The 54,569-nt window shown below is 63.6% G+C and carries 55 protein-coding genes, 2 tRNA genes, 1 other RNA gene and 1 riboswitch (2 of these 59 cut by a window edge); of the genes, 30 read left to right on the top strand and 28 right to left on the bottom strand.

Going from position 1 to position 54,569, the window contains the following annotated elements:
• The 3 genes from ACEN9O_RS30815 to ACEN9O_RS30805 form a co-directional block, all read left to right on the top strand.
• A protein-coding gene (locus ACEN9O_RS30815) for a helicase-related protein (RefSeq protein WP_495615569.1) crosses the window boundary here: on the top strand, positions 1-1,385 show its 3' portion. It extends 598 nt beyond the left edge of the window; only the last 1,385 of its 1,983 coding nucleotides appear in the window; its start codon lies beyond the left edge, outside the window; the stop codon is at positions 1,383-1,385.
• Positions 1,385-2,497, top strand: a complete 1,113-nt coding sequence (locus ACEN9O_RS30810) for a DUF418 domain-containing protein (RefSeq protein ID WP_495615568.1) — start codon at positions 1,385-1,387, stop codon at positions 2,495-2,497. Before ACEN9O_RS30815 ends, ACEN9O_RS30810 begins: the two co-directional genes overlap by 1 nt.
• A gap of 106 nt (positions 2,498-2,603) precedes the next feature.
• A complete protein-coding gene (locus ACEN9O_RS30805) occupies positions 2,604-3,719 on the top strand; it encodes an acyltransferase family protein (protein WP_495615567.1) in 1,116 nt (371 codons plus the stop codon).
• A 9-nt stretch (positions 3,720-3,728) separates the two neighbouring features.
• Here the strand turns inward: ACEN9O_RS30805 and ACEN9O_RS30800 are convergent, their stop codons facing one another.
• The gene (locus tag ACEN9O_RS30800; RefSeq protein WP_495615566.1) at positions 3,729-4,631 is read right to left on the bottom strand and encodes a winged helix-turn-helix domain-containing protein; all 903 of its coding nucleotides are present in this window, start codon (positions 4,629-4,631) and stop codon (positions 3,729-3,731) included.
• 178 nt (positions 4,632-4,809) lie between these two features.
• On the opposite strand from ACEN9O_RS30800, the gene ACEN9O_RS30795 reads away from it, so the two are divergent.
• The gene (locus ACEN9O_RS30795) at positions 4,810-5,373 is read left to right on the top strand and encodes a YceI family protein (RefSeq protein ID WP_495615565.1); all 564 of its coding nucleotides are present in this window, start codon (positions 4,810-4,812) and stop codon (positions 5,371-5,373) included.
• Positions 5,374-5,399: 26 nt separating this feature from the next.
• On the opposite strand, the gene ACEN9O_RS30790 is transcribed toward ACEN9O_RS30795, so the two are convergent.
• Positions 5,400-7,502: a TonB-dependent receptor plug domain-containing protein gene (locus ACEN9O_RS30790; protein WP_495615564.1), complete on the bottom strand. Its 2,103-nt coding sequence runs from the start codon at positions 7,500-7,502 to the stop codon at positions 5,400-5,402.
• A gap of 287 nt (positions 7,503-7,789) precedes the next feature.
• Here ACEN9O_RS30790 and ACEN9O_RS30785 point away from each other — a divergent pair, with 287 nt between their 5' ends.
• Together ACEN9O_RS30785 and ACEN9O_RS30780 are read left to right on the top strand one after the other, a co-directional pair.
• Positions 7,790-8,449: a PEP-CTERM sorting domain-containing protein gene (locus ACEN9O_RS30785; protein WP_495615563.1), complete on the top strand. Its 660-nt coding sequence runs from the start codon at positions 7,790-7,792 to the stop codon at positions 8,447-8,449.
• A gap of 192 nt (positions 8,450-8,641) precedes the next feature.
• Positions 8,642-9,433 (top strand): DUF6683 family protein, encoded by a 792-nt coding sequence (locus ACEN9O_RS30780; protein WP_495615562.1) that lies wholly within the window; start codon positions 8,642-8,644, stop codon positions 9,431-9,433.
• Positions 9,434-9,708: 275 nt separating this feature from the next.
• Here the strand turns inward: ACEN9O_RS30780 and ACEN9O_RS30775 are convergent, their stop codons facing one another.
• The 4 genes from ACEN9O_RS30775 to ACEN9O_RS30760 are packed head-to-tail and all read right to left on the bottom strand — an operon-like array spanning position 9,709 to position 10,684.
• Positions 9,709-9,957: an HNH endonuclease signature motif containing protein gene (locus ACEN9O_RS30775; RefSeq protein ID WP_495615561.1), complete on the bottom strand. Its 249-nt coding sequence runs from the start codon at positions 9,955-9,957 to the stop codon at positions 9,709-9,711.
• The gene (locus ACEN9O_RS30770) at positions 9,944-10,264 is read right to left on the bottom strand and encodes a hypothetical protein (protein WP_495615560.1); all 321 of its coding nucleotides are present in this window, start codon (positions 10,262-10,264) and stop codon (positions 9,944-9,946) included. Before ACEN9O_RS30770 ends, ACEN9O_RS30775 begins: the two co-directional genes overlap by 14 nt.
• 2 nt (positions 10,265-10,266) lie before the next feature.
• Entirely contained in the window at positions 10,267-10,443 is a 177-nt protein-coding gene (locus tag ACEN9O_RS30765; RefSeq protein WP_495615559.1) for a hypothetical protein, read from the bottom strand.
• Entirely contained in the window at positions 10,436-10,684 is a 249-nt protein-coding gene (locus tag ACEN9O_RS30760; protein WP_495615558.1) for a hypothetical protein, read from the bottom strand. Before ACEN9O_RS30760 ends, ACEN9O_RS30765 begins: the two co-directional genes overlap by 8 nt.
• A 562-nt stretch (positions 10,685-11,246) precedes the next feature.
• Between ACEN9O_RS30760 and ACEN9O_RS30755 the strand changes: the two genes are divergently transcribed.
• Positions 11,247-11,396 (top strand): hypothetical protein, encoded by a 150-nt coding sequence (locus tag ACEN9O_RS30755; RefSeq protein WP_495615557.1) that lies wholly within the window; start codon positions 11,247-11,249, stop codon positions 11,394-11,396.
• Here the strand turns inward: ACEN9O_RS30755 and ACEN9O_RS30750 are convergent.
• Entirely contained in the window at positions 11,377-11,820 is a 444-nt protein-coding gene (locus ACEN9O_RS30750) for an Arm DNA-binding domain-containing protein (RefSeq protein WP_495615556.1), read from the bottom strand. The two genes, ACEN9O_RS30755 and ACEN9O_RS30750, sit on opposite strands and share 20 nt — an antisense overlap.
• 332 nt (positions 11,821-12,152) lie before the next feature.
• Between ACEN9O_RS30750 and ACEN9O_RS30745 the strand changes: the two genes are divergently transcribed.
• Positions 12,153-12,680 carry a DUF6680 family protein gene (locus tag ACEN9O_RS30745; RefSeq protein WP_495615555.1) on the top strand — a complete coding sequence of 176 codons (528 nt, stop codon included), beginning with the start codon at positions 12,153-12,155 and terminating at the stop codon, positions 12,678-12,680.
• 44 nt (positions 12,681-12,724) lie between these two features.
• Complete coding sequence (locus tag ACEN9O_RS30740) at positions 12,725-13,672, top strand: hypothetical protein (protein ID WP_495615554.1); 948 nt, start codon at positions 12,725-12,727, stop codon at positions 13,670-13,672.
• Positions 13,673-13,836: 164 nt separating this feature from the next.
• On the opposite strand, the gene ACEN9O_RS30735 is transcribed toward ACEN9O_RS30740, so the two are convergent.
• The 10 genes from ACEN9O_RS30735 to ACEN9O_RS30690 all read right to left on the bottom strand — a co-directional run bounded on the left by ACEN9O_RS30735 (position 13,837) and on the right by ACEN9O_RS30690 (position 20,321).
• Positions 13,837-13,912 (bottom strand) — tRNA-Lys (locus ACEN9O_RS30735).
• 29 nt (positions 13,913-13,941) lie between these two features.
• Positions 13,942-14,017 (bottom strand) — tRNA-Lys (locus ACEN9O_RS30730).
• Between the two features lie 57 nt (positions 14,018-14,074).
• The gene (gene ybgF, locus ACEN9O_RS30725) at positions 14,075-14,830 is read right to left on the bottom strand and encodes a tol-pal system protein YbgF (protein ID WP_495615553.1); all 756 of its coding nucleotides are present in this window, start codon (positions 14,828-14,830) and stop codon (positions 14,075-14,077) included.
• A gap of 107 nt (positions 14,831-14,937) precedes the next feature.
• Complete coding sequence (pal, locus tag ACEN9O_RS30720) at positions 14,938-15,468, bottom strand: peptidoglycan-associated lipoprotein Pal (RefSeq protein WP_495615552.1); 531 nt, start codon at positions 15,466-15,468, stop codon at positions 14,938-14,940.
• A gap of 29 nt (positions 15,469-15,497) precedes the next feature.
• Positions 15,498-16,763, bottom strand: a complete 1,266-nt coding sequence (gene tolB, locus ACEN9O_RS30715; protein WP_495615551.1) for a Tol-Pal system beta propeller repeat protein TolB — start codon at positions 16,761-16,763, stop codon at positions 15,498-15,500.
• An 8-nt stretch (positions 16,764-16,771) separates the two neighbouring features.
• Complete coding sequence (tolA, locus tag ACEN9O_RS30710) at positions 16,772-17,689, bottom strand: cell envelope integrity protein TolA (RefSeq protein ID WP_495615550.1); 918 nt, start codon at positions 17,687-17,689, stop codon at positions 16,772-16,774.
• 15 nt (positions 17,690-17,704) lie between these two features.
• The gene (locus tag ACEN9O_RS30705) at positions 17,705-18,142 is read right to left on the bottom strand and encodes an ExbD/TolR family protein (protein ID WP_495615549.1); all 438 of its coding nucleotides are present in this window, start codon (positions 18,140-18,142) and stop codon (positions 17,705-17,707) included.
• A 15-nt stretch (positions 18,143-18,157) separates the two neighbouring features.
• Entirely contained in the window at positions 18,158-18,850 is a 693-nt protein-coding gene (tolQ, locus tag ACEN9O_RS30700) for a protein TolQ (protein ID WP_495615548.1), read from the bottom strand.
• A 9-nt stretch (positions 18,851-18,859) separates the two neighbouring features.
• The gene (ybgC, locus tag ACEN9O_RS30695; protein WP_495615547.1) at positions 18,860-19,306 is read right to left on the bottom strand and encodes a tol-pal system-associated acyl-CoA thioesterase; all 447 of its coding nucleotides are present in this window, start codon (positions 19,304-19,306) and stop codon (positions 18,860-18,862) included.
• 265 nt (positions 19,307-19,571) lie between these two features.
• The gene (locus tag ACEN9O_RS30690) at positions 19,572-20,321 is read right to left on the bottom strand and encodes an SDR family NAD(P)-dependent oxidoreductase (RefSeq protein ID WP_495615546.1); all 750 of its coding nucleotides are present in this window, start codon (positions 20,319-20,321) and stop codon (positions 19,572-19,574) included.
• Between the two features lie 164 nt (positions 20,322-20,485).
• A riboswitch (ZMP/ZTP riboswitch) is annotated at positions 20,486-20,611 on the top strand.
• 98 nt (positions 20,612-20,709) lie between these two features.
• Between ACEN9O_RS30690 and glyA the strand changes: the two genes are divergently transcribed.
• The 14 genes from glyA (at position 20,710) to ACEN9O_RS30620 (ending at position 32,770) form a co-directional block, all read left to right on the top strand.
• Positions 20,710-21,957, top strand: a complete 1,248-nt coding sequence (gene glyA / locus ACEN9O_RS30685) for a serine hydroxymethyltransferase (RefSeq protein ID WP_495615545.1) — start codon at positions 20,710-20,712, stop codon at positions 21,955-21,957.
• Between the two features lie 115 nt (positions 21,958-22,072).
• Positions 22,073-22,543, top strand: coding sequence for a transcriptional regulator NrdR (gene nrdR, locus ACEN9O_RS30680; protein WP_495615544.1), 471 nt, complete (start codon positions 22,073-22,075; stop codon positions 22,541-22,543).
• Positions 22,544-22,648: 105 nt separating this feature from the next.
• On the top strand, positions 22,649-23,203 hold the full coding sequence (gene pilV, locus ACEN9O_RS30675; RefSeq protein WP_495615543.1) for a type IV pilus modification protein PilV: 555 nt from the start codon (positions 22,649-22,651) through the stop codon (positions 23,201-23,203).
• A gap of 71 nt (positions 23,204-23,274) precedes the next feature.
• Entirely contained in the window at positions 23,275-24,156 is an 882-nt protein-coding gene (locus tag ACEN9O_RS30670; protein ID WP_495615542.1) for a PilW family protein, read from the top strand.
• Between the two features lie 3 nt (positions 24,157-24,159).
• A complete protein-coding gene (locus tag ACEN9O_RS30665) occupies positions 24,160-24,666 on the top strand; it encodes a pilus assembly PilX family protein (protein WP_495615541.1) in 507 nt (168 codons plus the stop codon).
• Positions 24,667-24,729: 63 nt separating this feature from the next.
• Entirely contained in the window at positions 24,730-26,853 is a 2,124-nt protein-coding gene (locus ACEN9O_RS30660) for a pilus assembly protein (RefSeq protein ID WP_495615540.1), read from the top strand.
• A complete protein-coding gene (locus ACEN9O_RS30655; RefSeq protein ID WP_495615539.1) occupies positions 26,850-27,305 on the top strand; it encodes a type IV pilin protein in 456 nt (151 codons plus the stop codon). The genes ACEN9O_RS30660 and ACEN9O_RS30655 overlap by 4 nt, the downstream gene beginning before the upstream one ends.
• Before the next feature lie 10 nt (positions 27,306-27,315).
• Positions 27,316-27,873 carry a GspH/FimT family protein gene (locus ACEN9O_RS30650; protein WP_495615538.1) on the top strand — a complete coding sequence of 186 codons (558 nt, stop codon included), beginning with the start codon at positions 27,316-27,318 and terminating at the stop codon, positions 27,871-27,873.
• A 7-nt stretch (positions 27,874-27,880) separates the two neighbouring features.
• A complete protein-coding gene (gene ribD / locus ACEN9O_RS30645; protein ID WP_495615537.1) occupies positions 27,881-28,978 on the top strand; it encodes a bifunctional diaminohydroxyphosphoribosylaminopyrimidine deaminase/5-amino-6-(5-phosphoribosylamino)uracil reductase RibD in 1,098 nt (365 codons plus the stop codon).
• 12 nt (positions 28,979-28,990) lie between these two features.
• Positions 28,991-29,626 (top strand): riboflavin synthase, encoded by a 636-nt coding sequence (locus ACEN9O_RS30640; protein WP_495615536.1) that lies wholly within the window; start codon positions 28,991-28,993, stop codon positions 29,624-29,626.
• A gap of 158 nt (positions 29,627-29,784) precedes the next feature.
• Positions 29,785-30,894, top strand: coding sequence for a bifunctional 3,4-dihydroxy-2-butanone-4-phosphate synthase/GTP cyclohydrolase II (ribBA, locus tag ACEN9O_RS30635; RefSeq protein ID WP_495615535.1), 1,110 nt, complete (start codon positions 29,785-29,787; stop codon positions 30,892-30,894).
• Positions 30,895-30,920: 26 nt separating this feature from the next.
• Positions 30,921-31,409: a 6,7-dimethyl-8-ribityllumazine synthase gene (gene ribH / locus ACEN9O_RS30630; protein ID WP_495615534.1), complete on the top strand. Its 489-nt coding sequence runs from the start codon at positions 30,921-30,923 to the stop codon at positions 31,407-31,409.
• Between the two features lie 84 nt (positions 31,410-31,493).
• Positions 31,494-31,964, top strand: a complete 471-nt coding sequence (nusB, locus tag ACEN9O_RS30625; RefSeq protein WP_161083094.1) for a transcription antitermination factor NusB — start codon at positions 31,494-31,496, stop codon at positions 31,962-31,964.
• 251 nt (positions 31,965-32,215) lie between these two features.
• A complete protein-coding gene (locus tag ACEN9O_RS30620) occupies positions 32,216-32,770 on the top strand; it encodes a hypothetical protein (protein ID WP_495615533.1) in 555 nt (184 codons plus the stop codon).
• A 74-nt stretch (positions 32,771-32,844) separates the two neighbouring features.
• Here the strand turns inward: ACEN9O_RS30620 and ACEN9O_RS30615 are convergent, their stop codons facing one another.
• The gene (locus ACEN9O_RS30615) at positions 32,845-33,693 is read right to left on the bottom strand and encodes a transglycosylase SLT domain-containing protein (RefSeq protein WP_495618560.1); all 849 of its coding nucleotides are present in this window, start codon (positions 33,691-33,693) and stop codon (positions 32,845-32,847) included.
• 535 nt (positions 33,694-34,228) lie between these two features.
• Between ACEN9O_RS30615 and ubiD the strand changes: the two genes are divergently transcribed.
• Positions 34,229-35,713 (top strand): 4-hydroxy-3-polyprenylbenzoate decarboxylase, encoded by a 1,485-nt coding sequence (ubiD, locus tag ACEN9O_RS30610; RefSeq protein ID WP_495615532.1) that lies wholly within the window; start codon positions 34,229-34,231, stop codon positions 35,711-35,713.
• A 15-nt stretch (positions 35,714-35,728) separates the two neighbouring features.
• Positions 35,729-35,827, top strand: an RNA gene (ffs, locus tag ACEN9O_RS30605) — signal recognition particle sRNA small type.
• A gap of 54 nt (positions 35,828-35,881) precedes the next feature.
• Here ffs and ACEN9O_RS30600 read toward each other — a convergent pair.
• Positions 35,882-36,535: a DUF2987 domain-containing protein gene (locus tag ACEN9O_RS30600; RefSeq protein WP_495615531.1), complete on the bottom strand. Its 654-nt coding sequence runs from the start codon at positions 36,533-36,535 to the stop codon at positions 35,882-35,884.
• A gap of 141 nt (positions 36,536-36,676) precedes the next feature.
• Here ACEN9O_RS30600 and dnaX point away from each other — a divergent pair, with 141 nt between their 5' ends.
• From dnaX to ACEN9O_RS30580, 4 genes are read left to right on the top strand one after another with little or no spacing between them, the layout of a single operon-like run.
• Positions 36,677-39,226, top strand: coding sequence for a DNA polymerase III subunit gamma/tau (gene dnaX, locus ACEN9O_RS30595; RefSeq protein ID WP_495615530.1), 2,550 nt, complete (start codon positions 36,677-36,679; stop codon positions 39,224-39,226).
• A 37-nt stretch (positions 39,227-39,263) separates the two neighbouring features.
• Complete coding sequence (locus ACEN9O_RS30590) at positions 39,264-39,590, top strand: YbaB/EbfC family nucleoid-associated protein (RefSeq protein ID WP_070272932.1); 327 nt, start codon at positions 39,264-39,266, stop codon at positions 39,588-39,590.
• Positions 39,591-39,613: 23 nt separating this feature from the next.
• Positions 39,614-40,204 carry a recombination mediator RecR gene (recR, locus tag ACEN9O_RS30585; protein ID WP_495615529.1) on the top strand — a complete coding sequence of 197 codons (591 nt, stop codon included), beginning with the start codon at positions 39,614-39,616 and terminating at the stop codon, positions 40,202-40,204.
• Positions 40,201-41,418, top strand: a complete 1,218-nt coding sequence (locus ACEN9O_RS30580; RefSeq protein WP_495615528.1) for a CaiB/BaiF CoA transferase family protein — start codon at positions 40,201-40,203, stop codon at positions 41,416-41,418. Before recR ends, ACEN9O_RS30580 begins: the two co-directional genes overlap by 4 nt.
• Here the strand turns inward: ACEN9O_RS30580 and ACEN9O_RS30575 are convergent.
• From ACEN9O_RS30575 to ACEN9O_RS30550, 6 genes are all read right to left on the bottom strand, one after another.
• On the bottom strand, positions 41,415-42,086 hold the full coding sequence (locus tag ACEN9O_RS30575; RefSeq protein WP_495615527.1) for an FkbM family methyltransferase: 672 nt from the start codon (positions 42,084-42,086) through the stop codon (positions 41,415-41,417). The two genes, ACEN9O_RS30580 and ACEN9O_RS30575, sit on opposite strands and share 4 nt — an antisense overlap.
• Positions 42,083-43,099 (bottom strand): hypothetical protein, encoded by a 1,017-nt coding sequence (locus ACEN9O_RS30570; RefSeq protein WP_495615526.1) that lies wholly within the window; start codon positions 43,097-43,099, stop codon positions 42,083-42,085. The genes ACEN9O_RS30575 and ACEN9O_RS30570 overlap by 4 nt, the downstream gene beginning before the upstream one ends.
• A gap of 11 nt (positions 43,100-43,110) precedes the next feature.
• A complete protein-coding gene (locus tag ACEN9O_RS30565; RefSeq protein ID WP_495615525.1) occupies positions 43,111-44,187 on the bottom strand; it encodes a radical SAM protein in 1,077 nt (358 codons plus the stop codon).
• Positions 44,174-45,142 carry a hypothetical protein gene (locus ACEN9O_RS30560; RefSeq protein WP_495615524.1) on the bottom strand — a complete coding sequence of 323 codons (969 nt, stop codon included), beginning with the start codon at positions 45,140-45,142 and terminating at the stop codon, positions 44,174-44,176. Before ACEN9O_RS30560 ends, ACEN9O_RS30565 begins: the two co-directional genes overlap by 14 nt.
• Before the next feature lie 68 nt (positions 45,143-45,210).
• Positions 45,211-47,400, bottom strand: coding sequence for a putative bifunctional diguanylate cyclase/phosphodiesterase (locus ACEN9O_RS30555; RefSeq protein WP_495615523.1), 2,190 nt, complete (start codon positions 47,398-47,400; stop codon positions 45,211-45,213).
• 1 nt (position 47,401) lies between these two features.
• Positions 47,402-50,230 carry a hybrid sensor histidine kinase/response regulator gene (locus ACEN9O_RS30550; RefSeq protein ID WP_495615522.1) on the bottom strand — a complete coding sequence of 943 codons (2,829 nt, stop codon included), beginning with the start codon at positions 50,228-50,230 and terminating at the stop codon, positions 47,402-47,404.
• Between the two features lie 174 nt (positions 50,231-50,404).
• On the opposite strand from ACEN9O_RS30550, the gene ACEN9O_RS30545 reads away from it, so the two are divergent.
• Complete coding sequence (locus tag ACEN9O_RS30545; protein ID WP_495615521.1) at positions 50,405-51,616, top strand: glycosyltransferase; 1,212 nt, start codon at positions 50,405-50,407, stop codon at positions 51,614-51,616.
• Positions 51,617-51,640: 24 nt separating this feature from the next.
• Here the strand turns inward: ACEN9O_RS30545 and ACEN9O_RS30540 are convergent, their stop codons facing one another.
• The 3 genes from ACEN9O_RS30540 to ACEN9O_RS30530 form a co-directional block, all read right to left on the bottom strand.
• On the bottom strand, positions 51,641-52,570 hold the full coding sequence (locus tag ACEN9O_RS30540; RefSeq protein WP_495615520.1) for a PEP-CTERM sorting domain-containing protein: 930 nt from the start codon (positions 52,568-52,570) through the stop codon (positions 51,641-51,643).
• A gap of 146 nt (positions 52,571-52,716) precedes the next feature.
• Positions 52,717-53,817 carry a nitroreductase family protein gene (locus ACEN9O_RS30535; RefSeq protein WP_495615519.1) on the bottom strand — a complete coding sequence of 367 codons (1,101 nt, stop codon included), beginning with the start codon at positions 53,815-53,817 and terminating at the stop codon, positions 52,717-52,719.
• On the bottom strand, positions 53,814-54,569 hold the 3' portion of the coding sequence (locus tag ACEN9O_RS30530; RefSeq protein ID WP_495615518.1) for a ThiF family adenylyltransferase. Its footprint extends 111 nt past the window's final position; only the last 756 of its 867 coding nucleotides appear in the window; its start codon lies off the right edge, out of view; its stop codon occupies positions 53,814-53,816. Before ACEN9O_RS30530 ends, ACEN9O_RS30535 begins: the two co-directional genes overlap by 4 nt.

The raw sequence follows: 54,569 nt of genomic DNA, 5'->3' as shown, positions 1-54,569 counted from the left end.
ACCAGGCGATCGAAGCGCTGGCCAAGGCGCCCAGCGGCGTCTACCTGGCGCCCTTGCGTCTGCTGGCGCTGGAAAACTACGAACGCCTGCAAGCCATGGAAGCGCACGGCAAGCCGCTGGCCGTCAGCCTGGTGACGGGCGAGGAGCGCCGCCTGGTGGCCGGCGCCACCCACGTGGCCAGCACCGTGGAGATGCTCGACACGCGCACCCCGGTCGATGTGGCGGTGATCGATGAAATCCAGATGCTGGCCGACCGCGACCGCGGCTCCGCCTGGACCGCCGCCGTCTGCGGCGCGCCGGCGCAGGTGGTCTACCTGGTGGGCGCGCCGGAAGCGCGGCGCGCCATCGAGGTGCTGGCGGCGCGGCTGGAGTGCGAGCTGGAGGTCCATGTGCTCAAGCGCAAAGGCCCGCTGTCGGTGGAGCCGAGCGCGGTGCGCAAGCTGAGCAACCTGCGGCGCGGCGACGCGGTGATCTGCTTCTCGCGCCGCGAAGTGTTGATGTGGCGCGACATGGTGACCGAGCTGGGCCTGTCGGTGGCCACCGTCTACGGCAATCTGTCGCCGGAGGTGCGGCGCGCGCAGGCGCAGCGCTTCCGCGACGGCGCGGCCGACGTGGTGGTGGGCACGGACGCGATCGCGATGGGCCTGAACATGCCGATCGCGCGCATCGTCATGACCACCTCGGTCAAGTACAACGGCTACGAAGAGGAAGAGATCCCGGCCGCGCTGGCGCGCCAGATCGCCGGCCGCGCCGGGCGCTTCGGCGTGCACGAGGAAGGCCTGGTGGCCGGCTACGACAACGAGACCCACAACGTGGTGCGCTCGCTGTTGAGGGAAAAGCCGGTGCCCTTGAAGACCACCGGCTTCGCTGTGGCGCCGACGCTGGAGCATCTGCACCGGATTTCGTCGGTGACCAACGAGCATGCGCTGGCCAAGCTGCTGAAGCGCTTCGTGCACAACATCGATGTGCCGGATGGTTTCTTCTACCCGCGCATCACCGAGGACCAGTTCGAGCGCGCGGCCTGGCTCGATACCCTGCAGCTGACGGTGGCGGAGAAGTTCGCGCTGTCGCTGGTGCCGATCTCGTCCAAGGTGCCGTCGCTGCAGCGCGCCTGGGAACACTGGGCAACGGCGCTGGCCGCCAAGAAGATCACGCCGATCAAGGCGGAGCAGAGCCCGCTGCACTATATGTCCCTGCAGGAGGTGGAGGACGCCTGCCGCCTGTATTCGGCCTACGCGTGGCTGGCCTACCGGCAGCCTGAATACTTCCCCGACACGGAACGGGCGCAGACGCTGTCGCGCCAGGCGTCCGAGCGCGTGGACGCAATGCTGCAGGATCAGAACTCCGCGCTGCGCAAGCGTCAGCCGAAGAAGTTCCGCCGCTGATGGCGCTCAGGGAGGGGGCAAGCGAGCGCATAGACGCCATCGATATCCTGCGTGGCATCGCGCTGTTTGGCGTGCTGGCGGTGAATCTGGTGTCGGAATTCCGGGTGTCGATTTTCCAGCAGTTCCTGCCGCCCGATCCGGGCCAGGGCATGCTGGATAAACTGGTTGAAGCACTGATCCGCGTCGGCTTCGAGATGAAGGCCTTCGCGGTGTTTTCCTTTCTGTTCGGCCTTGGGCTGGCGGTGCAGTTCGAGCGCCTGTCCCGCGGCGGGCGGCCGTTCTATTGGCTGGCGCGGCGCTTGATCGTGCTGTTGGCGTTCGGGCTGGTGCACCTGCTGCTGATCTGGAACGGCGACATCCTGACCGAATATGCGCTCGCCGGCCTGCTGGTGTTGCCCCTGCTTGCGGCGCCGGCATGGACGCTGGCTGTGGCGGCTGCCGGCATGTTCGGGCTTTACCTGTTCGTCGACATGGTGCCGGTCGGGATACCGTGGCCTGAGCCGGCGTGGTTCCAGCAGCATGTCGCGCTGGCCGATCAGGTCTACGCGTCGGGCAGCTATGCCGACATTTCCCGGTTCAGCATGAATGAGTTGCCTTATCTGCTGCCTTTGCACATTTACGTCTTCCCCCGGACGCTGGCGCTGTTCCTGCTGGGCGCCTTCGCGTGGCGCACCGGCGTGATACAGCGACCGGCAGAATACCTGCGTCTGTGGACCGGCATCGCGGTGGCGGGCGTGGCGGGTGGCGCGGCATTGTGCATCCAGGATATCGCCACAGGTGTTGGCCAGACCTTGTTGGCTGCCGGCTACGCCGCGACCGTGATCTTGCTGACCCAGCACGGGCTGCTGCGCAGCTTCGCGCCGCTGGGCCGGATGGCGTTCACCAACTATATCGCGCAATCGCTGATATTCGGGCTCATCTTCTTCGGCTACGGCTTGGGCATGTTCGGCAAGCTCGGCGCCGCGCCGGCCCTGATGCTCGGCATCGGCGTGTACCTGGCGCAAATGGCGTTCAGTGCCTGGTGGCTGCGGCATTACCGCTTCGGTCCGCTGGAATGGCTGTGGCGGACGCTGATGTATGGGAAGCTACAAGCGATGCAACGTCAGGACTGATCCCGCGGCAAGATCCACGCTTTCTCGCCAAAGTGGCGCCATCAGGCTGCGAACCTCGGCTATTATGGCGGCCGATCGGCAAAAAGCCGGATGTTTAGGGATGGAAATGAAGGTTGCAAGGGGAGCGGAAGACGCGGTCCAGTCGCAGTTTGGTTTGATTAATCTGCTGAAAGCTGGCGCGGCACAGTTGATCGTTTTGCATCATTTGGCATTTTATGGCCCGATGTCCGATCACGTGCGTCCACTGTTGCCGGCGTTGATAGATTGGTTGGGCAATAGTGCGCGTATTGCTGTCCAGGTCTTCCTCGTCATCAGCGGCTTCCTGGTTGCCAAATCGCTGTCGCCCGCCGGCCGGCCCGGGCTGTCCGACCCGTTGAGCGCGATACGGCGGCGTTACGCCAAGCTGGCGCCGCCGTTCATGGCCGCCACCTTGCTGGCCGCTGTCGCTTCCGTCTGGGCCGGCAACTGGATGAGCCACAGTTCGGTCTCCGCGCCGGCCACCCTGAGCCAGCTGGCCGCCCACGCGTTGCTGCTGCATGGCGTGCTGGGCTATCCGTCGCTGTCGGCTGGCGCCTGGTATGTCGCCATCGATTTCCAGTTGTATGCGGTCGCGGCGCTGGCGCTGTGGTTGGCCGGCTGTGTGCCAGGCAATCGCCGCATGCTGTGGCTGATGCCGACGCTGACGTCCGTGGGGGTCACGCTGTCGCTGCTGTATTTCAACCTCGATGCCGACTGGGATAACTGGGCGCCGTATTTCTTCGGCAGCTATGGCCTGGGCATGATGGCGTGGTGGGCCAGCGACCGATGCCGCAAGCCGGGCGCCGTGGCCCTGCTGCTGGCGATGGCGGTGCTGCCGGTGTCGGCCGCCTTGTTCCTGGACTTCCGCAGCCGCATCGCGCTGGCGCTGGTGGTCGCCTGCCTGCTGTATCTTTTCGGCCGTGTTGAAACGGTGACGACCGGCCGCGCCTGGGCTGTCGTCAATGGCCTGGGGCGCATATCGTATTCGGTGTTCCTGATCCACTTCCCGGTCTGCCTGCTGGTCAATGCAGCGTTCAGCCGGTTTGTTCCGGCCGGGCCGGCGTGGCAGGGCTTGGGCATGCTGCTCGCTTGGGCTGGCAGCCTGGCCGCCGGCGCCGCGTTCTTCCGCTGGGTGGAGGCGCCACTGGGGCGCGCGGTCCAGTTCGCCACTGGGAAGATCGGCCCGCGGCCGTTGGCGGCGTAGCGAGTCTGATCAGCCGCCCGCGCCTTGGGCGATCGTCGTCTTCAATGCCTTGGTGACGGCGTCGGCGATGTCGTCCTGCACCATCAACAGGTCATTGACCGGCTTGTCATAGGTTTCCGACCAGATCACGAAGCCGTTGTCGGCCTTCATCAAGCGCGCCGCGACCCGCAAGGTGTTGCCGGATTTGCGCACACTGCCATCCAGAATGTAGACGACGCCCAGCTTGCTGGCGACGTCGGCCACCGCCAGCTGTTTGTCCTTGTAATAAAACGTGGCGCTCGGCGCCGGCACTTTCAGGCCGGGTATCTTGCTGAACCTGCCGATCAGTTCCTCGGTCATGCCGTCGGCAAAGGTCTCGTTGCTCATGCCATCGGTCAAATCCGCAAACGGCAGCACGGCGATGGATTTTTGCGCCGCCGCCGCTGGCGCCGCCGGATGCGGCTCGTTCGCCAGCGTGTTGTGCAGCCAGAAGGCAATGCCGACCACGATGGGAATACAGGCCGTCAGCAAAAAAGTCAGGCGGCTGCGCGAGGCGTTGGACGACGGCGCCGGGCGGGGCGGCGCCGGGATGGCTGCCGGCCCGCTCCACGGGCTCACATCCGCCACCAGCCGGTAACCCTGGCGCGGCACGGTGGCGATGTAGCTGGGCTGCTTGGGATCGTCACCGAGCACGCGGCGCAGCGATGCGATCGCCTGGTACACCGAATCCGGCGTGACGATGACGCCCGGCCAGACCTGGCTCAGCAGGTCGTCGGCGCTGACGATCTCGCCGGGGCGGCCAGCCAGGCAGAGCAACAGACGCATGGTGCGTTGATCGAGCCGTACCGTTTCGCCATCCCGGTCGATCTCGCCCAAGGCACCGTCGACACGCCAGGCGCCGACGCGCAGCTTTGCAAGCGCAGAGGTTTCCATTCCGCTCCGATATCTTTGTAATTTTGACAGTGTTGGATTATAGCGCGGCCGCCAGCTGGGCCTTTCAGGGAATTTCAGAACGATTTCAGGCCGCTTTCAGGCTAATTTCAGGCCAATTTCAGGACTTTTGGCCCGGCCGCTTGCATTGTGATGACTCCCAAACATGAAGGAGTTTCCAATGAAATACCTGTTGCTGCCGCTGTTCTCGCTGTTCACCCTGCCTGCCTTCAGCGCCGAGACGCTGACGATCGATCCCGACCACAGCGCTGTTGTCTTTAGCTGGGATCATCATGGTTACACCAACCCGGTGGCCCGTTTTGAGAAAATCGAAGGCAAGCTGATGCTGGATGAGGACCTGAGCAAGTCCTCGGTCACCGTGAAACTGGCGGTGGACGGCATCCACACCGCCGTCGCCGCGCTCGACCGGCAACTCGTGACCGCGGAATTCCTCGACGCCGCCGCCTTCCCCGACATCACCTTCCAGAGTACCAGGATCGTCAAGGGGCCGATGGATAGCCTCAAGATCAGCGGCAAGCTGTCGGTGCACGGCGTGACCAAGGATGTGGTCCTCGACGGCAAGATCAACAAGATCAAGCGCGACCCGACGGGCAAGCAGACCGAAGCCGGGTTCGACGCCATGGTCAAGCTGAACCGCGCCGATTTCGGCGTCAACAAGTACTTCCCGAACACGGCGCGGGAACTCACGGTCCACATTACCCTGGCCGCGAGCACGGAAGGCTAGGTGCTGGCCCCCGGCGGCGCGCGCAGTTAAAGCTTGACGCTTAACTGCAGCGCCACGGCGCGCGGCGAGACCGGGATGTCGAATGGCAGCGCCAGTCCCGGCGCCAGGCTCGGCTCGCGCGCGTCGGCGTTGAGCAGGTTGCGCACGGTGGCGGAGACGGTCCAGCCGTGCGGCAACTGCCGGGTGAGGGCGGCGTCCACGGTCCGGTAGTCCGCGATGGCGGCGCGCGCGTCGCCCGGCGCCCGGCGACGGCCGGCGACCCAGTTCAGCTGTGGACTAAGCTGCCAGCCCGGGCTCAGAGTCCACTCCAGGCGGGTATTGGCATGGTGGCGCGGCGCATAGCCCGGATCGACGCCGGTGGCGGCATCGTGCGCGTTCTGGCGCGCGTAGTTCGCTTGCCAGCGCAGGCTCGGGTCCAGTTCCCACGTCAGTTCGACTTCGCCGCCATTGCCGTTCACGCCGCCGCTGTTTTGGTAGGTCGCGCCCGGCGCTGGCGCAGGATTCGGCACGGAACGAATCAGGTCCTTGATCGTATAGCGGAACAGGCTGACGTTGATGGACAGGTCGGCGCGCGCCTGCCATGCCAGCGCGGCCTCGGTGGTGGTGATGGCTTCCGGCCGGACCAGCGGATTGCCCATGTTGACCGGATTGATGCCGGTCTGTTCGTTGAAGCTGGGCGAACGGAAGGCGCGGCCATGCAGCAGCTTGACCGTGACGTCCAGGTCGGCGTCCCACACCAGCGCCAGGCGCGGATTGGTGGTGCCGCCGAAATCCGAATAGTCGTCATGCCGCACGCCGGCCGTCAGCGCCCAGTCGCGGGCGAACTGCCATTCGTCCTGCACATAGACATAGTTGATCTTGCGGCGCTGGGGCCGGATGTGCGGCTGGATCGGGCCATAGTCGATCACGGCGCCGGTCGGTATCGGTATCCCCGCCGGATTGATCAGGAAGTTCTTCATGGTCTCGACCAGATACAAGTACAGGTCGTCATGGCCCGCGCCCAGGCGCAACGCATGCCGGCTCAGGCCGCTGTAGGTGGCGAAGGCCGAGCTGCGCAGATTGCGTTCCCAGCGGCTGGGGCCGCCGATCATGCCGTTCGGGAACAGGTTGGCGCCGATGCGCGCGCCGGCCGGAAACAATCCCAGGCCGTCCGGCGACTGCTCGGTGAAAAACATATAGCTCAGCGAGCCGCCCACGCTCCAGTCGTTGGCGAAGTCGGGCGCGGTCCAGGACAGTTCGCTGGTCGCATAGCCGCTGCGCGCCTTGTGGTCGGGATCGAGCGCGGAGTTGACGCCGAGGCCGGTGCCGACGTCGCTGCGCCACTTCAGGTTGGTGCGCCAGCGCCAACGCTGCCAGGACAGGTCGAGACTGCCGTCGTAGGCGTTGTAGCCGGTGTTCATCGGGCCGGGGGCTTTGCTCACGTGGGTGCCGAAGCGGCGGTCGTTGAGGGATTGCGCATCGGCTTCGACCTCGGTGTCGGCGCCGTTGGTGCGGCCCACTTGCAGATAAGCCGCGATGGACAGCTGGTCGCGCTTGCCGCCGTACTCCAGCCAGGTGTCGCGCGCATTGAACGAGCCTGCGCGCGCGCCCACGCGCAGGCCCGGTATTTGTTCCGCCGTCTTGGTGATGATGTTGATGACGCCGGCAAAGGCATCGGCGCCGTACAAGGCCGAACCGGGGCCGCGGATGATTTCGATGCGCGCCACGTTCGTCAGCGGCATGCTGGCCCACATATTACCCTTGTCGCCGTTGTAGTCGGTGTTCATCCGCAGACCGTTGAGCAGGACCAGCACCTGGGGATTGGTGACGCCGCCCGCGCCGATGCCGCGGATGAAGTAGTTGGGCGCATACATGGTTGCCACGCGCGTGACATGGATGCCGGCCACCGCCTCCAGCACGTGATCGAGGTCGGTCGCCCCCATGGCGGCAATATCCTCGGCAGTGACCACCGAGGCGACCGCCGGCGCGCGGCGCAGTGGCTGGGCGGAGCCGGTGGCCAGGCTGATGGCGGAGCGGTCCATGCCGTACAGGGTGAGGTCGTCGTCTTCAGGCTGGGCTGCGGCAAGCAATACGGGATGCCAGGCCGTCAAAGCCAGGGCGACCAGCCAGGCGGGGCTGCGGTCGGTCATGCGCGTGCGCCGGGTGCGCAGGGGAGGGAACGGTTTCATCTGGTAAGTCGGACGGCAGCAGAAACATCACAATACACGGCGCTTGGTGGTTTAACAATTGAGTGTTGTCAAAGTGCATCAGAAAGTTATGTTTGTTTCTATTCCGGACGGTGGATAGAGTGGTTGCATTTAGGCATCTATGCATATATTTCTTGCATTGATTTTTGTAGTGGTGGTATGCTTCGCTATGCATTATGGAAATTTAAATTCCAATTTGGAAACATTCCACTAACCCTGTTGGACCACAAATGAAAAACATCTTCAAAATTGCGTTGTTGAGTTCCTGTCTTGTCGCCGTTGCGTCACATGCAGCACCAGGCCCTGGCAAGTCCGGCGCCAAGGATGTCACGTTGAGTGGGGACATCGCAGACCAGTTTGCTTTGGATCAAAAGCACCAGATCAATCCCATCCAGTCGACCAAAGGTTTCGATAGCGCATTCGTGAGCGGCTCCGGCACCGCAGCCACTGGCTGGAGCCTGGCTGAGACTGTCGAAGCCGGCACCAACGGCCTGGTGTTTGCCGACAAGGCCGTGGCCGATGGCCTGAGCTTCTCCTTTACGCAGGGCGCTAGCCGCACCAGCGGCACCTGGTCGGTCACGAACACGAGCTCGACCAAGAACACCACGGTTGACCTGAGCTTGTCTTTCCACGCTGGCGATAACGTCGGAAGTTTCCTGTTCAACGATCAGGCTATCCTGGCGGGCCAGACCTTGAAAGGCAACTGGGCCATCAACTGGCTCAATAACTCAAAGAACTTGAACTCCATCCCGACGTTCTCGAATATCGGTATTTACACGGGACAACGTTCGTACTCCACGCCGGCAGTGCCGGAGCCAGAGACCTACGGCATGCTGTTGCTTGGTTTGGGCTTGATCGGTTACGCCGCGCGTCGCCGCAGCGCCAAATAAAGCAGTTCATGCGCAATCGGACGCCAGCTTCTTGCTGGCGTTTTTTTTGCGCGCAAAAAAGTTCAGGATCGCTGCTTTATTTCGCGGCGATTGCCGAAATCTCCACCAGCGCATCCTTGGGCAGGCGCGCCACTGTGCGACGCATTGCATGGTCTTTTGATAATCTTCTCCGCTACCTTTGTGGAGATGCTGATGACGAACAAGCGACACGGATGGAAAGTGCGGGGACTGATGCTGGCGCAGGCCGGCGCATTGTCGCTGCCGGGATTTGTGGCGCTGCCGGCGCAGGCCCAATGGCTGGGGGCGGACTACGCGACCTACGGGGCACCGCTCAACAGCTTCATGCAAAGCTCGGTGCTCAATAATTCCAGCATGATCCAGGCGGCGGATCCGGCGTCGCGTAACAATCAGGGCCGGCGGAGCGCGGGCTCCGCAACATCAGGTGCCGCCCCGGCTGCTCAAGGCGGCGTGGCGGCGGCCACGCTGCGGGCCGATGCCCCGTCTGCGGTGCAACGCAACGCGGCCGAGCTCGCGGCACACTTCCCGCCAGAACATCGCGCTGTGATGACCAGGACATTCGCCGACAGCCTGGACGTCTGGCACCAGCTGGAGACCAAGCTGGGCTTGCCTCGCAACGATGTTGGCGGCGCGCTGGCCGCTTTCCTGGTCGGGAACTACATGGTGTTGAAGGGGCAGGAAGTATCCGATGAAGAGTTCGGCGCGGTGGTGGAGCAGCTGCGACGCCAGCCCGCGCTGCGCAGTACGCTTGGCGGGCAAAGCCCGTCGGCGCTGCGCAACCTGTACGAACAGAGCGCGATGTCCGGCACGTTCATGGCGCTGGCCTACAAGTCGCAGCAAATCACACCGCAGCCAGCGGCGCAGCAGGCCAACCTGCGCAATGCCGCGCGCGAAAATCTGCGCACCCTGGGCCTGGACCCGGACCGCTTGCATATCGATGCGCGGGGCGTCGGGCTGGACGAATAGTCCGCTCAAGGAGATATGGCAAAAACAAAAACGCCAACCCGAAGGTTGGCGTTTTTGATGAATCTTGGTAGGCCGTGCGGGATTCGAACCTGCGACCAACGGATTAAAAGTCCGCTGGAATACCCAGTAACAGAGGGTCTTTCGAAGAGGACAGCTTTACTATGAGGCGTTTTTGACAGTTACTGCACCGAACTAGAGGGACCAGAGTGGGACCAGATGAAGATGGGGGGGCCGCCCGTTGACCGGAGGTGGGGTGAAGTCCAGTTCATCTTTAGTCACGGCGCCGGGCGATAGTCAAAAGTGGCAATAACTATTTCACCGGCGTGTACCATATCATGACACTTCTTGCAGACAACTAGAATATTCTCTGACGAAGCGTCACCACCCAAACTGTAATCTAAGATGTGATGCCCCTGTATATCTAAGTCCGAGCCACAACGGGCTTCGCATTTGTAACCCTCACGGATTTTTGCGAGAGCTATCGCCTTGGCGTGCTCGTAACTTCTATCACTACTTTTTGCCATGATCACCTCCGGACGGCAGTTTAAGGCTGGTTGACGGTGCTTCTAAGCCTAGATCTTGTGAAACTCTTTCGATTACTTCACTCATGAAAGCTTCCACGGTGGCTTCGTCTCCTGTCACTTTGCCCAGAATGTCAGATGTTGATCTATTTTCTACTTTTTTTCGATCAACTTTTTTTGCGAGCTTATTTATTTGAAGATCCTCACCTGACAATCCAAGGATAAGAGCCTTTTCTGCAATTTCAGAAAGCGCGTCATTCACAACCTTAGCTTCGCCGGAAAACCTTACTATTATGTCTTTCTCGTCCACAATTACTTCCTCTCAAGCACGTGGGCAATTAAGCCGTACTTTTTAGCGGTTTCTTTAATTATTTTCTTTAACTCAGCTTTTTTTTCGGGCGGGACCCGGCGATAGATCACGGATCCCGTGGCTTGTTCGTACTCAGTGATTTCAGATTTTGGAGACTTATCGTCAGGTGAGTTACTCATCTTTACTCTCCCAGGTCGCCGTCAAATCAAACATGTTTGCGTTCGTTATTAATTCAAACGAGCCATCTCCTTGGGTTACAGCAAAAACGTCAAAGTCGATTACCTCGCCAGTCTTATCCATTTTTAGCGAATACACCACATACTCGCCTGATGACTTGCTGACGTGAATTTCCTTGCCATCTACCTTAACGACCTTATCCCCCTTTTTCAGGTCAAGGATCTCGAATTTCAGTATGTTCATAATTTATTTTGATTTGAAATTTAAATTATTTCCGGGATATATTATTACTCCGAAATGATAGAATTATCTTTCTGCCTCCACGCCAATGCTGCGCATATTGGACGGCCAAGCCTTAAACGAACTCCTTATCTCGAAGAGGAGGATCCTTGATTGCATTGCCAATTAGCTCGCCGAAGGCTTCGGATTTCACACTATCGTAACGCCATTCTTCGCGCTGCGCAAAGGTTATAGCGTCAAGACACGAGACTTGCCCTTCGCCTGGCTCGCCGCGTTTGTCGAGTTCGACGTAGCCATGCGCCGTTAGCCCGCAGACTAATACTTTCCTTCAAACCGAAGCCCGAATGGTAAACGCCATTCGGGCTTTTTCCATTTTCAGGCACCGAATGAAGAAAACAAACCTTCCGATCACCACACCCACATCACCAGCATTGATTCGCAAAGCCGTCAGGGCAATTGGAGCAGGAAGTCTGCCTAAGCCGGCCAAACCCAAGCGGGCCAGCACACTCGATCTCAAGATTTCCCTTAAGTACCGCCGCTAAGCGGCTCTCACACAGGACACCAAATGAACGCCAAAGCAACCAAATCCACCGACGCACAGAGTGACGGAGCAGATGCCGAAATCAGCGCTACGTCTTACTGGCTCCTCAAGGACGGCAAATGCCCAAAGCTGAGCAAGTACTCGGAAGGAGGCATCAAGTACCAGCAATGGTAAGGTGGCCCAGCTCCGGCAGGATGTTGCGCATACGGCCTTCGTCGTCCTTGGCGCTGCGCTTGGTAGCGTAGGCATGGGGCAGATAGTCGTCGGTCACGAAGGCTTTCAGCGTGAGATCCACTTTGATTACGGCGTCGGTCTGGCGCTGTGGGTCAATTCCGGCCGCAATTTTCCCTCGCATGTCCAGGGCCTGCTGCCTTGCGTCCGCGACGTCAAGCTGCGGATCGTCCCCCAGTTTCATGCTGCGTTTTGCACCGTTAAAGGTGTACCGAAGCAGAAAATATTTGCGTCCCTTCCGGTTCACGATTACCCGCAAGCCAGCAACTTCGGTGTCCGAGTATTCGCTTTCCTTCGATTTCGCGTCTTCAGGGTGCGGGGGGAGAGCGTCGATCAGTTTTTTGTTGAAGCGGAATTGCCTGTTCATTGTTTGCGCTCCTATGGTGGGCGGGTTGGTAGATGTTGGTGCGTTTGGTGTTCCGGGAAGTTCAAATCTGTGGATCTGGTCCTAACTAAAGCGAAGCAGCGTGGATGTGCCAAGGAGGGGGCGACTTATTAGGAGGAGGAGCGTGGCTGTAGGCTGTAGTAGCGGCTTCTGGTCTATTCCCGGTCTTGGCGGCGTTCTGTTGAAGTAATCGGGTACCGAAAATAGCAGGGCCAATTCGACATTCGCGACTTGTCTAACTTGTAAAAGTACGTGTTATGCTGACTAGACGCACGCCGCCGATCATGAATTTTTAACCCGTTAGGACTGCAGTCATGAATGAAGTCGCATTAGCACAGCTAGGTATTGCAAAAATACAACTATGGATTACGGCTCTCGCCATTTTTCTAGGTCCGCTTGCAGGTGTCAGCTTTACGGTCTGGTTTCAAAGCCGCAAAGAGAAAAAAACCGCAAAACGTGACCTCTATATGACTTTGATGGCATCGCGAAAAACGGTCACGGTATTTACCGAAGAGGTAATGCGTGCCCTGAACACTATTGATGTGATCTTCTCCGATAATCCAGGCGTTCGAACTTTATGGCACAAGTATTACGTGCTAACTCAGCAGCCGCCAAGCCAAGAGCGAGACCATACTTGGTTAGAATTATTGACAGCTATGGGCCGCGACTTGGGCTATTCGGACTTGCAGCAGATCGATCTTGATAAGTTTTATATCGCGCAAGGCCATGCGGACAAGCTAGAATTTCAGCGGCAAGTACAGAGCGAAGTTCTTCGGGTACTTAGAAATACCGCCCGTATTGAAGTCCAAGTCCTGCCGCCCGAAGAAGACGCTAGGCACTAGCCGCAAGCGCCGTTTCACGCTGTTGAATACCTATGAAGAGTTCGATGTCTATCCTGCCCGTTCAAAGTGTTTCGGCCATCACATATGGAAATGCCAATAAGGAGTTCCAAGAATTTTGTGCGTGGCTGACGGTAATTGGTATCCGGTTTTCCAGTACGCGCGTCGGAAAATACATGGCGATTTTCGCGACGCTGGCAGAGGCTGAACGCCTCGGTGATATGAGCAGCTTTCAGAAAAAATATACTAAGGAAGACTATTACAATGCGGTACTTGAAAGAGCGCAGCTAATGCGAATCTTTGAAGGACTTAGAAATCTCGGTGGTACTGACCTCGTTGATAGGCTCAAAAAGTCGGTCCGCAGCCACGCCTTGTATGTTATGGATTCGGAAAGCCGCTCTGGCCGCGACTTTAGTCTTGAATTAGACGTAGCTTCTAAATTTGCGCGTGCAGGCTATGAGATCGACTTTGCGCATGATGCGGACGTGTCAGCATCAAAGGACGGCAGACACCTATTCGTGGAATGTAAGCGCCTTAAGTCCGAGGCGCAGGTCCGAGACAATATCAAAAAAGGTATAAAGCAGCTTAAGAACCGCTATAAAACATCGGATGATCCCGCAGCCAGTCGAGGCATGTTGGTTTTATCGATTGGAAAGATCGTCAATTCTGAGCTTGGCTATATGAAGGGCGCTGACATTAACGAAGTCGGCCAAAAGTGTGCGCTTTACGTTGACGATTTCATCAAGTCTTATTCTAGGTATTGGACATACTTGGAGGTGGACCAGCGAACCTTAGGGGTTGTTATCATCTTGGATGCGCCCGGAGTACCTAGCGGTCACGGAGATGTACCGAAGGTCTATTCGATTCATGAGGTCGCCGTCACCAACGTCATCCCGGCAAGCGCTCCTGACCATGAATTGCTCCAGAAGATCGCTAAAGTTTTCGTGCCGAGAAGACTCGATAGTGGGGAGAGCATGCCTACAAGCTTAAAGTGAGCTAGCCGTGGGTATGTCTTCGATGGTGCGAGAAATTGCCGCTAAAGCCCTGCAGCTACTGCGCCCGAGATCGCGCCTAGTTGCGGATTCTTGAACTTGACCAGAGAGCGACCAGAAACAAAAAAGCCCACGAACGTAAATTCGTGGGCTTCCTTGATAATTCTTGGTAGGCCGTGCGGGATTCGAACCTGCGACCAACGGATTAAAAGTCCGCTGCTCTACCAGCTGAGCTAACGACCCAAAGGTACGAAACCTTGGTTTTCTTCGAATGGTAGGCCGTGCGGGATTCGAACCTGCGACCAACGGATTAAAAGTCCGCTGCTCTACCAGCTGAGCTAACGACCCCCGAAGAAGCGAGATTATAGGGGGTAATGAGTCTTGCTGTCAAATACCCCCGGGTAATTATTTGCCGGCCAGGCGTTCCTTGGCCGTCACTGCCGCCGCCGAGTCAGGGTAGGTCTTGATCAGGTCTTGCAGCGTCTTCTTGGCGGCCTTGTCTTTCAGCTCGGTCTGGCAGCTGGCGATGTTGAGCATGGCTTCCGGCGCCTTAGGGCTGTCGGCGTAGTTCTTCAGCACCAGCAGCTGGGCCGTGATCGCGCTCTTGCAGTCGCGCTGGGCGTAGTAGGAGCTGCCCAGGTAGTACTGCGCGTTGGCCGCGTAGCTCGAACCCGGATAGCGCGCCACGAACTCGCTGAACGCGGTGCTGGCCGCCTTGTAGTCGCCGGAGGTGAAGATCTTCCACGCCGCTTCATAGGTGCGCTGCTCGTTCGGATCGACCTGGGCGGTCTTGCCGTCGATGGTCACTTCGCGCGGCTCTAGCTTGCGCAGGCGGGCGTCGAGGTCGACGTAGAAATCCTTCTGGCGCTTTTGCGCGTTGGCCAGCTCGTTGCTCAGCACTTCGATCTGGCCGCGCAGCTTGGCCACTTCCTGCAAGGTCATTTCGTTTTGCGATACCAGGTCCAGCGTGCTGGACTTGTCGGATTTGGTGTCGATACGGGCGTTCAGCTCGGCGCGCATGGTTTCGACCTTGGAACGCAGGTCGAGCAGGGCTTTACGGGCTTCGTCGTCGTCGAACAGCCCGGCATGGGCTTGCAGCGGCAGCCAGGTCAGCGCGGCCAGCAGGGCGGCGCTCAGGCCGGATTTGGAGAGTTTCATCATGTCGGGCGCTTTCACACAAATCAAAAAGGAAACGGGGCAGGGCGCGGTGTTATCCGCGCGCCGCCCCGTATTATGCCTGTGACCCGGCAAAAGGGTAGTGCTTTGTATTACTTGTAGACGATGTCTGCACGACGGTTTTGCGCCCATGCTTCTTCGTTCGAACCGGAGGCTTTAGGCTTTTCCTTGCCCAGCGAGACGGCTTCGATTTGCGATTCCGCCACGCCCAGCGTGGTCATCGCCTTGCGCACGGCTTCGGCGCGCTTCTGGCCCAGGGCCAGGTTGTACTCGGCGCCGCCGCGTTCATCGGTGTTACCCTGGATCAGGATCGAGCGGGCCTTGTTCTTGACCAGGTAGGCCGAGTGGTTTTCCACCACTGGCTTGCCATCGTCGCGCACCACGTAGCTGTCGAAGTCGAAGTAGACGCTGCGGTTGGCCAGCACGCCTTTCGGATCGTCCAGTGGATCCAGCGATTTGGTTTCGACCGGGGCGACGGTGCGGGTGTCAGGCTGCGGCTGCGGCTTCTGTTCGACTTGGCGCTCTTCCACTTTCGCCGGCTCGGCGATTTTGACCGGAGTCGAGCAAGCGGACAGGATGGCGGCAGTGGTGATGACGAAAGCTAAGCTGCTGAGTTTACGCATTTGATTCTCCTAGTGATGAAGGCTAAAAATTACTGCATGAACGGACCCCAGGTGGGCTCCTTGATGTTGCCCGCCTGAGTGGTCAGGCGTTGTTTTACACGTCCATCCACCGAGACCACGGCCAGCGATTTGCGGCCGCCGGCTTGTGTGGCGTACATGATGTATTTGCCGTTCGGGGCAAAACTCGGGTACTGGTCGTCGGTGCTGTCCGACAGGCGCTGCTCCTGGCCGCTGGCCAGGTCCATCACGTACAGCTGGTAGTTGCCGTCGCGGCGGGAGATGTAGGCCAGCGTCTTGCCGTCGGCCGATACGCGCGGGCTGATGTTGTAGTTGCCGGTGAAGGTAACGCGCTTGGCTTCGCCGCCGTCGCCGTTCATGCGGTAGATCTGCGGGCCGCCGCTGCGGTCGCTCATGAAGTAGATGCTGCCGTCCGGCGCGAAGTTGGCTTCCGAGTCGATGCCGGCGCTGTTGGAGACGCGTTTGAGGTTGCCGCCATCGGCATTGACGGTGTAGATCTGCGTATGGCCGTCCTTGGACAGTGACACGGCCAGCTTGTTGCCGCTCTGCGCCCACACCGGCGAGGAGTTGCTGCCTTTCTCGTTGGCGATGACGGTGCGCGCGCGGGTGATCAGGTTCTGCACGTAGACCACCGGCTTCTTCTGCTCGAACGACACGTAGGCCACCTTGGTGCCGTCCGGCGACCACGACGGCGAAATGATGGGCTCGTTCGAGCGCAGCGCCATCTGTTCGCCTTCGCCGTCGGCGTCGGCCACCAGCAGCTCGTAGTGGCGCTTGTCGTATTCCTTGACGTAGGCGATGCGGGTCGAGAAGGCGCCGCGGATGCCGGTCAGCTTGAGGAACACGTCGTCGGCGATGTTGTGCGCGGTCAGGCGGGTGAACTGCGGCGCGCGCGAGACGTTCAGCTGCGACAGCTCGTTCTGCTTGACGGTGTCGAACAGCTTGTAGCGCACTTCGTAGTCGCCGGCGGCCGACTTGGCCACGGTGCCGACCACCAGCGCATCGGCGCCCTTGGATTTCCAGGTGCCGTAGTCGATGTTGTTCATGCTGGTGATCACGCCCGCGTCGATCAGCTTGAAGGCGCCGCTGCGTTCCAGGTCGGCCTTGATGATGGCGGAAATCTGCTGCGGGGCGATGTTCTCGTCGGCGAAGCCGGCCACCGCGACCGGGATCTGGTTGCTGCCGACGCCGGAGATCTCGATCCGCATCTGCGCGCTGGCGCCGCCGGCGGCCAGCGCCAGCGTGGCGGACAGGATCACTTGGTTCAGTTTTTTCATGGTGTACATCAGTGCATATCCTTCATGTTGAAATCGGCGACAAACTCGCGCTCTACCGTACCATCTTTTTTCTTGGGCAGTGGTGACGATTTGGCAATCGCGTTTTCAATCGCGCTGTCGTAGGCGGCCGAGCCGCTGCTCTTCATCTTGCGCACGCCGATGATTTCACCGGTCGGCAGCTGGGTGATCTGGTAGGTCGCGCTGAGCGTATCGTCGACCGTGCCGTACACCAGGTTGCTCTTGATCTTGGCCCGGATCGCCGCCTGGTAGCCGCCGTCGACCTTGCCGCCGGTCGAGGTGGCGGCGGTGCCGGTGCTGCCCTTGGCGGCGTTGCCGGTGATGCGGCTCATCTCGGCGGCGAAGGCCTTGTCCTTGGCGGCCTTGTCGGCCTTCTCGGCTTTTTCCTTGGCGGCCTTCTCGGCCAGCGCGGCTTTCTTCTTGTCCTTCTCGGCCTGTTCCTTCTCGTCCTTCAGCTTTTGCTCGGCTTCCTTCTTGTCGGCCAGTTTCTTGGCTTCCAGCTTGGCTTGCTTCTCTTCGGCTTCCTTCTTCAGCTTGGCTTCCTTGGCCGCTTCGAGTTTTTCCTGTTCAAGCTTTTTCTTCAACTTCAGGCGTTCGAGGGCGATGTCCGGTTCCTTCGGCGTCGGCGGTGCCTCCACTGGTTTCGGCGGGGCGGCCTTGACCACCGGCTCCGGTTCAGGCTCCGGTTCCGGTTCGGGCTTGACCTGCGGCGGCGTGGGCGCGGCTTCCTGCACCTTCATGTCCCAGATCTCGGCCTGCACGGTGGTCGGCTCGTTGTTCTGCCAGCTGACGCCCACCCACAGGAACAGCAACAGCACGGCGTGCATCGCCGCCGCCAGCGCGACCGAGCGCCAGCCTTCATTTTGTCGCGGCACTTTGTAAGGGCCGCCTGCCGTTGCGGGTTTCATCGTATGCACTGTGATTTACTTGGTCGACAAGCCGACCCGGTTGATGCCCATCTTCTTCGCTTCCGAGATCAGCTGGATCACGTCGTCGTACTTGCTTTCCTTGTCGCCGGCGATCAGCACCGGATAGTCGGGATGGTCGCCGTGGATGGCGCGCAGCTTCTTGACCAGCGCGTCGCGGTTGGGCGCGGTTTCCGGCGCCTCTTCACCCTTGCCCTTGACGCCGATCGACAGCGCGCCGTTCGGCTTGATGACCACCTGCACATAGTCGCTTGGCGGCTTGGTGGAACGCTCCGCGCTCGGCAGGTCGACCACGCTCGGATCATTGGCCGATGGCATGACCATGAAAATAATCAGCAACACCAGCATCACGTCGATATACGGCACGACGTTGATCTCGGACTTGAACTTGCGGGCGCGGCCGCCGCGCATGCTGCTGGAGAAAGAGGAAGCCATGATTGCTCTGCCTTCTTAACGCGACTGACGTTGCAGGATGTTGGAGAACTCTTCGACAAAGCTTTCGAAGCGGATCGCCAGGCGGTCGATGTCGTGCGAAAAACGGTTGTACGCGACCACGGCCGGAATCGCCGCGAACAGGCCGATGGCGGTGGCGATCAGCGCTTCGGCGATGCCGGGGGCGACCGCGGCCAGCGTGGCCTGCTGCACATTGGCCAGGCCGCGGAAGGCGTTCATGATGCCCCACACGGTGCCGAGCAGGCCGATGTACGGCGACACCGAACCGACCGAGGCCAGGAAGGCCAGGTGCGATTCCAGCACGTCCATCTCGCGCTGGAAGGCGGCGCGCATGGCGCGGCGGGCGCCGTCCAGCACCGCGCCGGCGTCCATGCTTTCGCGGGCGGCGGCGTAGGCGGCCTTGCTCTTGATGAACTCACCCATGCCGGCTTCGAAGATGCGCGCCAGCGGGCCGCTGTTGGCGCGGTCCTTGCCGGCGTTCTGGTGCAGCGCGTGCAGGTTGCCGCCGGCCCAGAAGGTCTTCTCGAATTCGATGGTCAGGCGGCGCGCCGAACGCACCGCGAACATCTTGCTGAAGATGTAGGTCCAGCTGGTCAGCGAGATACCGAACAGCAGCGCCATGATCACTTGCACGATCACGTGGGCGTTGGTGATGAGGGAGAGGAAGGAGAGGTCTTGGGTGACGTTCATGTATATGGTTCAGTCTGTTTTGATGGTACTACGCATTTTTTCCGCGACCGAAGGTGGCACGGCGCGCGGCGCGAGGTCCGAACCGACGCAGCCGACCTTGACGCGGGCGGTGTTCAGCAACTGCTCGCCGCACCAGGCTTGCTGCACGAACTGGATGGAGGCGCGGCCCAGCTTTTCGATACAAAGGGTCAATTTTAGTATGTCGTCCAACCTGGCAGGCGCATGATACTCCGCGCTGACGCTTTTGACGACGAACATGACGTCCTGTTCCTGCAGCAAGGCGTGTTGTTCGACATGGATGGCGCGCAGCCACTCGGTGCGGGCGCGCTCAAAGAACTTGAGGTAGTTTGCGTAATAGACGATACCGCCGGCGTCGGTGTCTTCGTAATAGACCCGTACGTTCCAGATAAACTCTGCTGGCATGTTATTTTGACTACTGGTGAGATTGAGCAACATTCTACGCGATTTTATTGTTGTCGTTGAAGCTGCTACGGCGTAATTCACGCTAAATCCGTTGTTTCTGCGGATTTTGAGAGAAACGCCGAAAATTGCATTGGCGATAGTAAAGCGGTTTCCCAGCAACTTGCCAAGGTTTGTAACAACCGCTTACGAATCGCTTCAGGGGTAAGTCATTCCCGCGCAGGCGGGAATCCATACTCCGCCAGCCAGGATACTCAGCATGGATTCCCGCCTGCGCGGGAACGACCGGGGGCGTCTTCTTTTACAGGTTGCGCTTGATCGTCAGGGGGCCGTAGCCCTGGCAGGTCGGCATCATTTCGATGCGGTTGATGTTGATGTGGGCGGGCAGGGTGGCGACCCAGTAGGCGGTGTTGGCGATGTCTTCCGGCGTCAGCGGCTCGGTGCCTTCGTAGACCTTGGCCGCGGCGGCGTCGTTGCCCTTCAGGCGGACGTTGGAGAACTCGGTGCCGCCGCACAGGCCGGGTGCCAGGTTGGTGGCGCGCACGCCGGTGCCCACCAGGTCGGCCCGCAGGTTCAGCGTGAACTGCTCGACAAAGGCCTTGGTGGCGCCGTACACGTTGCCGCCAGGGTAGGGCGTATCGCCGGCCACCGAGCCCAGGTTGATGACCGTGCCGCTGCCGCGTGCGACCATGGCCGGCAGGATGGCGCGGGTCATGGCGACCAGGCCGCTGCAGTTGGTGGCGATCATGGTGTCCCAGTCGTCCAGCGACGACTCATGCGCAGGCGTCACGCCCAGCGCCAGGCCGGCGTTGTTGATCAGTACGTCGATCTGCGCCCACTCGGCCGGCAGGCTGTCCAGCGCGCCCTTGATCGAGGCCTTGTCGGTCACATCCAGCACGACCGGGCGGGCGGCCGCGCCCAGCTCGGCCGACAGCGCCGCCAGCCGGTCGGCGCGGCGGCCGCTGATCAGGACCTTGTGGCCGTTCTGAACGAAAGTGCGGGCCATGGCGGCGCCGAAGCCGGCGGTGGCGCCGGTGATGAAGACGATCATGTTCTATCCTTGCGGTTAAGTGAAAGCTGGAGTGGAAACGGTGGTCAAGTGTAGCCGAAATGGCAGTATGGCTAATCTCCTCCATCAAAATCGGCACAATATTGCATTTTAAACAATGATTTCCTTGCTCAAATCTGGCGCATAAATTACAATCAGGCTTCCATTACGTCTCACGTAACTGGCGAAAAGCTCCGGTCATCACCATTTTGGTGCGTGGCGGCCGGTCGGCGAAAGGTGGGCATCCACCGGGAAACGTGAGATTTCATCAGCCGTTCGCCTGGGCAGCCATCGATGGAAATGCACGAAGAGGCTGCCTGTCCGCTATCGGCTTCCCTCATTCGATCCAACCTGCCAGTAACAAGTTACTCAATTCGATTGGAGTTTTTACATGTTCGCAAAAGATCACACCCTCGCCAACGTTGACCCGGAGTTGTTGAGCGCCATCCAGAAGGAAAACACCCGTCAGCACGATCACATCGAACTGATCGCATCGGAAAACTACACCTCGCCGGCCGTCATGGAAGCGCAGGGTTCGCAGCTGACCAATAAATACGCCGAAGGCTACCCAGGCAAGCGCTACTACGGCGGTTGCGAATACGTCGACGTCGTCGAGCAACTGGCGATCGATCGCGTCAAGCAGCTGTTCGGCGCGGAAGCGGCCAACGTGCAGCCTAACTCGGGCTCGCAGGCCAACCAGGGCGTGTTCTTCGCCGTGCTGAAACCAGGCGACACCATCATGGGCATGTCGCTGGCCGAAGGCGGCCACCTGACCCACGGCATGCCGCTGAATATGTCCGGCAAGTGGTTCAACGTTGTCTCTTACGGCCTGACCGCCGAAGAAGACATCGACTACGCCGCCATGGAAGCGCTGGCCAAGGAACACAAGCCTAAGCTGATCATCGCCGGCGCCTCGGCGTTCTCGAAAAAGATCGACTTCGAGCGTTTCGCTGCCGTCGCCAAGGCCGTTGGCGCTTACTTCATGGTCGACATGGCGCACTACGCCGGCCTGATCGCCGCCGGCCTGTATCCTAACCCGGTGCCGCACGCCGACTTCGTCACCTCGACCACGCACAAATCGCTGCGCGGCCCACGCGGAGGCATCATCCTGATGAAGGCCGAGCACGAGAAGATCATCAACTCGGCCATCTTCCCAGGCATCCAGGGCGGCCCGCTGATGCACGTGATCGCCGGTAAGGCAGTGGCGTTCAAGGAAGCGCTGACGCCTGAGTTCAAGGCTTACCAGCAACAGGTCGTCATCAACGCCGACGTGCTGGCCAAGACCCTGATCAAGCGCGGCCTGCGTATCGTCTCCGGCGGCACCGAGTCGCACGTGATGCTGGTGGACCTGCGTCCGAAGAACCTGACCGGCAAGGAAGCGGAAGCGATCCTGGGCGCGGCCCACATGACCTGCAACAAGAACGGCATCCCTAACGATCCACAGAAGCCATTCGTGACTTCCGGCATCCGTCTGGGTTCGCCTGCCTTCACCACTCGTGGCTTCAAGGAAGCGGAAGCGGAACAAGTCGGCAACCTGATCGCCGACGTGCTGGACAACCCGCACGACGCAGCGACCATCGACCGCGTGAAAGCGGCCGTGAAGGTTCTGGCTGACAAGTTCCCTGTCTACGCCAAGTAATACAAGCCTGCGTCATCCCCGCGAAAGCGGGGATCCATGCTGAGTAACTTCGGCAGCGCTGCATGGGTTCCCGCTTGCGCGGGAACGACGCTAATTAACTCTGCTAATCGTCAATATGAAATGTCCGTTTTGCCAGCACGAAGATACCCAGGTTCTCGATACGCGTGTATCCGAGGAGGGGGATTCCATACGCCGGCGCCGGCGCTGCGGAAAATGCGATAAACGATTTACCACGTATGAGCGCATCGAGCTGGTGATGCCGTATGTGGTCAAGAAGAACGGCAGCCGCACCGAGTATTCGTCGGCCAAGCTGCGCGGCAGCCTGACGCTGGCCTTGCGCAAGCGCCCCGTGGCGGCGCCCGCCGTTGACGCGGCGATCCTGTCGATCGAAGAGAAGCTGCTGACCAGCGGCCAGCGCGAGGTCGACACCGGCTACATTGGCGAGCTGGTGATGCAGGAACTGAAGCGCCTCGACAAGATCGCGTATATCCGTTTTGCATCGGTCTACAAAAACTTCGAAGACCTGGCCGAGTTCCAGGACGCGATTGCCGAAGTCGGGCAGGAGCGCAAGCCGCGTAAGGCTTAGTTTCTTGCCGGCCTACGGCTGGCGCACTTTTGATACACCTCATATCCTCTACAGTCGTCGCTGCTAACTTCTAGCACTGTCCTTGTCGACTTGCGGAGGTGTGCCATGCGCACACGCACCTATATGGCGGGCTTTACGCTGCTGGAGATCCTGATCGCCGTGCTGTTGCTGGCGGTTGGCATTGTCGGCGGCGTGGCGATGCAGCTGTCGGCGCTGCGCATGCGGCATCAGGCCGCGCTGTTGTCGCAAGCGACCTACGTGGCCGCCGGCCTGGCCGAACGCATGCGCGCCAACGCCGCGCAAATGCACCTGGCCGATGGCGCCAATCCCTATCTGCTACTGGACTACGATGCCCTGGCCGAACCCGATCCGCCGGCGCCGTCGGCCTTGTGCTACGGCGGCGCGTGCGACAGCGCGCAGTTGGCGATGTTCGATCTGTATGAAGTGAAAACGCAGGTGAGCGCGTATCTGCCTGCCGGCCGCATACAGGTCTGCCGCGATGGCAGCGGCAAGTCGGTCTGGGCTTGCGGCGGCGCGGTGGGCGCGCCGGTGGTGGTCAAGGTCGGGTGGCATGGCAAGAATCCTGACGGCACGGCGCACAAGGACGCCGGCGGCGAATTCGCGCCCGCCGTCGTCATGGCTGTTGGAGCGACGCGATGAACGCGCGGCCACCGCCCGCTCGTGGCTGGACCGTCGTCGAGTTTGCGATCGCCGTGACGTTGGGCTTGATTGTGGCTTTGTTGGCCAGTGGCTTGCTGCTGTCGGCCGGCAGCAACTACCGCAATCACAGCGAGAACGTCGGGCTTAACGACGCCGGCCGTCATGCGCTCGACATCATGGCACGCGCGATACGGCAAGGCGCTTACGTCAACTGGGACAGCAAGGCTGCGCCGATCGCGCTGGAAGCCGATGCGCCGGCGGCGATTGCGGGGCTGGACGCGCGCAGCATCAGCCGGGGCAGCGCCGATATCTCCGGGTTGTTGCCGGCGGTGGCGCACGGCAGCGATGTGCTGGCGTTGCGTTTCTCCGGATCGGGCGTGGGCGGCAATGGCGATGGCTCCAGCCTCAACTGCGCGGGCTTTGGCGTCGCCGTTCCCGACGTGGCCGATGCGCGCGGCTGGAGCATCTTCTATGTCGCGGACGATGGCGCTGGCGAGACCGAGTTGCGCTGCAAATACCGAGGCGCTTCCGGCTGGGGCGCGGACGCCATCGTACGTGGCGTCGATTCCTTTCAAGTGCTGTATGGGCTGGATACCGATACGCCGGCCGATGGCGTGCCCAATACGTATGTCAACGCCAGCTACATCGATGCGATGGACGCTGCGCTGTCGTTGTCCGGCGCCACGCCCGACGAGCGCTTGCGCGATTTCCATCGCAAGACATTCTGGAAGCGGGTGTGCAGCATCCAGGTGGCCTTGCTGCTGCACGGTGAGAGCAATACCCGCGCCGACACGGGGGCGAAGCGGTTCGACCTCTTCGGGCCTGCCTATTCCGAGGGGCATGGCGGCGACGAGGGCGTGCGCATCGTCGAGGCCAGCCTGCCGCCGTCGCAGCGCACGCGGGCGCGCCGGGTGGTCGGCATGACGGTGGCTTTGCGTAACCGGAGCGGCTAGGTCATGGCGACTCGACGGCAGCGCGGTGCGGCAGTGCTGATGTGCCTGATGATGCTGATCCTGGCGATGCTGCTGGGCGTGTCGGCGGCGCAAATGAGCTTGCAGGGCGAGAAGGCGGCGCGTGGCGAGCGCGATCGCGATGTGGCGTTTCAGGCGGCGGAGGATGCCTTGGCGGATGCGGAGCGCGATATCCAGAGCGGCACGGCGGCGGCCAGCGCCTGCGACACGGCGCCCGTCTGGCAGCGAGTGGATTTGTCCGGCGTGGAGGATGGCGGCGGCTGTACCTTGGGTTACGGCGACCATACCGGCGCGGCGATGCTGACGGCGGAAGGTGTGCTGCCGTTCAAGAGGCCACGTTATGTGGTCGAGCGTATGGAGTGTCATCAGCCTGGCGAGGATGCGTCGGCCGGCGGCACGGTCGGCTATTGCTATCGCGTGACGGCGATAGGCTTTGGGGCGCGGCCAGGGACGGAGCTGGTCTTGCAGACGGTGTTCAGCAAGCCGGAGTGAGGAGGGGATATGCGCTTTGCAAACAGTATTTCGGGGCCAGGACATGGCCGGCGATGGTGGTGGATGCGGGTTCTGCTGGGGGTGTTGTTGATGTTGCTGCCGATGCTGGCGGTGGGCGTGCGTGCGGCGCCGCCCGTGCTCGATATCGCCAGCGAGCCCTTGACTGCCGCTTGCCGTGCCGCTGGAGCGCGAATCGCCGGCGCGTCGCTGTTGATGGCTGCGCCTGCCGTCGCGCCTCCCACCGCCGTTGCGCCTGCCGCCGCCTCGTCGACCATGCCAGTTGGCGACCTGCTGAGTGCCACGCTGGACGCGGCCGATTGGGGCGGGCATTTTGAACGCATCATGGTATCGCCGACCGGCGTCGCGTCGCGCTGGGACGCCGGTGCCATCCTGACCGGCGAACCGGGGCGCGCGCCGATGCCGGAACCTGCGGCGCGCAAGCTCTACACGGCCATCGTGCAGCCTGATGGCAGAATAGCCGGCGTTCCCTTTGCATGGCCTGCCTTGTCGGCGGCCCAGCAAGCATTGCTCGATCAAGCACCGCCGCCGCACGCAGCGGCCGCCGACGGACTGGGCGAGCGTCGCTTGGCCTATCTGCGTGGCGAGCGCAGCGATGAGGGCGCGCTGTTCCGCCGCCGCAGCAGCGTGCTGGGCGACTCGATCAACAGCACGCCCGTGCTGGTCGGCCCGCCATCGGGCGCTGCGCTGGACCGGGACTACCTGGCCTTCCGCGAACGCCTCAAAAGCCGCCGCCCGGCGATCTACCTTGGCGCCAACGACGGCATGCTGCACGCCTTCGATGCCAACACCGGCGGCGAACTCTATGCCTACCTGCCCAACGCGTTGATGCCAGCATTGAACCGCTTGCCCAGCCTTGACTACGTGCACCGGGCCTACGTCGACGGCCCTGGCAACAGCGGCGACGTCCTGATCGGCGGAAGTTGGCGCACGGTCCTTGTTGCCGCGATGGGCGGCGGTGCGCAAGGGGTGTTCGCGCTGGACATCAGCGATCCCGCCGCCCTCGACGAAAGCGCCGCGCTCTGGGAATTCACCGATCGCGACGATCCGATGATGGGCAACGTCACCACGCTGCCGCAGATCGCCAAGGTGCGCACCAGTCGTGGCGCCGGCCCGCCCAGCTATCGCTACTTCGCCATCGTCTCCAGCGGGCTGAACAACTACGCCAGCGATGGCCATGTCAGCAGCGCAGGCAAGGGCGCCTTATTCCTGCTGGCGCTGGACAAAGCACGCGACGAGCCATGGAAGCTCAACGTGAACTACTTCCGGCTTGTCACGCCTATCTCCGATCCGTCGCTGGCCAACGGCCTGAGCGCGCCGGCGCTGGTCGCCGACCGCGATGGTGCACTGAGTTACGCCTATGCCGGCGACCTGCAAGGAAATTTGTGGCGTTTCGATTTCACCAGTTGGCCAGGTGCTACCGCCAAAGCGTTGTTCGTTGCGCGCGACGCCGACGGCAGGCGGCAGCCGATTGCGCAGCAGCCCATGCTGGCCTATGCCTCCGGCGGCGGTTATCTTGTACTGTTCGGCACTGGCATGTTGTTCGACCGGAGCGACCTGAGCGCGGGAGGCTTCCGCACGCAATCGTTCTACGCGATCCTCGACAGTCTGGCCGTGCCGATGGATGTGGTTACTGGCCGGCGTCAGTTGACCGAGCGCGTGCTGGATCCGTCGACGGCCGACTTGTTCAGCATCAGCGGCGCGGAGCTCGCGCCAGGCAGCAAGGGCTGGTACGTCGATTTCCTGCAATCCGCGCACACGGGCGAACGCAGCATCAACAGCGGCAAGCTGGTTGGCGGCGAACTCGTGTTCAACACCTTGCTGCCGGGAGCGGATAAATGCGATGCCTCGCGCAGCCGCAGCTACGTACTCGATGTGATGAGCGGCCTGCCGGCCGGCCACAGCACGGCCAGCATCGTGCCAACCGCGCCGATAATCGGCGTGCTGCAATCGACCTATACGGCCGTGCTGACCCTGGTGCAGCAATCGTCGAGCACCAGCCCGCCTGATCCGACGGGACGGGTCATGGTGGACAGGAGCTATGCCGTGATCAACGTGTCGGCGCGGGAGATGATTGTGGTGGGCAGTGTCAAAGTACGCTCGCGATCCGGCCGGCTCAGCTGGCGCGAAGTGGCCAATTGGCGCGAACTGCATGAGGCGATCAAATGAAGCCCGCGCACCAACAGGCGTTCAGCCTGATCGAGCTGCTGATCGTGCTGGTAATACTGGCCGTGCTTGCCGCGCAAGCGATGCCGGCTTTTCAGCGGCACGTGATACGCGCGCGTCGCGCCGAAGCGCAGGCCACGCTGTTGCAGCTGATGCAGCAGGAAGAGCGGTTCTTCACGCAGGCCAACACCTACATCGCCTTTTCGTCCAGCGTCACCGAGCCGGAAGCGCGTCAGTTCAAATGGTGGAGCAGCAACGGCGCGCCGACCAGCGCCTATGAAATCGAAGGCAAGGCTTGCGATGGCGAGCTGATCTCGCAATGCGTGCAGCTGATCGCCACGCCGGGCACCGCGCTGGTCGACGCCAGGTTTCGCGACGACGATTGCCGGCAGCTCAAGCTGACCAGCAGCGGACTGCGCCTGGCTACCGGACCGTCCATCAACTGCTGGCCGTGAGGAGCGCGCGATGCAAGCCAAATTTGTCAGTGACGGCCATACGCTGGTCGAGCTGCTGGTCGTGTTGCTGTTGACGGCCATCCTGCTCGGCGTCGCCGCGCCGAGCTATCGGATGGCACTGGAACGCCAGCAGCTGCGCATTGCTGTCAACGACCTGGTGGCGGCCATCAACCTGACCCGTTCGCACGCCATGGCGCGTGGCGGCCAGGTGCTGATGGTGCCGCTGGATCCGTCCGGCACCTCCTGGCGTCAGGGATGGGTGGTGTTTGTCGACGATAACGGTAACCGTCATCCCGATCCCGGCGAGCTGCTGTTGTCCCGGCATGGCCCCATCGCCGATGGCATCATTCTTACCACGGTCTTTTCGACCAGCGCAACGCCCCAATATCTTGCTTATAATGCTGCTGGGCGTGCCTGCAGCGCCAGCAACAGCCTGGCCGCGCGCTGGGGCACGCTGTCGCTGGCGCATGGCGACACCGCCCGCAATATCAAAATCAATATGCTGGGCCGGGTGCGCGTGTGCGATCCGGCGGTGGATGGCGCAAGCTGCACCAGCGCGACTGACTAAGGACAACGTGAACATCAGCAACGATCTCGAAGGCATGACGCTGGCGCTGGAGTGGGCCGCCAAAGGGCTGTACACGACCTCGCCGAATCCGCACATCGGCTGCGTGATCGTGCGCGACTGGCAAGTGATCGGCGCCGGCGTCACCCAGCAGGCCGGCAGCGACCACGCGGAAATCCAGGCGTTGAAAGATGCCCAGGCGCGCGGCCACGACGTGCGTGGCGCGACCGCCTACGTGACGCTGGAGCCGTGCAACCATCACGGCCGCACGCCGCCGTGCTCGGACGCGCTGGTGCGCGCCGGCCTGGGCCGCGTGGTGGCGGCGATGGAGGACCCGAATCCGCTGGTGGCCGGGCAGGGCATGGCCAAGCTGGCCGCCGCCGGCATCGAGATCAGCACTGGTCTGCTGGCCGGGCAGGCCTACGAACTGAATATCGGCTTCTTCTCGCGCATGACGCGCGGCCTGCCGTGGGTGCGCATGAAGAGCGCCGCCAGCCTGGACGGCATGACGGCGCTGCACAACGGCGTCAGCCAGTGGATCACGGGGCCGGAGGCGCGCGCCGACGGCCACGCCTGGCGCGCCCGCGCCTGCGCCATCCTGACCGGCATCGGCACCGTCAAGGCCGACGATCCACAGCTCAACGTGCGCGCGGTGGAAACGCCACGACAGCCGCGCCGCATCGTGGTGGACAGCAAGCTCGACATCGATCCGTCCGCCAAGGTCCTGCAGGGCGGCGGCACCTGGATCGCGGCGGCGGTCTCCCATCCCGAAAAGGAGGCCGCGCTGCGCGCGATGGGCGCGGAGATCATCCTGCTGCCCAACGCCTCCGGCAAGGTCGACCTGCCTGAGCTGATGCGCGAGCTGGGCCGGCGCCAGATCAACGAGCTGCACGTCGAAGCTGGCGGCAAGCTCAACGGTTCCATGATCCGCGAAGGCTGCGTGGACGAGCTGCTGGTCTACCTGGCGCCGACGCTGCTGGGCGATGCGCAGGGCATGTTCGCCTTGCCGGCGCTGACCGAGCTGTCGCACCAGCAGCGTCTGAAATTTCACGAGGTTAAGCAGATCGGCGAAGATTTGCGTATCCTTGCACGATTCACTCATCATTAAGATTGCACTCACATGTTTACTGGAATTGTCGCCGCTATCGGCAAAATTGAATCGGTCACGCCGCTCGAAGGCGGCTCGTTCGCGGGCGTGCGCCTGAACATCAATGCCGGCGGCCTGCCGCTGGCCGATGTCGCGCTGGGTGACTCGATCGCCATCAACGGCGCCTGCATGACCGTGGTGGAGAAGGACGACAGCAGCTTCCGCGTCGACGTCTCGCGCGAGAGCTTGAACTGCACGGTCGGCCTCGATACGCTGACCGAAGTGAACCTGGAAAAGGCGCTGACGCTCAACGAGCGCCTGGGCGGCCATCTGGTGTCCGGCCACGTGGACGGCCTGGGCGTGGTGCGCAAGTTCGAGGGCGTGGGCGAATCGTGGGAGCTGGTGATCGAAGCGCCGCACGAGCTGGCCAAGTTCCTGGCTTTCAAGGGCTCGATCGTGGTCAACGGCGTGTCGCTGACGGTGAACCGTGTGACCGATATCGGCACCGGCAAGGACCTGGTTTGCCAGTTCTCGATCAACCTGATCCCGCACACCATCGCCATGACCACGCTCAAGCACCTGGCAGTGGGCGATCAGATCAACCTGGAGATCGACCTGATCGCCCGCTACGTCGAGCGCATGGTCTCGGTCGGCGCCGCCGGCAAATAAGCGGTTCCAGCCCGCGCAATGGCAGAATGTTGACAATTAATCCAGAGGGCGCCTTCTAAAGCCGGCCATTTGGCGGATAAAAGCGGGCTTTTGCGGTGGGGCCGGCGTAAATCCTTTAAAATAGCGCCCTGTTCTAGCTCCGCTACAAAGGATTAAAAATGTCAATTTCCAGCACCGAAGAAATCGTCGCCGAATTGCGCGCGGGCCGCATGGTGATCCTGGTCGATGAAGAAGACCGGGAAAACGAGGGTGACCTGGTGCTCGCGGCGGACTTTGTGACGCCTGAAGCCATTAATTTCATGGTCAAGCATGCGCGCGGCCTGGTCTGCCTGACCCTGACCGAAGAGCGCTGCGACCAGCTGAACCTGTCGATGATGTCGGCCCGTAACGGCACCGCCTTCGGCACCAATTTCACCGTGTCGATCGAAGCGGCCGAGGGCGTGACCACCGGCATCTCGGCGGCCGACCGCGCCAAGACCATCCAGGTCGCCGTGGCCAAGGACACCCAGCCGTCGGACATCGTCCAGCCCGGCCACATCTTTCCGCTGAAGGCGCAGCCTGGCGGCGTGCTGATGCGCGCCGGCCATACCGAAGCCGGCTGCGACCTGACCGCCATGGCCGGCCTGACGCCAGCCTCCGTGATCTGCGAGATCATGAAGGACGACGGCACCATGGCGCGCCTGCCGGACCTGCTGGAATTCGCCAAGGAGCACGGCCTGAAGATCGGCACCATCGCCGACCTGATCCACTACCGCAGCCGCAACGAGTCGCTGGTCGAGAAGATCGGCGAGCGTCCGCTCAATACCGCCCAGGGCAACTTCCGCATGATCGCCTTCCGCGACAAGCCAAGCGGCTCGGCCCACCTGGCGCTGGTGCACGGCGATATCGAGAAGAACAAGGAAACCTTGGTGCGCGTGCACCAGCCGGTGTCCATCCTGGATATCCTGGAATCGGAAGCGACCACCCACTCGTGGAACCTGTCGGCGTCGCTGGCGGCGGTCAAGGCGTCCGAGCGCGGCGTGATCGTGCTGCTCAACTGCGAAGAAACGGCGGAGCAGTTCTTCGCCCAGTTCGACGCGCTGGGCAAGCCGGAAACCAAACCGAAAGGCCGCGCCGCCAGCATGGACCTGCGCAGCTACGGTATCGGCGCGCAAATCCTGCGCGAAGTCGGCGTTTGCAAGATGCAGCTGCTGGCCAGCCCGCGCAAGATGCCGTCGATGACGGGCTTCGATCTGGAAGTGACCGGCTACATGGCCAAACCTAACTAATTCAACCAACATACAAGAGGCACTCCATGACTGTAGGAAGCTACGAAACCAATTTGTCCGGCGATGGCCTGCGCGTCGGCATCGTTCAAGCCCGTTTTAACGAAGACGTCTGCCACGGCCTGCTGTCGGCCTGCCTGGCCGAGCTGAAGCACCTGGGCGTGGCCGATGAAGACGTGCTGCACGTGGCCGTGCCGGGCGCGCTGGAAGTGCCGCTGGTGCTGCAGAAGATGGCCGAGTCGCAGCAGTTCGACGCGCTGATCGCGCTGGGCGCGGTGATCCGTGGCGAAACCTACCACTTCGAGCTGGTCTCGAACGAATCCGGCGCCGGCATCACCCGCATCGGCCTGGATTATGGTATTCCTATCGCTAACGCGATCCTGACCACCGAGAACGACGAGCAGGCCGAGGCCCGCATGGCCGAAAAGGGCGCCGATGCGGCGCGCGTGGCGGTGGAGATGGCCAATCTGACCATCGCGCTGGAAGAGTTGAGCCAGGATCAGGGCGACGACGAGTAAGAACAGGTAGTAAACGGCGCAGTGTGCCGGTATGCGCCGGCGCACTGAGCCGGATTTTGTAAGTATTTAAGAACAGGTATAACCATGACAGATAAAATTTTGCACGCCAACCCTAGCAAGAACCGTACGCCGCGCCACCGCGCGCGTGAGTTTGCGTTGCAGGGTTTGTATCAGTGGCTGCTGAACAATGAAGACGCGGCCACCGTGGTCAACAACATCCGCGCCGCGCACGGCTTCGACAAGGCCGACGGCGACCACTTCACGGTGCTGCTGTACGGCGCGATCAAGGATTCGGTGGCGTTGCGCGAGAGCTTCGCGCCGCTGGTCGACCGTGGCGTGGCGGAACTGTCGCCGATCGAGCACGCAGTGCTGCTGATCGGCGCGTTCGAGCTGAAGAACAACCTGGAAATCCCTTACCGCGTCGTCATCAACGAAGCGGTCGAGCTGACCAAGTCCTTCGGCGGTATCGACGGCCACAAATACGTCAACGGCGTGCTGGACAAGCTGGCCGCCAGGGTCCGCCCCGACGAAGTCGCCGCCGACAAAAAACGCTAAGCAGCGTCCGGTACTGTCTAAAGCCACCCAAGGTATCTTGCGGTGGCTTTTTTTATTTGGGGTTTGACGGGGAGGGGGCTGGGCCGCAGAATCCGTTGACTTAAAATCAATGTCGAGGGCGTATCATCGAACTGCATTCCCTGAGCCAGGCGCCGGCATGGCGCCGTCGCGGCTGGCTGGCCCTGATCGCCGGCGCGCACCTGCTGGCGTTTATCGGCTGGCGCGCGCCTGATCGGCCTCTGGCAGCTTCTGTGGGGCGCCACGAGGCCATCACATATATCCTGGCGCCGGCGAAGCCGCCGCCGAAGCCCACGGCCCAAGCCAAGCCCGTCCGCGAAGCGGCCGCGCCGCGCCTGACCTTGCTGCCGCCCGCAGCGCAACCGCAGCCGATCCAGCAGCCGGTGCAGGCCCAAGCCCCGCAAGCCATCACGCAGACCACGCCGCCACCCGATCCGTTCGCCCAGCAGCCTGCCAGGCCGGCCGAAGATCTGATGCAGCGCTCGCTCAAGAGCGCAGCCGCCATCGACCGGCAGCTGCGCAAGGAAGCCTGGAATCCACGCGACAAGAAGATCGCCAACGACACGACAGCCTTGGCGGCCAAGCTGGGTGGCGCCTTCGTGGGCGACGAGGGGACGACTGTCGAGAACTTCACCACGCCCGATGGCCGCCTCATGACGCGTGTGCGTTCGGGCGGCGGCAGTTATTGCGCGGTGATGGAGTCCAATTCGCTGACCGGCGGCCGTGATCCCTTCCGCGACGGCGTTAAAACCAAGGTCGGCAGCTGCCCGAAAAGCTTCGGAAAATAGGACGCAAAAAAACCGCCAGTACCGGACGCGATCTTGAGCGCGTCCGGTACTGGCGGTTTTTTATGTTCGTTAAATCAGAGGCCGGCGATCTGGGTGCCGTTGACCGACTTGTCAACCGCCGCGACCGGCGGCGTAGGCTTGGCCGGGGCCGCTGCCATCATCGGGGTGATGGTCGGCACTTTCTTGCCTGCCGAAACCTGCTTCAGGCGCTGGTACTCGGCCAGCACTTTCGAGCCGTAGCCGTCATCATGTTCGAACGCTGCGGCGCCGACATAGATCTTCAGGCCAGCTTCGACCGAACCGCCGCGGGTGACGTAGTCCTTCAGGATCAGCGAGCCGACACGGATGTTGGCCACCGGATTGAGCGCAGCTTGCAGGCCGCCCATTTCCTGGAATTTATCGTGGTGCACCTTCGACATGACCTGCATCAGGCCTTGCGCGCCGACCGGGCTTTCCGCGAACGGATTCAGGCCCGACTCGATCGCCATCACCGCCAGGATCAGCAGCGGATCCAGCTTGATCTCGCGCGCCGTCAGGTAGGCGGTGGACACCAGCATGTTGGCGGCGTCGCCCGCTACGCGGTAACGCTTGGACAGCCAGGAGGTGACCCATTGTTGCTGCTTCTGCGTGCCCAGCAGGGCTTTTTCTTCGGTGGTCAGCGGTGCGGTGCTGGCGGCCGGGGTAGCGGCCGGGGTTTCCATCAGGGCCGACAGCGGCGGCGCCACGACGGCAACAGTTTCGACTTCAGGAACGTGGTTCAGGCTGTTGCTCAGTGCCTTGGCCAGGTCGGGACGGACAAACAGTACTGCCATTACTACTAAAGCGGTCACACCCAGAATGGTCAGCGTGTGCTGGGCGGTGGTCAACACGCCCTTTGCCGAAACGCGAGTCGTGGAGAACCACGCTGCTGGCTGGCGAGCCATGGTACGGGCAATCTGCGTTGCACCGATGAAACGATTAATCATAGAGTTCCCCTGAAATGTCCGTAAAAGCGGGTCCCCGCCAGCGTTGAACGCAGCTAACCGGGTGCTAATGCCGTGCATCAGAAATATCATCGTCCGTCGCCGCTGGGAGCGCGCGTTGGACGCCGTCATTGCTTGCTTGAGCTGATGTTTCCCTGTGGTATTCGATCAGTCGCAATACAACTTCTTTCGGGGGTAAGGCAGACGCCTTTTGAAAACACTCCTTAAAATGTCATGTGGAGCCCCGACTCCGTGAATGAATGAGCAACACATTTGGTGTGGTCCGCGTTTCCGGATATTCCGCGCTGAACCGTGTTCTCTTCAAGTAGGGCAAATTGTAGAAGCCGTTTTATATCAAGTCAATACTAACGACAAGCGAAGCTATAACTTATAAATCTTACTTTTTTGCTTGTATTGCGGCTAAAACCAATAAAATCAACTACTTGACCTGTCTTTTTAAACAGTATGCTGCGTTGTAAGAAAAAATTAAAAAACGATGAAATATTCTGATTTGCGAGATTTTATTTCCCAACTGCAACGGACGGGCGAACTTAAGCCCGTTTTGGTACCCGTTTCGCCGTATTTGGAGATGACCGAGGTTTGCGACCGCACTTTGCGGGCCGGCGGCCCGGCTTTGCTGTTCCAGAATCCGACCGGACACAGCATGCCTGTGCTGGGCAATCTGTTCGGCACCGAGCGCCGCGTGGCGCTGGGCATGGGCGCCGACAGCGTCAGCGAGCTGCGCAAGATCGGCCACGTGCTGGCGCGCCTGAAGGAGCCGGAGCCGCCCAAGGGCTTCAAGGACCTGATGGGCATGGGCTCGCTGGTGAAGGCGGTGTGGGACATGGCGCCCAAGGAGTTGCGCGGCGCGCCGTGCCAGGCGATCGTGTGGGAGGGCGCCGACGTCGACCTGTCGAAGTTGCCGATCCAGCATTGCTGGCCGGGCGATATCGCGCCCTTGATCACCTGGGGCCTGGTGATTACCAAGGGACCTAATAAGAAGCGCCAGAACCTGGGCATTTATCGCCAGCAGGTGCTGGGGCCGAACAAGGTCATCATGCGCTGGCTGGCGCACCGCGGCGGCGCGCTGGACTTCCGCGAGCACGCCATCCAGAGCAAGGGCCAGCCGTATCCGATCTGCGTGGCGCTGGGCGCCGATCCCGCTACTATATTAGGCGCGGTGACGCCGGTGCCGGACAGCCTGTCCGAATACCAGTTCGCCGGCCTGCTGCGCGGCAGCCGCACCGAGCTGGTCAAGGCCATCGGCAGCGAGCTGCGCGTGCCGGCGTCGGCCGAGATCGTGCTGGAAGGCCATATCTATCCTGACGAAAACCATCCGAGCGGCTACGAACATGCGCTGGAAGGCCCGTACGGCGACCACACCGGCTATTACAACGAGCAGGACTCGTTCCCGGTGTTCACCATCGACCGCATCACGATGCGCCGCGATCCCATCTATCACTCCACCTACACCGGCAAGCCGCCCGACGAGCCGGCCATCCTGGGCCTGGCGCTGAACGAGGTGTTCGTGCCGCTGCTGCAAAAGCAGTTCTCGGAGATCACCGACTTCCACTTGCCGGCCGAGGGATGCAGCTATCGCATGGCGGTGGTGCAGATCAAGAAGCAGTACGCCGGCCACGCCAAGCGCGTGATGTTCGGCGTGTGGAGCTTCCTGCGCCAGTTCATGTACACCAAGTTCATCGTGGTGGTGGACGAGGACGTGAACATCCGCGACTGGAACGAGGTGATCTGGGCCATCACGACGCGCGTCGACCCGACCCGCGACACCACGCTGGTCGACAACACGCCGATCGATTACCTGGACTTCGCCTCGCCGGTGAGTGGCCTGGGCAGCAAGATGGGCATCGACGCCACCAACAAGTGGCCGGGCGAAACCACGCGCGAGTGGGGCACCACGATCAGCATGACGCCGGAAGTGAAGGCGCGCGTCGATCAGATTTGGCAGGAGTTGGGGCTGTAGGTTATAATTGCCGTCGGCGGGCCCCTGCGCATTGTGGCATGGCTAACCTGGTCAGGTCGGGAACGAAGCAGCCACGGCTATTAACCATAAGTGCCGCAGATCAGGCTCGCCTCCTTCGGGAAATAAAAAAAGCTACCAGAGGGTAGCTTTTTTTGTTTCTGGACCGGCTTAATCGCCGTCCAGTTCAGCCTCGAACGGGCGTTCCGACGCCACCATCAACGGATTTTCCTTCAGCAGGCTGGTATCCAGTTTCAGCTTGATCTGGTTCTTCGCGTCGCTGCTGTAGACCTTGCTGTCGACTTTCAGCTGGGCCGGCTTGTTGAACTTGAAGATCACCACCTTAATGCTGGGTGCGAACATGCTCATCGCGCCGGCCATTTTCTTGATGGCCTGATTCATCTGTGGCACGCTGCTCATCACTTGCGCGTAATTCCATTGCAGCCCCTCGGGCAGCGGCGTGGTGATGTCCAGGCCAAGCGCGGACTTCTCGCTCTTGGGCAGGCTGGTCATGATCTTGGCGTCGTCGGCCAGCCATTTCGGGTTGGGCGTGAACGGCATGCGGAAGTCGGGCGACAGCGTCGGCAGCGGATGGCGTTCGGCGCCGTCGACCACGGTCAGCACCACCTCGGAGGGCTTGATGCTCTTGTTCTGCGGTTTGACGGTCAGGAACAGGTTCAGCTTATCGCGCTCGGTTGCCGGGAGGGCGTAGTACTTGTCGAGGCGCAGTTCCTCCGTCACTTTCTTGTAAGTCAGCCACTCGCGTTCTTCTGCGATGGCGTTAAGGGACAGGCACAGCAGGGGCAGCAGGACTAGATTTTTCATTTTTGGCATGTTAAAAGAAAAACAAATTGTAGGGCATTCCTCGTGACTTACCAAATCGGGTCGTGCCTTGTTACAATTGGTCCTTTGTCGCACCGTCCCCGGATGGTCCGCGCCCCACGCTATCTACGGTAAAATCTCAGCATGTCCTATCAAGTCCTCGCCCGTAAATATCGCCCCCGGAATTTCGAAACGCTCGTCGGCCAGGAGCACGTCGTGCGCGCGCTGACGCACGCCTTGCATAGCGGCCGGCTGCACCATGCCTATCTGTTCACCGGAACGCGCGGGGTCGGCAAGACCACCTTGTCGCGTATCCTGGCCAAGTCGCTCAATTGCGTCGGCCCGGACGGCAACGGCGGCATCACGCCGACGCCGTGCGGCGTGTGCGAGGCGTGCACCGCGATCGATGCCGGCCGCTTTGTCGACTACATCGAGATGGACGCGGCGTCCAACCGCGGCGTCGACGAGATGGCGCAGCTGCTGGAGCAGGCGGTGTACGCGCCGAGCAATGCGCGCTTCAAGGTCTATATGATCGACGAGGTGCACATGCTCACCAACCACGCCTTCAACTCGATGCTGAAGACGCTGGAGGAACCACCCGAGCACGTCAAGTTCATCCTGGCGACCACCGATCCGCAGAAGATTCCGGTGACGGTGCTGTCGCGCTGCCTGCAGTTCAATCTGAAGCAGATGCCGCCGGGTCATATCATCGGCCATCTGGATAATATCCTGGGGCAGGAGGGCATCAGCTTCGAGGCGCCGGCCTTGCGTCTGCTGGCCGCCGGCGCACACGGTTCTATGCGCGATGCGCTGTCGCTGACCGACCAGGCGATCGCCTACGCCGCCGGCGCGGTGACGCTGGATGCGGTGCAGGGCATGCTGGGCGCGCTGGACCAGTCTTACCTGATCCGCCTGCTCGATGCGCTGGCCGCGCAGGATGGCGCGGATCTGCTGGCCGTGGCCGACGAGATGGCCACGCGCAGCCTGTCGTACAACGGCGCCTTGCAGGACCTGGGCACCTTGCTGCACCGGATCGCGCTGGCGCAGACGGTGCCGACCGCCTTGCCGGAAGATTTGCCGGAGTACGCCGATATCGTGCGCCTGGCGGCCGCCTTCGATGCGGAAGAGGTGCAGCTGTATTATCAGATCGCCGTGCATGGCCGCAATGAACTGGGCCTGGCGCCGGATGAATATGCGGGCTTCTCGATGACCTTGCTGCGCATGCTGGCCTTTCGGCCCGGCGTAGGCGGGGCTGAGGGACAACCGGCTGCGGCGCCTGCGATGTCGCGTCCGGCGGCGGTGGCTGCGGCGCGCGCCGCGGCGGCACCGCCTGCGCGCGCTGCCGCGCATATACAGGCCAGCCACGCCAGCGTGACGCCGGCGGCGGTGGTCGCCGGCGCTGCGGCCGCGATGGCGCGCAGCGAGGCGCCTGCTCCTGCGCCTGCTCCGGCCGCGCAAACCCCGTCTGCCAGTGCGATGTCGCCTGCGCCGGTTGCGCCACCAGCACCGGCGCCTGTCGCTGCGCCGGCTGCGTATGCGGCACCTGCGTCAGCAGCGCCTGCGCCGGTCGCTGATGCGCCGGCAGCTGCACCGGCAGCACCGGCAGCATCGGCTGCGCCGATCAGTGCCGCGCGTGCCGCCATTAACGCCGCCCTGGAAGCTGCCCGTGCGGCTTCGAAGCCGGGCGCGCGCTCGTCGTCGCCGAGTGCCGCGCCGGCTGCCGCTGCGCCATCCGCTTCATCGTCTCCAGCGCCTGCCGCTGCGCCGCCATCGCCTGCCGCGCCGAGCGCTGCGTACACGCCGCCTGCTGCGTCGAATGCTGCGCCCGTGCCGTCAGCCGCGCCGGTTGCGCCATCGCGTCCTGCGCCGTGGGACGACATGCCGCCGGCCGCAACGATGGGGGGCGATGCACAAGCCGCCGTTCTGGAAGCGCCGGTTCGTCAGGTGGCTCCGCAGCAGGTCGCGCCGCAAGCCGCGCCCGCCGCCAAGCCTGCCCAGCAGCAGGCTGACGACGAGGATGACCTACCGCCCTGGGTCACTGAATTTTCCGACGATAGCGCGGTAGCGCAGTCCGCGCCGGCGCAGGCCTATGCGCCTTCGCAGCCGCAGCCATCGCACCAGTCGCACCAATCGCACAGCCCATCGCACGCGCCGTCGCAGCACCAGGCGCCGCCGCCGCTGGCTTATGCCGACGAAGCGCAAGCCGTCGTCATGCCGGCCCGCGCCGCGCCGGCGCCGGCCAAGGCGCCTCACGCCTACGTCATCACGCCTGTGCCGGAACTGAACTGGGACGGCAACTGGCCGGCCGTGGCCGCCGCCCTGCCGCTGCGCGGCGTGGCCCAGCAACTGGCCATGCAGGCCGAACTGATCTCATGCAGCATGGATGGCAACGCGGTGGTCTTCAGCGTCCGCGTGCCGATCGAAACCTGGCGCACGCCCGGCAACGTCGAGAAGCTCACGGTCGCGTTGAGCGAGCGCTTCGGCCGTCCGGTGCGCGTGGATACCGAGCTGGGCGCCGTCTGGTACACCGCCAGCGCCGAAGCGCAGGCGCACCGCGAAGCCTGCCAGCGCGCCGCCGAGGACACCGTCGCCAACGATCCCTTTGTGAACAGCATGATCCGCGAATTCGACGCCTGGGTGGTGCCGGGTTCCATCACGCCGCCGCCGGTCGTATCGGCTGCGGCCGCCCACTGATCACATCTTTAACTTTCAATACACGGAGAACACCATCATGATGAAGAACCAACTGGCTGGCTTGATGAAGCAAGCGCAAGCAATGCAGGACAATATGAAGAAGGCGCAGGACGCGCTGGCCCTGATCGAAGTCGAAGGCCAGTCCGGCGCCGGCCTGGTCAAGGTCGTGATGACCTGCAAGAACGACGTCAAGCGCGTGTCGATCGACCCGTCGCTGCTGGCCGACGACAAGGACATGCTGGAAGACCTGGTCGCCGCCGCCTTCAACGACGCCGTGCGCAAAGCCGAAGCCACCTCGGCCGAAAAGCTGGGCGGCCTGACCGCCGGCATGAACCTGCCGGCCGGCTTCAAGATGCCTTTCTAAGGGCAGCCGCGGCGTAAAGCTCCATGTCCAAATCGCTGGAATTTCTGACGGAAGCGTTGCGCCGTCTGCCCGGCGTCGGCCCCAAGTCGGCGCAACGGATGGCGTTTCACTTGCTCCAGCATGACCGCGAAGGTGCGGACATGCTGTCGCGCGCCTTGCACCAGGCGGTGAACGCCGTGCATCACTGCGCGCTGTGCAATACCTTCACCGAGGAAGACGTCTGCGACACCTGCCACGACGAGCAGCGCGACCGCCGCCTGCTGTGCGTGGTGGAGACGCCGGCCGACCAGCTGATGATCGAGCAGACGCTGACCTACAAGGGCCTGTACTTCGTGCTGATGGGCCGCCTGTCGCCGCTGGACGGCATCGGCCCCAAGGACATCCACCTGGAAAAGCTGGTGGCGCGCGCGGTCGACGGCCTGGTCACGGAAGTGGTGCTGGCCACTAATTTCACCAACGAAGGCGAGGCCACCGCGCACTACATCAGCGAGATGCTCAAGGCGCGCGGCCTGCGCGTGAGCCGGCTGGCGCGCGGCGTGCCTGTTGGTGGCGAACTGGAGTACGTGGACGCAGGCACCATCGCCCGCGCCATGCTGGACCGAAGGGCGACATGACTGACAAGAACACCGCTGGCCCGTTGGCCGGCATCAAGGTACTGGAACTGGGCACGCTGATCGCGGGCCCTTTTTGTGCGCGCATGCTGGGCGAGTTCGGCGCCGAGGTCATCAAGATCGAGTCGCCCGACGGCGGTGACCCGATCCGTAAATGGCGGGTGCTGAAGGACGGCACCTCGCTATGGTGGTCGGTGCAGTCGCGCAATAAGAAATCGCTGACGCTGAACCTGAAGGATGCACGCGGCCGCGCCATCGCGCGCCAGCTGGCGCTGGAAGCCGACATCATCATCGAGAACTACCGACCCGGCGTGCTGGAGAAGTGGGACATCGGCTACGAGCAACTGAAGGCCGTCAATCCCGCCACCATCATGGTGCGGCTGTCGGGCTTTGGCCAGACCGGGCCGATGAAGGACCTGCCGGGCTTCGGCGCCATCGGCGAATCGATGGGCGGGCTGCGCTACGTGTCCGGCCACGCGGACCGGCCGCCGGTGCGGGTGGGCGTGTCGATCGGCGATTCGGTGGCGGCCCTGCACGGCGTGATCGGCGCGATGATGGCGCTGCGCCACCGCGACGCCACCGGCGGCAAGCTCAAGGGCGAAGGCCAGATGGTCGACGTGGCCTTGTACGAATCCGTGTTCAACCTGATGGAATCGCTGGTGCCGGAGTTCGACCACGCGGGCGTGGTGCGCGAGCGTACCGGCGGCGCGTTGCCGGGCATCGTGCCGTCGAACACCTACACCACCAAGGACGGCGAGAACATCGTCATCGCCGGCAATGGCGATGCGATCTTCAAGCGGCTGATGCTGGCCATGGGCCGCATCGACATGGCCGGCGATCCTCAGCTGGAGCGTAACGACGGCCGCGTGCAGCGCACGCAGGAGATCGACGATGCGATCCAGGCGTGGTGCGACACCCAGGACATCGACAGCGCGCTGGCCGTGCTGAAGGCGGCCGATGTGCCGGCCGGGAAAATCTACTCGGTGCGCGACATGATGGGCGATCCGCAGTTCGTCGCGCGCGAGATGTTCGAGCAGCACCACTTCGCCGATGGCACGCCGGTCAAGCTGCCGGCGATCTCGCCGAAGTTGTCGGCCACGCCGGGCCACACCAAGTGGATAGGCCCGTCGCTGGGGCAGCACAACGACGAAGTCTTGCAGTCGCTGGGCTACGGCGCCGAGGACATCGCCGCGATGAAGCGGGACGGCGTGCTCTAACGCCGGTGCAACGCCGAACTGCGCCAGGCGGCATATGGCGCGCTTGGTGGCGGGTGGGCGTCGGGGCCGAGGTAGCAGTCGTCGATGCCGAAGTCGTGAATGCGGCGGAAACCGCGCGCCTCTAGGAATTGCCGGATGTCTTCCCGCACCGGCTGGCGGTTGTGCTCCACCGTGAGCACCCGCAGCCGGTAGTCGTCAAACGGAAAACTCTTCAGTATCGCCAGCTCCGATCCTTCGGTATCCAGGCTCCAGTAATCGATCACCGGCGGCGCGCTGCATTCATACAGCACCGAGGCGATGGTGCGCGTTCGCTTGCGCACGGCGGGCAGTTCGGGACCGAACACGTGGTGCGTGTAGCGCAGCATGGCCGGCGTATATTCCTGCAGTATCCCGCCGAGCATGTTCGCGCTTTCCAGGAATTCCACTTCGACTTCACGGTCGTACAGGCAGCCGTGGATGCAGAGACACTCGCGGTTTTTTTGTAGCGCGCGGAAGTAGCGGTCGTTGGGCTCGATGCAGATGCCGCGCCAGCCGTAGGCCGATTCCAATAACAGCGTGTTGCTGGCGCGGACGCCGTCGGCGGCGCCGGAGTCGAGGAAGTAGCCGTCGCGCATGCCGTTCAGCACCGCCAGCACGAAGTGGTCCTGGCCCAGTTGCGAGCTCATCATGGTCTCCTTCCGGAACGGTGCAGTGCTGCGGAACGCCAGTCGGCATAAGGCGTACTTTCGTTTACCCTATGCGTTGGCTGCGGCCGGCGGAAGTCGTCATCATGGCGGTGGCCGTACAACATGGTCACGTTGATGCGCCGGCTCTCGTAGTCGTCGCGGAAGGTGCAGGCGGCGGTGCCGTGGAACAGGTCCGAGTTGAAGATGACGGCGCGGTTCTGCCGGTAGGGTACGTAACGCGCCTGCGCGCCGACCTCGGCCAGGTAGCGCCGTATCAGGTCCGGCCGCCGGTTGTAGCTGACGAAGTCCCAGTCCGGCGGCGCTTCGACGTCGTAGATGTGCATGCCGCCGCTGGCCGGGTCGAGATTGGCGTCGTCCGGCGTGATCCAGAAGTTGACGTTGATGGCGGCGAAGTCGGCATGCACGTCATCGCCCGGCATGCGGGGCGGATACTTGTAGGCCCACAGCTGCGTGAGTGGATGGCGATCGCCGATCAGCCGGGGCAGGGCGTGGCGCAATTCGTGCGCGAGTTGCACCAGCAGCGGACAGTTGAAACCGCCGCGCTGCAAGGCGCCCAGGCGGCCGTGCGAATAACGCAGCGAATTCCAGACCGTCGATTCAAGGCAGAAGCGGCGCAGGCTGTCCAGCGCGGCCGGCGCGAGGAAGTCGTCGATGACGACGATGCCGGGCGGGTTGTTGCGATAGGCGAGCTCGACATCGGCGCCTCGCCAGCTGTCCGAGTACGCTGGCGCGATGGCCGGCGCGGCGCGCCGGTGGATGATGCGGTTGTAGATGTCGCCTATGCCGGCCAGCTCTTCCGCGCTCGGCCGCTCGCGCTTGCTGATATGGCTGGCCGCCATGTGGTCGGCCAGCTCGCGGTAGCGCTGCACGATGACGTCGTACTTGGCGCCCAGCACGCCCAGCCGCTGCAAGTAGGCGAACTGCTCCGCGTCGTGGCGCAGCTTGGCGACCGTTAGCGGCGGCTGCGGCGGCGCGGCTGGGTTCATCAAGGTCATGGCGGCGGCTCTCAGGCGGCTTCGGCGTTCAGTCTGCCCAGGGAGACGGGGATGTGCACATCGTCCAGCCACGCCGCTTGCAGCACTTCGGCGATCATTTCCTGCCAGTGCTCCTCGATGACCTTGCGCACGGCATCGTCGTGGTACAGGCGCTGGCACATCTGGCATTGGTGGGCGTACAGGCCTTCCCACTTGATGTCGGGGTTGTGCGTGGCGGCCCAGGCGACCACCTTGGCCGGGCCCTGGTGGTGTATCCACAGCTTGAGGAAGTCTTCTTCGGATTCGACGATGGCGCGCCGCAGGAAGCCGGGCAGGCCGGTGTCGGCGACGTTGAGCTCGGGGATGACCCGCAGGCCCAGGCCGCAGCAGGAGCCGACGCGGCCGTCCGCCTGCAGCGTGTAGGTCTTGAGCACGCTGGAGCAGCCGCCGCGTATCGCCGCCGCCTGAACGTCGCAGGCCACGCCTTCGGGGTAGCGGTAGATGGTTTCGTGGTGCAGCGGCATCCAGGGGCTGCTGAGCACGGTCAGCGCGGCGAATTGATCGGGCGGCAGGGCGGCGATCAGCGGGTGCCCGGTCAGCATCTCCGGCGTGATGTGGCGGTCCTGCTTCAGCTCCATCATCACGTGGGTGCGGAAGCGGCGTTCGCAGGCGGCCACGCTGGCCAGCACCACGCGCTCCAGCGGCACGAAGCGCACGTGCTCGTCGCCGGTGCTGTAGTTGATTTCCGAGAGGCCGGCGTCGATCAGGGCGGCGATTTTTTCGCGCGCCGTTTCCAGGCTGGTGGCCCAGTGGGCGTTGGTGACCAGGCGTACCGGCAACCGGTGGTCGGCGGCGCGGCGTATGCCTTGCAGCAGGGTTTTCCATTCCAGCGTGGCCTCGCCGCCGGTGAAGACGACGTTGCTGAAGTTGAGCTGCTTGGCTTCATCGATGGCGGCGAGCACGGACGCCAGCTCCAGCCGGTTGCGCTCGCGCGGGCTGGAGAGCGTGCCGCAATCCGCGCATTCGGCCGGGCAGGTGAAGGTCGGCATGATGGACAGCGTGTGCGTGCGCCGGCGCAGCAGCGGCGCTTCGGAGTCAGCGGCTGACATTGAATTCCGCCTCGGAGATGGCGAGGATGCCACGCGACTCCAGGATCTGCGCGTACTGCACCAGCGCCTCGATCGTGACGCGCACGTATTCCTGGCCGCGATAGGGATCGTATTCGTTGCTGTCGGTGCCGGTGTGCGTGCCTTCGTCGGTGCCCGTGTCCGTGCCGGTGTCGGTTCCCGTGTCCGTGCCGGTGTTGGTGCCTGTGTCGGTGCCCGTGTTGGTGCCGGTATCGGTGCCGGTGTTGGTTCCCGTATCGGTTCCTGTGTCGGTGCCGGTATTTGTTCCAGTGTCCGTGCCGGTATCGGTGCCCGTGTCGGTGCCGGTGTGGGTGCCCGTTTGGGTGCCGGTGTCCGTGCCGACTTCGGTGCCTTCGTCGGTGCCGGGGCCGGTGCCGATGGTGGCGGAGCTGTGCTCAAAGTTCTGCGTGCTGTTGGAGTCGTTGATGGTGCGGTGATCGGTGGGCACCAGGAAGCCGCTGGCGAAGATGGGGCTGCTGGTGAACAGCATGGCCTGCTCCATGCCGCCAAGGGCGAACGGCGATTCCCTTTCAATACCGCCGCGCACCAGCGCGAGCACGATGTGATAGTCGCCGTGCTTGATGACGGCGTTGCCGAACGCGGTCATGAACTCGGTGCGGGTGGGCGTGGTGTGCTGGTGATCGGCCGCGTAGTTGCGCAGCCAGCGCCGCATGTGCCGGTTGGCCAGTATCGCATACACCAGCTGGTTGCTGACGGAGGCGCGCTGCTCCGGCAGCTTTTCGCTGAGGGCGAAGTCCGCCAGCACCTGGGCCGGGTCGGTGATGAACTGCTCGCGCAGCAGGTAGTCGCGCGACATGGCCTTGAACAGCGCGTCGACCCGCCTGGAAACAGCGGCCGCACGCAGCACCAGCGGCCGCCGGTGGTGCTGCCGCTCCGGCGTGAACACCAGGCGGAAGGAATGTTCTTGCTCGTCCATATGGCCTCCTTAGCTCAGACGCTGCCTGACCATCTTAGGCAGCTGAGCAGACCAGGAAGCGAGGGACGTCAAAGCTGGGCGGGGAACTTTATCGGGTGTCCGCCGTCGCTGGCCGCCAGGCCGTGCATCGTGAACTGGTTGCCGAGCATCAGCTCGATCGACTCGGGCGGCGAGGGATGGCCGAGGTAGTAGCCCTGCGCCAGGTCGCAGCCGAATTGCTCCAGCAGCAGCAACTGGGCGCCGGTCTCCACGCCCTCGGCCACCACCGCCATTTTCAGGCCGTGCGCCATGGCGATGATGGCGCGCGTGATGGCGGCGTTCTCGGAATCCTGCGGCAGGCCGCAGATGAAGCTCTTGTCGATCTTCAGCGCGCGCACCTCGAAACGCTTGAGGTAGTTCATCGACGAGTAGCCGGTGCCGAAGTCGTCGATCGACAGGTAGACGCCGATGCCGCGCAGCTGCTCCAGCGTGACCATGGTGGCGCGGGCGTCGTCCATCAGCGTGCCTTCGGTCAGCTCCAGCTCCAGCAGCTCGGCCGGCAGGCCGGTTTCGTGCAGGGTCGACAGCACGATCTGGGTCAGGTTCTCATCCTTGAACTGCTTGGCCGACAGGTTGACCGCCACCCGCACCGGCTGCTTGCCGGCCGCCTGCCACGCCATCGCCTGCTGGCAGGCGGTGCGCAACACCCATTCGCCGATCGGCACGATCAGGCCGGTTTCCTCGGCCAGCGGGATGAACTCGGTCGGCGAGATGATGCCGCGCTCCGGGTGGCGCCAGCGCACCAGCGCCTCGACGCCGACGATGCGGGCGCTGGCGACGTCGATCTGCGGCTGGTACAGCAAATACAGCTCATTGTTCTGCAGCGCCTTGCGCAGGCCCACTTCCAGCTTGACGTGGCTCATGATCTGCATCGTCAGCGACGAGCTGTACAGCTTGGCGTTGTTCTTGCCGCAGTTCTTGGCGTGGTACATCGCGGTGTCGGCGTATTTGAGCAGCGAGTTGCAGTCCTCGCCGTCCTCCGGGTACAGCGAAATGCCGATGCTGGCGGTGACGAAGATTTCGTGCGTGTCCAGCTGGAAGGGGCGGCGCATGGCTTCCTTGACGCGGTGGGCGACGTTGAGGGCGTTCTCCACACGCTCCAGGTCGGGGATCAGGATGGTGAATTCGTCGCCGCCCAGGCGCGCCAGGTTGTTGCCGACTTCGGTGCGCGAGACCAGGTCGCTGGGCCGGGTGGTGTCGCGCAGGCGCTCGGAGACGGCCTTGAGCAGATGGTCGCCGACGTCGTGGCCCAGCGTGTCGTTGATGCGCTTGAAGGCGTCCAGGTCCATGAACAGCACGGCGAATTTCTTGTTGCCCTTGCGCGAGCGCACCAGCTCGGCCTCCAGCGTCTCCAGGAAGGCCTGGCGGTTGGGGATGCCGGTCAGGCTGTCGCAGTAGGCCAGGCGGCGGATCTGTTCCTCGGTGCGCTTGCGCTCGCTGATGTCGCGCACCAGGCCCAGCACTTCGTCGGGGCCGGTGGCCACCAGCCGCGCCTCGAAATGCCGCACCGGCACCGCCACCGCGTGCTCGCCCTGGCGCGCGCGCGGGGCGGCGCCGGGGATGGGCAGTTCGTAGTCGAGCGAGCGGATGTGCTGGGTGTCGAGCACGGTCTGCACCTGCTCCAGCATGTGGCGGGCGATGTCGTCCGGCAGCACCTGGTTCAGGTGGCGGCCCACGCACTGCTCGCTGTCGAACACGGCGCTGGCCTCGTGGCCTTGCTCGTAGTCGAGGTAGTAGCCGTCCTTGTTCATGCGGAAGAAGGTGTCCGGGATCGCCGCCAGCACCGCGCGGTGGTGGGCGTCGGCGATGCGCAGGCGGGTGATGGCGTCGCTGGCGCGCAGCACGTACAGCACGCGGTGGCCGAGGATGGGCCAGTTGATCGGCTTGGAGACGAAGTCGGTGGCGCCGGCCTCGTAGGCCTGGGTCACCGATTCGAGCTCGTCGCCGCCGGTGACCATGATGATGGGCACGGTGGTCTGGGTTTCCAGCCGACGGATTTCGCGGCACACGGCGAAGCCGTCCATGCCGGGCATGTCGACGTCGAGCAGCAGCAGGTCCGGCGCCATGCTCTGGAAACAGGCCACGGCCTGCAGGCCGTCCTCGGCCTCGACCGCGTTCAGGCCGACCTGGCTCAGCATTTCCAGCATCAGCAGGCGCATCACGGGATCGTCGTCGGCGACCAGCACCAGGCCGCGCTTGGGGGAGGGGGAGCTTGCCATGTCATATTTCCTTTTCCAGGATGGCTCCCAATGCCTGCCGCACGGCCTGGAAAGAGCGTTCCATATCAGCCAGCAGGACTGCGGCGCCGGCGGTGGTGTTGTTGCGTCCGCGCTGCTCGAGCTCCTTGCAGCGCTGCGCCAGCGCGTCGGCGCCGACGTTGGCGCTGCTGGACTTGAGGCTGTGGGCGGCCTTGCGCATCTGGCTGATGTTGCCGGTGCCGATGGCCTGGCGCAGCGTGTGCAGATGCTTGGGGGTATCGTCGAGATAGGCGTGCAGCACGCGCTCGAGCAGGGCGTCGCCGTTGGTGGCGCTCAGGGCGCGGATGTTTTCCAGCGCCTGGCGGTTGATCTGGCCGTTGGACGCGGCGGCGGGGAGCGCCTCGGGCGCTTCCGGCGCGGCCGGCATGCGCGGCAGGCTGATCCAGCGGGAGATGGTCTGCCCCAGCGCCTGCTGCGTGAAGGGCTTGCTCAGGTAATCGTCCATGCCGGCGGCCAGGCAGGCTTCGCGGTCGCCCTGCAGGGCGTTGGCGGTGATGGCGACGATGGGCATGCTGCGCCCGCGCTTGCGCTGCTGTTCGCGGCGGCGGATTTCCGTGGTCGCGGCGAAGCCGTCCATGACCGGCATCTGGCAATCCATCAGGATCAGGTCGAACTCGTTGGCCTGCACCGCGTGCAGCGCCGCCTCGCCGTTGACGGCGCGGCTCACTTCCAGCCCCAGCCCTTCGAGCATGGCGCTGGCCACTTCGATATTGACCGGATTGTCCTCCGCCAGCAACACCTTGCGCCGCCTGCGGGCGCGCGGGGCCGGCGTCGGGCCGGGGCTGAAGGCGGCCAGCGGCGGGGCCACCGGCGCGGCGGCCGGCGGCGCCTCGGCCGGGCATGCCGGCGGCGGCGCGCCGCGGCCGGGCGCCAGCAGGCAATCGAACAGGTCGCAGGCGCGCGGCGGCTTGATCAGCTGGAAGGCGACGCCGGCTTCGCGCCGCTGGACGCCGTCGGCGGCGTTGCGCTCGGTACTCAGCAGCAACAGCCGGGTGGTGGCCAGCGCCGCCTCGGCACGGATCGCGGCGGCCAGCGCCAGGCCGCTGGTGCGCGGCAGCTCCATGTCCAGCAGCACCACGTCGTAGGGGCGGCCGGCGGCGGCGGCCTGGCGCAGCTGCGGCAGGGCGGTGGTGGCACTGGCGCTGGCGCTGGCGATGTGCCAGCTGCGCAGCAGCGTTTCCAGCTCGTCCCGGCTGGTGGGATTTTCATCGACAATCAAGGCGCGGCATTCCTGGGTGGCGTGGAAAGAAGGATCGTCGACATCAATACGACGTTTATCAAAATTTACGGCAAACCAAAAGATCGACCCTTGCGTTAGCGCATGGTCCACTCCTATCGTGCCCCCCATGAGCTCCACCAGTTGTTTTGAGATCGCCAGGCCCAGGCCGGTGCCGCCGTGCTTGCGGGTGGTCGAGCCGTCGGCCTGCGAGAAGGAGTCGAAGATGCGCGCCCGCGCCTCGCTGGAGACGCCGATACCGGTGTCGTGCACTTCGAAGCGCAGGCCGACGGTTTGCGCGTCCTCGTGCGCCACGGCGACCTTGACAGTGATCTTGCCGCTCTCGGTAAACTTGATCGCGTTGCCCAGCAGATTGAAGATGACCTGGCGCAGCCGGTTGGGATCGCCGCAGATGGCGATCGGGATATCGTTGGCGACCTGCAGCTCCAGCCGGATGCCCTTGGCCTGCGCCTGCGGCGCGAAGACGTTGTCTATGTCGTCGAGCAATTCGCGGAAATTGAAATCGATGTATTCGACGGTCAGCTTGCCGGCCTCGATCTTGGAGAAATCCAGGATGTCGTTGATGATGACCAGCAAGTGTTCGCCGGAGCGCTTGACCATGCTGGTGTAGTGGCGCTGCTGCTCGGTCAGGCGGGTGGCCAGCAGCAGCTCGGTCATGCCCAGCACGCCGTTCATGGGGGTGCGGATTTCGTGGCTCATGGTGGCGAGGAAGGCGCTCTTGGCCTGGCTGGCGGCCTCGGCGGCGTTCTTGGCCTTTTCCAGCTGTTCGGTGCGGGCGCCGACCTGGCGTTCCAGCTGGTCGCGGTATTGCGCCAGCGCGGCGTCGCGCGCCTCGATCTGGGCCAGCATGTCGTTGAAGCTGTCGGTCAGCGCGCCCAGCTCGTCGCTGCGCTGGTGGACGATGCGCGGCGGGGTCTGGCCGCGGCTGACCTGCTGGGCCGCGGCGATCAGCTTGCCGACCGGCTCGGCGATGCTGCCCTTGAAGCGGGCCGCCATCAGCAGCGCCGTCACGAACGACAGCATGGCGGCCACGGCGGCCGCGGCCAGGTTCTTGAACAGGTCCAGCCACATGCGGGTCTGCGCGCATTCGATCATCACGGTGCCGATGAACTCGTCCCTGATGCGCACCGGCCGGTACAGCCGCAACGCCGGCGCCCACAACGGGCCGCTGTGGAAGGTGCGGATCTCCTGGCCGGCGTCCTCGAGCGCCAATTGCGCCGGCGCGTCCTGCCCGGGCGGCAGGGCGGCGGACTGGTAGCGGGCCAGCGACTGGCCGGTGCTGTCGTACAGCGCGGCCTGCTGGATCTGGTCTTCGACCGCCAGCGTGGCCAGCGTCTGCCGGGCTTGCTTGCTGTCGGCCGACAGCAGCGCCGCCGCGCTGTTGTTGCCGACCACGCCGGCCAGCGAGGACAGCTGCATGCGCGCGTCGTCGGTCCGGCTGAGGACGGACGCGGCAGCAAAGGCGAACAACACCAGCATCAGCGCGCTGCCGGTGGAGAGGACGGAAATGACGGTCAGTTTATGGCTCAGACCCGAACGTTCGAAATTGAACATTGCTGTTAGCGGTGGCAAACGGTGGGCGCCGAAAACGTCGGCGCGACAAGCTGATCTGTAAGTGCCAGTAGGAAAAATATAGTGTTCAGATCAGGGCGGCCTTGATCTGCATCTAATCCCCGCACGTTTGAGCATTCTCAAGTGCTGCGGGAAAGTGCGTCGCAAGCTGCAAGGATGGAACGCAAAAAAATCCTCTTCGTGGCGGAGGCCGTCACGCTGGCCCACGTCGGCCGGCCGCTGGCGCTGGCGCACATGCTGGCGCCGCAGCACTACGACGTGCACTTCGCCTGCGCGCCCGGCTACGAGGCCTTTTTCCGTGGCAGCAGGCTGAGCAGCTGGACAGTGAGCAGCATCTCCAGCGCGCGTTTCCTGGCGGCCCTGGCGGCGGGCAGGCCGGTCTACGACAGCGTGACCCTGCAGCAATATGTGCAGGACGACCTGCGCCTGCTGCGGGCGGTGCGGCCGGACGTGGTGGTGGGCGATTTCCGGCTGTCGCTGTCGGTCAGCGCGCGGGTGGCGCAGGTGCCGTACATCGGCCTGATCAACGCCTACTGGAGCCCCTACGTGCCGCAGCGCTACACGGTGCCGGCGATCGCGCTGGCGCGGGTGTTGCCGATCGCGCTGGCCGACCGCCTGTTCCGCCTGGTGCGGCCGCTGGCGTTCGCGCTGCACAGCCGGCCGCTGAACCGCGTGCGGCGCGAACACGGCCTGCCGTCGCTGGGCCATGACTTGCGGCGCGTGTACGCTGACGCCGACTATGTGCTCTATCCCGACATCCCCGAAATGTTTCCGGCGGTCGACTTGCCGGCGAGCCACTCCTATCTGGGGCCGGTGACCTGGTCGCCGCCCACGGCCTTGCCCGGCTGGTGGGATGTTTTGCCGACGGACAAGCCGCTGATCTACGTCACGCTGGGCAGCTCGGGGCAGGGCGCGCTGTTGCCGCAGATCTTGCAGGCGCTGGCGGCGCTGCCGGTGCGGGTGATCGCCGCCACCGCCGGCCAGGCCGATCCCGGCGAGCCGCCCGACAACGCCCACGTGGCGGCCTACCTGCCGGGCGAGGAGGCGGCGCGGCGCGCGCAGCTGGTGATCTGCAACGGCGGCAGCCCGACCAGCCAGCAGGCGCTGACGGCCGGCGTGCCGGTGCTGGGCATTGCGGGCAACCTGGACCAGTACCTGAACATGCGCGCGGTGGCGGCGATGGGGGCCGGCGCCTTGCTGCGCTCGGACCGCCTGAACGAGGAGACGCTGCGGCGGACCGTGGTGGACTTGCTGGAGCGCCCGGCGGCGCGGGCGGCGGCGGTCGGGCTGGCGTCGCTGTTTCAGCGCTACGACGTGGCGACGCGCTTTGATGCAGTGCTGCGGCGCGCCGTCGCCGGCCGCGGCTGACGGCGGGGGACGGGGCGTTCAGGCTTACGACGGCAGCTGGCGGCGGCGCCCCAGCGCCATGCCGGCCAGGCCCAGGCCGAGCAAGGCCAGGGTGGCCGGCTCCGGCACGGCCGCCAGCGCGAACGAGCCCGATCCGTCGAACTTCATCAGCGGCACGCCGGAGGGCGCGGTGCCGTCCCACATGGTGGCCGGCGTGTACAGCGAGGGGATGGTGGCGGCGCCGGTGACGTTGTTCTGGAATATCGAGCCGGTGGCGATGTCGAGATAGTGGGTATCGACGTAGTCGATCTGGAAGCGGATGTCGAAGGCGCCGGTGGAGACGCCGCCGCTGGTGGCCACGTTGGCCTCATTGAAGATCAGGTGGCCGGACATGACCATGACGCCGTCGCCGTCCGGATCGCCGGCGCCGCCGCAGCCGGTCGAGGTCGAGCCGGCGCCATAGCAGCGCACGGTGCCGGGACCGTCGCCGGGCACGGCCTTGCTGGTCGCGCCCGGCCCGAAGCGGTCGAAGTAGAAGGCGATGTTTTGCACGCCGCCATGCAGGGCATCGACATCCATCGCGGCCGACTGGCTGCCCGGCAGCGCGAAGTGGGCGGTGGTCGCGGTCTGGCTGTCCACCAGCTCCTCGAAGCGCACCACGGCGCTCAGCTCATACCCGCTGTTGAGGCCGCCGGGCGTGACGAGGGCGGCGCCGCTCGACATGGTGCCGATCACCATCTGCGAACGCAGCTCGGTCAGGTAGGGCACGAAGGGGCCGAACGTGGCGGCGGAGCCGGGCATGAAATTGCTGGCCAGCGCGGTGTTGGTGACATTGGTCCACAGGTCGGCATAGCTGCTGTAGGCGCCGTTGCCGGTCGGGTCCAGGCCGACCGACGGTCCGGCGTGAGCGGCGGGCGCGGCTGCCAGTGCGGTGCTGATCATGGCGGCGGCGATGGCTGGTTTAACGTTATACATATAAGCTCCCTGGTTGGATGGCGACCCCGGATTCGGCGTCGTCCTGCAACCAGAGCAAAAGCCCTGCCAGTGGCGGTCCGGCCTGTGAAATCAAGGGCTTGGGCCGGCTGCCGGCCGGACCGGGTACTCGGCTGTAAAGAACGCCGTCACGGCTTCCCGGCCGGACCGACCAGCAGGGTGCGCAGCGGCTTGCGCAGCGAGCGCGCCGAGGCCGCCGGGCCGGCGCCGATGCGGCCCATGAACACCGCGTTGTCCCACGCCGGCTGGCCGACCAGCGCCGCGCCCTCGCGCGCCAGCGCCTCGGCGCGCTCCTGCATGCCGGGCGTGCCGGAAAACACCCGGCCTTCGCGCACGTAGCGGGCGAAGATCAGCGGCGTCAGTTCCGGTTGCAGCTGCAGGCCCTGCGCGGTGGCGGTCAGCCAGAAACGCTGCATGGCGCGGCCGGCCTGCAGGTAGTCGTCGATGCGCTGGGCGCGGCGCGGGGCGGTCAGCACGAAGTGGGCGGCGCAGGCCAGGCCGGGGATCAGGTCCATTTGCAGGCGCGGCGCCAGCGTGCCGGCCAGCCAGGTGTTGAAGAATTCCACGCGCTGCCAGCGCTGCATGATCCAGCGCATCAGCCTGGCGGTGGCGGCGTCCACGCCCAGCGCCTGGTCGGGAATGCGGTCCTCGCTGTAGCGGGCGTTCCATTCGATCACCGACTTGTGCACCTGCCACGCCTCGGGCATCGTCAGGCGCAGCTTGGCGTTGCGGAACATCAGGCGCGCCGCCGCGCTGCGCTGGCTGCCTTCCAGCCAGTGCACGCCGTAGCCGTCCGGCAGCGCCGCCACCAGCGCCGAGCGTTCGGCCGGCGTCAGCGGGCGCCGGCTCAGCGGGCGCCGCTGCACGCTGCGCGGCAGGATGGCGTCGGCCAGCGGATCGGCTTCCAGGTGCGGCGCCGGCACGAACTCGACGCTGAGGGTGGGGCGGCTTTCCGGCGCCTCGCTGTGGCGCGTGACCTGCATCTCCAGCTGGCAGGTGCTGGCGGCGATCGCCATGGTCTCGAGCAGCGCGCCGATCGAGAGCTGGCTGGGATGGCCGTCGAGGTCGTAGACGCAATGGTCGCGCGTGTCGTGGCCATGCACCACCAGGCGGCGCGCGTCGAGGATTTCAAAGCGCCACGGCTGGGTGTTGTCGCCGCTGGGCGCCCAGCGCGCCAGCTCCAGGATCTGCTCCAGCGTGGCATCGAGGTGTTGTTCCATCTTGCTCATGATTGCTCTCCGCGCCGGCGTTTCACCAGCATCATGGTCAGCCGCTGGAGCGGGTGGCGGTGGCCGCCGGGGCGCCAGGTGCGGACCAGCTTGTTACGGTAGGCGTCGAAATGATAACCGCGCGGCGCGGCCTCGACCTGGCCGCGGTTCAGCAGGATCTTCAGCGCCTCGGTGGCGGCCGCGCCCGCGCACAGCTCGCAGCCCATGATGGTCGACGGCCCGCGCTGTTCCTTCAGGTTGATGCTGGACGGATCGACCAGGTAGCGCGCGTGCAGGCCGGCCGGCGCCAGCCCGACCAGGAAGCGCAGGGCCTTCTCATCGTCCGGCAGCTCGCCCCAGCCGAAATATTCCTCGAACGTCATCCGCCCCGGCAGGAAGTTCAGTACCGCCGTGCCCATGCCCAGCGGCGCCGCCGTGATGGCCGGGATGGCCAGCCGCGCGCAGGCGGCAAAGGTGGCCTGGCGCGCGCCGAAGGCGAAGAAATCCAGGCCGTCCACGTACAGGTCCACGCCTTCGAAGAACTGCGCCAGGTTGCCGCTGTTGACGCCGCCGGGAAAGCGCACGAGCTTCAGTTCGGGATTGATGTCGCGCGCCATCTCGGCCAGCACCTCGACCTTGGGCTGGCCCAGGGTGGACATGGTGGCGCCCACCTGGCGGTTGAAGTTGGCGATGTCGAAGGTGTCGAAGTCGGCGATGTGGAAGGCGCCCACGCCCAGCCGCGCCAGGGTCAGCAGGTGCACGCCGCCGACGCC

It is taken from the genome of Duganella sp. Dugasp78, from assembly GCF_059491455.1.
Note: the sequence above shows the minus strand (reverse complement) of the source record. Positions and strands in the feature narration are given on the sequence as shown.

Bases quoted from the DNA above. Each gene is read 5' to 3' on its own strand.
- ACEN9O_RS30565 (WP_495615525.1), bottom strand. From the start codon at position 44,187: ATGTCAGCCGCTGACTCCGAAGCGCCGCTGCTGCGCCGGCGCACGCAC.
- ACEN9O_RS30650 (WP_495615538.1), top strand. From the start codon at position 27,316: ATGCAAGCCAAATTTGTCAGTGACGGCCATACGCTGGTCGAGCTGCTG.
- ACEN9O_RS30785 (WP_495615563.1), top strand. From the start codon at position 7,790: ATGAAAAACATCTTCAAAATTGCGTTGTTGAGTTCCTGTCTTGTCGCC.
- tolQ (WP_495615548.1), bottom strand. From the start codon at position 18,850: ATGAACGTCACCCAAGACCTCTCCTTCCTCTCCCTCATCACCAACGCC.
- ACEN9O_RS30655 (WP_495615539.1), top strand. From the start codon at position 26,850: ATGAAGCCCGCGCACCAACAGGCGTTCAGCCTGATCGAGCTGCTGATC.
- pal (WP_495615552.1), bottom strand. From the start codon at position 15,468: ATGCGTAAACTCAGCAGCTTAGCTTTCGTCATCACCACTGCCGCCATC.
- ACEN9O_RS30795 (WP_495615565.1), top strand. From the start codon at position 4,810: ATGAAATACCTGTTGCTGCCGCTGTTCTCGCTGTTCACCCTGCCTGCC.
- ACEN9O_RS30800 (WP_495615566.1), bottom strand. From the start codon at position 4,631: ATGGAAACCTCTGCGCTTGCAAAGCTGCGCGTCGGCGCCTGGCGTGTC.
- ACEN9O_RS30600 (WP_495615531.1), bottom strand. From the start codon at position 36,535: ATGAAAAATCTAGTCCTGCTGCCCCTGCTGTGCCTGTCCCTTAACGCC.
- nrdR (WP_495615544.1), top strand. From the start codon at position 22,073: ATGAAATGTCCGTTTTGCCAGCACGAAGATACCCAGGTTCTCGATACG.
- ACEN9O_RS30765 (WP_495615559.1), bottom strand. From the start codon at position 10,443: ATGAGTAACTCACCTGACGATAAGTCTCCAAAATCTGAAATCACTGAG.
- ACEN9O_RS30690 (WP_495615546.1), bottom strand. From the start codon at position 20,321: ATGATCGTCTTCATCACCGGCGCCACCGCCGGCTTCGGCGCCGCCATG.
- ACEN9O_RS30775 (WP_495615561.1), bottom strand. From the start codon at position 9,957: ATGGCAAAAAGTAGTGATAGAAGTTACGAGCACGCCAAGGCGATAGCT.
- ACEN9O_RS30810 (WP_495615568.1), top strand. From the start codon at position 1,385: ATGGCGCTCAGGGAGGGGGCAAGCGAGCGCATAGACGCCATCGATATC.
- ACEN9O_RS30540 (WP_495615520.1), bottom strand. From the start codon at position 52,570: ATGTATAACGTTAAACCAGCCATCGCCGCCGCCATGATCAGCACCGCA.
- ACEN9O_RS30755 (WP_495615557.1), top strand. From the start codon at position 11,247: ATGAACGCCAAAGCAACCAAATCCACCGACGCACAGAGTGACGGAGCA.
- pilV (WP_495615543.1), top strand. From the start codon at position 22,649: ATGCGCACACGCACCTATATGGCGGGCTTTACGCTGCTGGAGATCCTG.
- ACEN9O_RS30750 (WP_495615556.1), bottom strand. From the start codon at position 11,820: ATGAACAGGCAATTCCGCTTCAACAAAAAACTGATCGACGCTCTCCCC.
- ACEN9O_RS30555 (WP_495615523.1), bottom strand. From the start codon at position 47,400: ATGGCAAGCTCCCCCTCCCCCAAGCGCGGCCTGGTGCTGGTCGCCGAC.
- ACEN9O_RS30535 (WP_495615519.1), bottom strand. From the start codon at position 53,817: ATGAGCAAGATGGAACAACACCTCGATGCCACGCTGGAGCAGATCCTG.
- ACEN9O_RS30760 (WP_495615558.1), bottom strand. From the start codon at position 10,684: ATGAACATACTGAAATTCGAGATCCTTGACCTGAAAAAGGGGGATAAG.
- ubiD (WP_495615532.1), top strand. From the start codon at position 34,229: ATGAAATATTCTGATTTGCGAGATTTTATTTCCCAACTGCAACGGACG.
- ACEN9O_RS30575 (WP_495615527.1), bottom strand. From the start codon at position 42,086: ATGATGAGCTCGCAACTGGGCCAGGACCACTTCGTGCTGGCGGTGCTG.
- ACEN9O_RS30560 (WP_495615524.1), bottom strand. From the start codon at position 45,142: ATGGACGAGCAAGAACATTCCTTCCGCCTGGTGTTCACGCCGGAGCGG.
- ACEN9O_RS30580 (WP_495615528.1), top strand. From the start codon at position 40,201: ATGACTGACAAGAACACCGCTGGCCCGTTGGCCGGCATCAAGGTACTG.
- ACEN9O_RS30740 (WP_495615554.1), top strand. From the start codon at position 12,725: ATGTCTATCCTGCCCGTTCAAAGTGTTTCGGCCATCACATATGGAAAT.
- ybgC (WP_495615547.1), bottom strand. From the start codon at position 19,306: ATGTTGCTCAATCTCACCAGTAGTCAAAATAACATGCCAGCAGAGTTT.
- ACEN9O_RS30545 (WP_495615521.1), top strand. From the start codon at position 50,405: ATGGAACGCAAAAAAATCCTCTTCGTGGCGGAGGCCGTCACGCTGGCC.
- ACEN9O_RS30640 (WP_495615536.1), top strand. From the start codon at position 28,991: ATGTTTACTGGAATTGTCGCCGCTATCGGCAAAATTGAATCGGTCACG.
- ACEN9O_RS30660 (WP_495615540.1), top strand. From the start codon at position 24,730: ATGCGGGTTCTGCTGGGGGTGTTGTTGATGTTGCTGCCGATGCTGGCG.
- glyA (WP_495615545.1), top strand. From the start codon at position 20,710: ATGTTCGCAAAAGATCACACCCTCGCCAACGTTGACCCGGAGTTGTTG.
- ACEN9O_RS30745 (WP_495615555.1), top strand. From the start codon at position 12,153: ATGAATGAAGTCGCATTAGCACAGCTAGGTATTGCAAAAATACAACTA.
- ribBA (WP_495615535.1), top strand. From the start codon at position 29,785: ATGTCAATTTCCAGCACCGAAGAAATCGTCGCCGAATTGCGCGCGGGC.
- tolB (WP_495615551.1), bottom strand. From the start codon at position 16,763: ATGAAAAAACTGAACCAAGTGATCCTGTCCGCCACGCTGGCGCTGGCC.
- ACEN9O_RS30805 (WP_495615567.1), top strand. From the start codon at position 2,604: ATGAAGGTTGCAAGGGGAGCGGAAGACGCGGTCCAGTCGCAGTTTGGT.
- ACEN9O_RS30705 (WP_495615549.1), bottom strand. From the start codon at position 18,142: ATGGCTTCCTCTTTCTCCAGCAGCATGCGCGGCGGCCGCGCCCGCAAG.
- ACEN9O_RS30570 (WP_495615526.1), bottom strand. From the start codon at position 43,099: ATGACCTTGATGAACCCAGCCGCGCCGCCGCAGCCGCCGCTAACGGTC.
- ACEN9O_RS30665 (WP_495615541.1), top strand. From the start codon at position 24,160: ATGGCGACTCGACGGCAGCGCGGTGCGGCAGTGCTGATGTGCCTGATG.
- ACEN9O_RS30790 (WP_495615564.1), bottom strand. From the start codon at position 7,502: ATGACCGACCGCAGCCCCGCCTGGCTGGTCGCCCTGGCTTTGACGGCC.
- tolA (WP_495615550.1), bottom strand. From the start codon at position 17,689: ATGAAACCCGCAACGGCAGGCGGCCCTTACAAAGTGCCGCGACAAAAT.
- ACEN9O_RS30550 (WP_495615522.1), bottom strand. From the start codon at position 50,230: ATGTTCAATTTCGAACGTTCGGGTCTGAGCCATAAACTGACCGTCATT.
- ybgF (WP_495615553.1), bottom strand. From the start codon at position 14,830: ATGATGAAACTCTCCAAATCCGGCCTGAGCGCCGCCCTGCTGGCCGCG.
- ACEN9O_RS30590 (WP_070272932.1), top strand. From the start codon at position 39,264: ATGATGAAGAACCAACTGGCTGGCTTGATGAAGCAAGCGCAAGCAATG.
- ACEN9O_RS30780 (WP_495615562.1), top strand. From the start codon at position 8,642: ATGACGAACAAGCGACACGGATGGAAAGTGCGGGGACTGATGCTGGCG.
- recR (WP_495615529.1), top strand. From the start codon at position 39,614: ATGTCCAAATCGCTGGAATTTCTGACGGAAGCGTTGCGCCGTCTGCCC.
- nusB (WP_161083094.1), top strand. From the start codon at position 31,494: ATGACAGATAAAATTTTGCACGCCAACCCTAGCAAGAACCGTACGCCG.
- ACEN9O_RS30615 (WP_495618560.1), bottom strand. From the start codon at position 33,693: ATGGCTCGCCAGCCAGCAGCGTGGTTCTCCACGACTCGCGTTTCGGCA.
- dnaX (WP_495615530.1), top strand. From the start codon at position 36,677: ATGTCCTATCAAGTCCTCGCCCGTAAATATCGCCCCCGGAATTTCGAA.
- ribH (WP_495615534.1), top strand. From the start codon at position 30,921: ATGACTGTAGGAAGCTACGAAACCAATTTGTCCGGCGATGGCCTGCGC.